Origin of the sequence: uncultured Aquimonas sp. (genome assembly GCF_937888285.1) — a bacterium.
Lineage (GTDB): Bacteria > Pseudomonadota > Gammaproteobacteria > Xanthomonadales > Xanthomonadaceae > Aquimonas.
Window position 1 is genome coordinate 1 of sequence record NZ_CALART010000013.1, and the last position, 50465, is coordinate 50465.

The following is a 50465-nucleotide window of genomic DNA, read 5'->3' on the forward strand; positions in this document are numbered from 1 at the left end:
GATCTTGCCCTCCATGTACCAGTCGACGATCTTCGGCACGTCGGTGCGGCCGCGCGCGCCGCCGAAGGCGCTGCCGCGCCAGTTGCGGCCGGTGACCAGCTGGAAGGGCCGGGTGCTGATCTCGGCCCCCGCAGGCGCTACGCCGATGATGACGCTGGTGCCCCAGCCCTTGTGGCAGCACTCCAGCGCCTGGCGCATCACCTGGACGTTGCCGATGCACTCGAAGCTGTAATCGGCGCCGCCCTTGGTCAGCGAGACCAGGTACGGCACGAGGTCGCCCTCGACCTCCTTCGGGTTGACGAAGTGGGTCATGCCGAACTTGCGCGCCATCGCCTCGCGCGCGGGGTTGAGATCGACGCCGACGATCATGTCGGCACCGGCGAGGCGCAGGCCCTGGATCACGTTCAGACCGATTCCGCCCAGGCCGAACACCACCGCCTTGGAGCCGACCTCGACCTTGGCGGTGTAGATCACCGCGCCGATGCCGGTGGTGACGCCGCAGCCGATGTAGCAGACCTTGTCGAAGGGCGCGTCCTCGCGGATCTTGGCGAGCGCGATTTCCGGCGCGACGGTGAAGTTCGAGAAGGTCGAGGTGCCCATGTAGTGGCGGATCGGCCGACCGTCGAGCGAGAAGCGGCTGCTGCCGTCGGGCATCAGCCCCTGCCCCTGCGTGCTGCGGATCGCCTGGCAGAGGTTGGTCTTGGGGTTCAGGCAGTACTCGCACTCGCGGCATTCGGGCGTGTACAGCGGAATCACGTGGTCGCCGGGCTTGAGCGACTTCACGCCCGCGCCGACTTCGACCACCACGCCCGCGCCCTCGTGGCCGAGGATGGCCGGGAACAGGCCCTCGGGGTCGGCGCCGGACAGCGTGAACTCGTCGGTGTGGCAGACGCCCGTGGCCTTGATCTCGACCAGCACCTCGCCGGCGCGCGGGCCTTCGAGATCGACGGTTTCGATGCTGAGCGGCTTGCCGGCTTCGAAGGCAACGGCGGCGCGGGATTTCATGGCGGGGCTCCAGGCTGGTGACAGCCCCCGATTCTAGGCGCTCGCGCCCCGCCAATGGCCTTGCAGAGGTGAAGCCATCCCCTGCGGACGCCCGGCGCCGACCGTGATCGGATCAGCCGCCGGGTGCGCGGACGCGCGCGCGGGTCTCCCGCGCCGCGGGGTCTGTGTCCGCTACTTCGCGTTGGCGAGGCGCTCGCGCCGCAGCTGCCAGCCGCGCCAGGTCATCACGAACAGGGTCAGGGCGGTCAGCGGCAGCACGCCATAGACCATGACCGTGCGGTACTCATCGAGCAGGGCGTGCTCCTGCGCGTACATCACCAGCCAGGCGGTGTAGGCGAGGTAGAACAGGAAGAAGACGCCGCCCTCCCAACGCTCGATGCGGTAGCCGTTGAACATCACCGGCAGGCAGGCCACGGCGACCGCGATCATGATCGGAATGTCGAAGCGCAGCGCCGAGGACGCCACCGGAATGTCGCCCGGAGCCACCAGCGCGGTGAGGCCGAGCACGGCGAGGATGTTGAAGATGTTGCTGCCGACCACGTTGCCGACCGCGATGTCGCGCTGGCCCTTCAGCGCCGCCATGATCGAGGTCGCGACCTCGGGCAGCGAAGTGCCAGCGGCAACAATGGTCAGGCCGACCACCAGCTCGCTGATGCCGAGCTTCTGCGCGAAAGCGATTGCTGCCGCCACCAGCCAGCGCGAGCCCAGCACCAGCAGGGCGAGGCCAGCCACGATCAGCAGCAGCTGCACCCAGGTGCGATCCAGCCAGGGGCCGCCTTCGGGCAGCTCCTCGCCCGTCTCTTCGGCGGGGGCGCGACGGCTTTGAACGTACAGGGCAACCACATAGACGATCAGCAGGCCGGTCAGCAGCAGGCCGTCGAACAGACCAAGCGCGCCATCGACGGCGAGTGCCCACATCAGCAGGCTGACGCCGATCATGATCGGCACTTCCTTGCGCACGAGCTGGCGATGCACCACCAGCGGGGTGATCAGCGCCGACAGGCCAAGAATGAACAGCACGTTGAAGATGTTGCTGCCGACCACGTTGCCGATGGCGATATCGCCCTGGCCGTTGATCGCGCCCTGCACGGAGACCGCGAGCTCCGGCGCGCTGGTGCCGAAAGCGACCACGGTCAGTCCAACGACCAGGGGCGAAATGCCCAGCGACAGCGACAGGCGACTGGCGCCGCGCACCAGCAGATCGGCACCCAGCACCAGCAGGACCAGGCCCGCAGCAAACATCAGGACACTCACGCGAAACCTCTCAGGCGATGCGGGTTGAAGATGGAGTGCACCCGACGATCGCGGGCCGGCGCCAATCTTGAGCCATCCACAGGGAATTCAAGAAGCGGCGTCATACCGACGGCGTCTGCGCCGGCCGACGCTTGCCGGCGCTCCTGGCGGCCGCTGCCACTGGCGCTGCGCGCGGACAGGCGCTGTGGCGGCGCTGCTCCTCCAGCAGCGCGGGCAGGCGCTCGGCGAGGAAATCGATCAGCACGCGGATCGCCGGCAGCAGGCCGCTGCGCGAGGGAAACACCGCGTGGAAGATGCCCTGCGGCAGGCTCCAGTCGGGCAAGACCCGCTCCAGCGCTCCGTTTCCGAGCAGGTCCGCGCAGACCGTCTCGGGCAGCAGGGCGATGCCATGACCCGCCGCGGCGACCTCGCGCAGCACCGGAAAATCGTGCGCCATCAGACGCGGCTCGAAGTCGACCCGCTCGACCGCGCCGCCGGGCCCGTGCAGCTCCCAGCGCTGCTGGCCGGGCTCCTCGCTCATCGACAGGCAGGCGTGGGCGGACAGGGCCGCAGGCAGATCCGGACGCCCGTAGCGGTCGAGGTAGCGCGGGCTGGCCACCAGGTACTCGTTGATCTGGGCGAAGCTGCGCAGGATCAGGCTGCCGTCGTCATTGAGCCGGGTGCGCACGCGCAGGGCGACATCGATGCCCTCGTTGATCAGATCGACCCGACGATTGCTGACGTGCAGCTGCACGCGAACGTCGGGGTAGCGCTCGAGGAACTCCGGCAGAAGGCGCCCCAGCTGCTGCTGGGCGATCGCCACCGGCGCCGACACCCGCACCAGGCCGCGCGGCACCGCCGACTGCCGCTCGACGACCTCACGGGCGGCGCGCGCCTCGTCGAGCATGGCGCGGGCGTGGCGGTAGACGCTCTGGCCGAGATCGGTGACTGCGAAGCGGCGCGTCGAGCGCTGCAGCAGACGCGCGCCGAGGGATTCCTCCAGCGCGGTAATGCGTCGCGACAGGCGCGACTTGGGCATTCCGGTGGCGCGCTCGGCCTTGGAGAAGCCGCCGTGTTCCACCACCAGGGCGAAGAACTGCAGATCGTTGAGGTCGTGCATTTGAGGGCCGGGAATCGGGAATGGGGAATCGAGAATCGAGAGAGCGGCTAGCGCTGTGGTCGAGGCCGTCGGGAGATCGCAGTTTCGAAAGCGGGCGGACGGGTTCGTTCCAGCAGCGCAACGGAGCGTGCTCCTTCAGTGGGTTTATCGCAACTGCCGAGCCAATCAAGCTGTGCCCAACGTCCACCCACGGAGCACCGCCATGAAGGTTCTGCATCTCGATTCCAGCGCGCTCGGCACTGCGTCCGCCAGCCGCGAACTGACCGCCGCGGTGGTGCGCCAGCTGCGCGCCGACAGCCCGCATGTCGAAGTGAGCTACCGCGATCTCGACGCCCAGCCGCTGCCACACTTCACCGGCGCCACCCTGGCCAAGTCCAATCCGGCGGAAGCCGAGCTGGCCAAGGCCGTGCTCGACGAGTTCCTTGCCGCCGACGTCGTCGTGATCGGCGCGCCGATGTACAACTTCAGCCTGCCCTCGACGCTGAAGGCCTGGATCGACCGCATCGCGGTGGCCGGCGTCACCTTCCGCTATACCGCCAATGGCCCCGAGGGCCTGGCCGGCGGCAAGCGCGTGATCGTCGCCAGCACCCGCGGCGGCGTCTACGGCGACGCCAGCCCGGCCGACTTCCAGGAGGCCTACCTGCGCCAAGTGTTCGCCTTCATCGGCATCAGCGACGTCGAGATCCTGCGCGCGGAGGGCCTGAACCTCTCGCCCGAGAGTCGCAAGCAGGGCCTCGATGCGGCCCATGCGCGCATCACGCGCACGGAAGCCCACGCGGCCTGAGCGCTCTCAGCCCCGCGTTGCAGACTGGGGGTTCTCGAAGAAGCGTCGATTCACCGGCTCGCGCTGTGATTCTCCCGCTCGCGCTCTGTGTAGGAGCCTGCTGGCAGGCGACCGCAGCCTCCGCGTCGTATCTACGCTGCGGGTCGCGAGCAAGCTCGCTCCTACAAACAGCTGACTTTCGCAGGGGAGGGCGACAGCTTCAGAGGTGGTTGAGGAGTTTGTGTCTTGCGCGCGGATGCGCACTGCCGGCACGGGTGAGACCTTGTGATCGATCCCGCCTCCGTTTTGCGAGTGTCCAGTTGTCGGGCCCCTCTCCCCCTCCTGCTCGCGTACCGCCAGCGGATGGTGCCCGGCCTCCGAAGTGGCTCTCCCCGTCCGCTTCGGAACCTGCAAACCCGCGCGGCGCGCTCGCTTGTTCGCGCCACGCGCGACCGCTCTACCCGCGCACGTTCGAGTACGTCGCGCGGAATCCAGTCCCCCGGAGCACCGTGGTCGCCAAGGATGGCGCCGCGGTGCAGTTTTGTGCGCCTGCCCAAACCAGCGGCCGCATTCCCGCTGCCCGCGATCGGCACGCCCCCCGAGATCCCGGTGGCCCGACGTGTCTGCAGCCCGCGGCACGCGCCGCGCACCGGCGTCGACCAGCCAGCGCCTTGATCGATCTCAAGCCACGATGCGCCCCGGCGATTACCCTGTGGCCTTCGCGGCTGCGGCCGCGCCTGCGCAACTCCTTCCATGAACAACGACGTCCACCCGAGCCGCCCCTGGTATCGAGAGCCGATGGTCTGGCTGATGATCGGCCTGCCGCTGGCTGCCGTGGTCGCAGGACTCAGCACGCTGGCCATCGCGATCCGCTCCGGCAGCACCGATGCGGTGCCCGACGTGGTGCGCCGCACCCTGCAGATCCAGGATGCCGACATCGCTGCCGACCGCCGCGCCATCGAGCTCGGCCTGCACGGCGAGCTGAGCATCGATGCCGAGACCGGCGCGATACAGGCGCAGATGCAGGGCCTGGGCGAGACAACGCCCGCACTCACCCTGCGTCTTCTGCATGCAGGCCGCGCCAGCCGCGATCTGGAGGTGCGTCTGGTCCAGGCCGGCGAGCGCTGGCACGGCCGCGTCGACGGCGCCACGGGCCAGGCCTGGAACATCGAGCTGTCAGCACCCGACCACAGCTGGCGGGTCGGCGGCCGGCTCGACCCCGGTGCCACCCGCAGCGAACTGATTCCCATGCTGTCGGGCGGTTGAACCCGGCCATGGACATGCGCAGCCCCGCCTGCCACCACTGCGGCGAGCCGCTGCCGGCCGTCCCCGTGCTGGCCGAGTTCAAGGGCGCGCAGCGCGCCTTCTGCTGCGGCGGCTGCGCGGGCGCCGCGCGCTTCATCGAGCAGTCGGGCCTCGGCGACTACTACAAGCTTCGCGAGGAACAGGGCCGCCGCGTCGGCGAGGAGGCGCAGGACTACAGCGCTTTCGATCGCGATGACGTGCTCGCCGAGCACAGCCGCGTGCCAGCCGAGGCCCCCGACTGCCGCGAGCTGACCCTGATCGTCGACGGCATGCGCTGCGCGGCCTGTTCCTGGCTGATCGACCGCGCGCTGGGCACTCTCGACGGCGTCGAGGACGTGCAGTCGAACGCGATCAGCGGCCGCGTGCGCCTGCGCTGGCGGCCCGCGCAGCTGCGCCTTTCCTCCGCGCTCGAACGTCTCGCTGGCCTGGGCTATGCGCCGCATCTCTCGCCCGGCGAAGGGCTGGAGCGCGCGCGCGCCGCCGAGCGCCGGCAGCTGCTGCTGCGCCTCGGCGTGGCGGGCCTGGGCAGCCTACAGGCGATGATGTTCGCCGAGGCGCTGTACCTCGACTTCGCCAACCAGATGGCGCCGGCCACGCGCGACTTCTTCCGCTGGATCACCTTCGGCGTGTCGGCGCCGGTGGTGTTCTACGCCGGCTGGCCCTTCCTCGCCGGCATGGTCAGCGAGTTCCGCCAGCGTCGCCTCGGCATGGACACACTGATCGGCAGCTCGGTGCTGCTGGCCTACTTCGCGAGCCTCGTCGAAACCCTGCGCGGCGGCGCCCACGTGTGGTTCGACGCGGCGGTGATGTTCGTCTTCTTCCTGCTGGTGGCGCGCTACCTCGAACGCATGGCGCGGCAGCGCGCGAATGCCGCGGTGGATGCGCTGGCGCAGGCGCGGCCAGCGCTGGCCTGGAAGCTCGATGCCGAGGATGCCGCGGTGCAGGTACCGGTGGCCGCACTGGCAGTGGGCGACCGCGTGCGCGTACCCGTGGGCGAAGCCCTGCCCGCCGACGGCGTACTCGACATGCCTGCTGCGGAAATTGACGAGGCTCTGCTCAGCGGGGAGTCGACGCCGGTGGCCAAGCGCGCCGGCGACGAGGTCTATGCCGGCAGCGTCGCCCGCCTGCAGCCTCTGCAGCTGCGCATCACCCGCACCGGCCAGGACACGCGCCTCTCGCATCTGACCCAGCTGGTCGAACGCGCGCAGAACGCGCGGCCCCGCGTGGCGCAGATCGCCGATCGCGTCGCCGGCCACTTCGTTGCCGCCTTGCTTGTGTCGGCGGCGTGGACCTTTGCCGTGTGGTGGCAGATCCACCCTGAGCGCGCCTTCGAGGTGATGCTGGCGGTGCTGGTCGTGAGCTGCCCCTGCGCGCTGTCGCTGGCGATTCCGGCCGCACTCGCGACGGCCGGCAACACCCTCACAAAACTCGGTGCCCTGCCCCTGCGCGGCGATGCGCTCAGTGATCTGGCCGAAGTCGACACCGTGCTGCTCGACAAGACTGGCACCCTGACCACCGGCAGCCCGCAAATCGCGCGCGTCGAGCTGCTGCGCGATCTTGATGCAGAGGCCGTCAACCGCATTGCCGCAGCGCTCGAACGCGACGCTGGTCATCCGCTGGCGCGCGCTTTCGCAGGCCTCGACGCGCCGCGCGCCGAGGCCATCGAAGTCACCGCCGGCGCCGGTGTTGCCGGTGACGTCGAAGGCCGAAGCTGGCGGATCGGCCACGCCGGCTTCGCCGCAGGATTGGATCGCGATCTGCCCGGCGTCTGGCTGGGTGACGGGGCGCGCGCTTTCGCCCGCTTCGAACTGGTCGATGCGCCGCGCAGCGACGCGCGCGAAGCGATCGCAGCGCTCACGGCCCAGGGCCTGCGCGTCGAGGTGCTGAGCGGCGATGCCCCGGAGGCAGTGGAGGCGACGGCGCGCGCACTCGGCATCGCACGCTGGTCGGCGCGGGCCACGCCCGAATCCAAGCTGGCGCGTCTGCGCGAGCTGCAGGCGCAGGGCCATCGCGTGCTGATGCTGGGCGACGGGATCAATGACGCGCCCGTGCTGGGCGGCGCTGATGTCTCGATCGCGCTGGCCTGCGGCGCACCGATGGCGCATCGAGCGGCCGACATCGTGCTCTCGGGCGAGCGCCTGATGCGCCTGCCGCAGGTGGTGCAGCTGGCCCGACGCACGCGCCGGATGATCCGCGAGAATCTCGCCTGGGCGCTGGTCTACAACGCCATCGCCCTGCCCTTCGCCGCCGCTGGCTGGGTGACGCCTTGGATCGCCGCGCTGGGCATGGCGGGTTCCTCCCTGCTGGTGACGCTCAACGCGCTGCGGCTCGGGCGCAGCGCCGCGTGGACGCTGCCGGATACGGCGACAATGCAGGCTCCGACGTCGGCCGAGGCCACTCGATGAGCGTGCTGATCTATCTGGTGCCGGTCAGCCTGGTCCTGCTGGGCTTCGCGGTCTGGGCCTTCTGGTGGGCGGTCAAGCGCGGCCAGTTCGACGACCTCGACACCCCGGCCATCGACATCCTTGCCGACGACAGCAAGGACCGCGATCTGAAGAACACCGCCGAGGCCCGCGCGCGGACCGAGCGCAAACAGCCGTGACCCGGCACGACACGCCATGCCGATCGACTGGCTGAGCCTCGGCGCCGCCCTGATCGCCGGCCTGCTGGGCGGCGTGCACTGCGTGGCCATGTGTGGCGGCGTGGCGGCCGGCATCGCCGTCAGCGCGCGCTCGCAAACGCCTGGAGAGGCCTGGCGCATGGCCTGGCGCAGCAACCTCGGTCGCATCACCGGCTACACCCTGGCGGGTCTACTCGTGGGTGGCTTCGGCGCGGGTCTGATCGCACTCGCGCGCAGCGATGCCCTGCTGCTCGGCGCGCGCATGGCGGTGGGTGCCGTGCTGGTGCTGGTCGGCCTGCGCATGCTGTTCCCCGGCGCCGGCTTCAACCTGTTTGCCAAGCCGGGCGCCGCGCTGTGGGCGCGACTAGCGCCGCTGCAGCGGCGCCTGCTGCCGGCCAATACCGCGCCGCGACAGTTCGCGATGGGCCTGCTCTGGGGCTGGCTGCCCTGCGGGCTCAGCCTGACCCTGCTCTCCGCGGCGTGGCTGAGCGCCGATGCCCTGCAGGGCGCACTGATCATGGCCAGCTTCGGCCTTGGCACCCTGCCGCTGATGCTGCCGCTGACCTACAGCGGCGCCCGCGCCTTGCGCTGGCTGCAGCGCCCCGACGCCCGCCGCGCCGCCGCCGCCCTCGTCATCGCCTCGGGCCTGCTGACCCTGGCCGCGCCCTGGCTGGCGCAGATCCCCGCGGTGCATGGGGTGTTGGAGGCGTTGGGGTGTAGGACGGTGTAGAGCTGGGAATCGGGAATGGGGAATCGGGAATCGTGGTGCGCAAGCGTTTGGCCCGAGGGCTCGGACCGGCGCGTCGACGCCCCCCGCAACCAGGCCTCGTCGGGTGCGCTGAAACCGCGCGGCGGTTTCCGATTCCCGATTCCCCGTTCCCGATTCCCAGCCTCAAAGCGGCCTGAAGAAAAACTCCCCTGCCTCGTGCCCGGCGAACTGGATCGGTGCGTACTGCGGCACCTGCGAGATCGGGGCGTCGAGGGCGGCCAGCGCCAGCGAGGCGTTGATCTCGCGGTACAGGCGGGCGCCTTCGAGCACGCGGTTGTTGTCCTGCAGCACATTCAGGAAGGCGCGGGCGAAGTAGGAGTGGCGGCCGCTGCCGGCGTCCGGCACCGGCTGCAGGCCGCCTGAGGTGAGCGCCAGCCGTGAGCGCGAGCTGTTCAGGCTGCGCACCCAGTCGGCCCAGTCGGCGCCGGGCTCGGTGGCTGCATAACTGGGCAGGCCCGCGCCCGCCAGCGCGCCGGAGTAGCAGGAGTCGGCCACCACCAGCACATGGCGTGAGGCCAGACCCTCCAGCAGGTCGGAGACGGCGCGGTTGGAAATCCAGCTCGACGCATCGCCGGCGCGCGCATCGACCGGGATCCAGTAGCCCTCGCGACCATCCGAAGACAGCTCGCCGTGGCCGGCGTAGTAGACCAGCAGGTTGTCCTCGGGCTTCAGGGTTTCGCGCAGCTCGGACAGCGCGCGCAGCACGTCCATGCGGGTGGCGTTGAGCAGCAGGCGCGTCTCGTGGCCATAGCGTTCGCGCAGCAGCTGGGCGACCGCGGTGGCGTCGTTGACCGCGCTGCCCAGCGCCGGGAAGCGCGTATCGGCGTAGCTGTTGTTGCCGATCACCAGCGCGTGGTAGCGGCCGAGCTTGATGCTGGCCGGCAGGGCGCCGGGCGTCGGGCTGCGGCGCCCGCTCTCCGGAGCGGCCGCCTCGGGTGCGAGCAGGCTGAAGCTGAGCTCGGCGACCTCGCCGCCGCGCCCCAGCGCCTCGATGCGCACGTCGAGCCCGCCGGGCGGCACCTCGACACTGGCGCGGAACAGGCCGTTGTCGGCCAGCACCACCGGCAGGTCATTGATGCTCAGGCGCTCGATGCGCTGCGGCTGCGAGACGCGCCCGACCACCGCCTGCCGACCCGGCGCGCTGCGCGCAGCACCGCCGCCACCGCTGCGGGTCAGGGCCAGCGCGGGGCTGATGATCTCAAGCTGCGGGGTGACGCTGGCCAGCAGGCCGCCGCCGGCCAGTGCCACCTGCTGCTCCAGCGCAACGATGGTCAGCTGCTGCTCGCGCAGCACGCCCTCGCGCTCGGCCAGCTGGGTTTCCAGCAGCTTCATCAGCTGCCAGTCCTCCTGCTTGCGCGCCTCCAGCTCGCGCTCGAGCGCGGCCAGCTGTTCGGCGTAGGCACCGCGCTCGCGCGCGGTCGATGCCGACGCCGCGGCCGCCTGCGATTCGAGCGCGGCCGCGGCCGCCTGGCCCGATTCGATGGCGCGCTGCACGCGCTGGCGCTGTTCCTCGAGCGCGGCGGCATCCGCGGCCTGTGCGGCGACCAGCTCGGCGGCTTCGGCCTCGCGCCGCTTGACCGACTCGCGCTGCGCGGCCAGCCGCTCGCGCAGGCTCTGCAGCTCGGTCTCCTGCGCTTCGATGCGGCTGCGCATCGCCTGCAGATCGGCGCGCTCGGCGCCGGCGCGCTCGCGCACCTCGGCCAGCTGGCTGCGCAGGCGCTCGGCCTCGCTGCGCGCGCGGGCGGCATCGGCGCGCCGCTGGGCCAGCTCGGCTTCGAGTTCGGCGACGCGCTGCTCCAGCGCGGCGATCTGCTCGCGCTGGGCGGCGATGGTGGCGTCGCGCTTTTCGAACTCGACGCGCACCACCGAGGCATACAGCAGTTCGTCGCCGGCGCCCGCGGATTCGCGGTAGAGGTTGAGCGCGCGCAACGGGTCCGCCGTCACCCCCTGGCCCTGTTCCAGCAGCAGGGCAAGATTGGCCTTGGCGCGTCTGTGCCCCTGGGCCGAGGCCTTCTCGAACCAGCCCGCAGCCGTCGAGGGGTCGGGCGCGGTGCCCAGGCCCTTCATCAGGATTTCGCCGACGTAATTCTGAGCCTCGGCGTCACCGGACTCGGCCGCGCCGAGCCAGACCTTCATCGCGGTGCGGTAGTCGGCGCGATCGAAAGCGACGTACTCGCCGCCGCGAATCGCGCAGTCGGCTTGGGTGGTGCGCACCGGGCGCCGCGCGGAAAGGAAGCTGGCCTGGCCGCCAAGCCGGCGCACCTGCCCCGGCAGCAGGCAGTCGACCACCAGCAGGTCTTCCGGCACCGCGGCGGTCGCGGCCCGCACCGCGCTGCCGGGCGCTGCGAGCCCGGCCAGCACCACGATCAGGACACCGAGGGCCGCACAGGCGGCACGTGCTGGATCGATCCCGCCCATCGCCCTTCTCCCGTCGCAAGCATCTGAATACTGCGTGAAGGCCCGAGTATACTCGTGTGAACCGCGTCACTACTGCCGGCCAGCCACGCGATGGCCTGCGCAGCGAACGCCCACGCGGCCCGCCATGGCCGAGGCAGGAGATCGACAATGTCCACCCCGCATTCACTCCTGCACAGGTCGACGCGGTGGACGCGTCGCGCGACCGTCCTCGGCCTGCTGGCACTGCTGCCCTCGCTGGCCGTCGCCACTGGCTGCAGGCTGGAGTTCGTCGAGAACTCGCCGATCGCGCTGGCACCGGACACCAGCGGGTCGCTGTCGCTGCGAGCGGTCGATACTGGCGCTGGCGCCTGCAGCGCGGCGGGCTTCGTGATCAGCGTGGTGACCGACACCACGGCAGGCACCCAGATCACGCCGCTGACCGGCAGCCTGATCGGCAATTCGGTGCCCCAGGCGCTGAACATCATCGCTCCGCCCGTCGGCGGCGGCAGCGTCACCTGGCTGGCCACCTGCGCCACCGGCTGCGAAGCCACCTCCCCGCCCAATCCGCAGTTCACCGTGAACATTCTCGGCGGCACGCGCGAGCTGCAGCTGCTGCCCGGCACGCCGACCGAGGTGCCGCCCGGCAGTCCACTGCCTGTCGATGTGCGCGTCACCGACGGTGGCGTGCCGGTGGCCGGCGTGAGCGTGAACTGGCAGACGGTGAGCGGCAACGGCAGCGTCGCCCAACCCAGCACCACCTCGATCCCCTCGGGCCTGGCCAGCAATACGCTGACGGCGGCGGCAGGCCCAGGCCTGACCCTGTTCCGCGCGACCCGCGGCGATGACCCGATGGTCAATGTCGACATCCCGCTGGAGTCTGTCGTCTACAGCTTCAGTCCGGGCAACGGGCCGATCGCTGCCGCGCCGGGCCAGCCGATCCTGCTCGAAACCCGTTTGTTCCGTCAGGGAACCACGCTGAGCAACCCGGCCGGCGCGCCGGTGTTCTGGGAGCCCACCGGCGGCCCGGGCGCCGCCTCGGTGGTGCCGCAGACCAACGGCGTGACCAACACCGGCGGCTTCGCCCGCGCCAGTTTCCAGGCGAGCGTGCCGGGCACGTATACGCTCGATGCCTTCTTCTTTCCGGGCCCACCCTTTCCGATCACCGCCAGAACCTTCACGGTCAACGTCGCCGGTGCGAGCAACGGATCGATCGAGGTCGTCGAGGCGCCAGCATCGATCTACAGCGACGAGACCTCAGAAGGCGGCATCGAGGCCCAGCTGCTTGGCGGTGCCGCCAATGGCCTGCCCGCGCCGTTGGTCGACGCCGAAGTGTCGTTCTATATCAGCAGCGGCAACGCGACCTTCAGCAACGGCTTCGGCCTGGTCATCGAGCGCACCGACAGCGAGGGCCGGGTGCGCAGTCCCACACTGTCGGCGGGGCGTTCCACCGGGCCCATCGCGGTGCAGATTTCCAGCCCGGGACTGCCGGCCGCTGAAGCTGTGGTGAGCGTGCTGCCCTCGACCTATCGGATCGAAGCCCTGCCCCTTTCCGCGCCACCGCGCCTCGGCGAGACCAGCGAACTGGTCGCGCAACTGTGGCGACGCGGCAGCGGCGCCGAAGTTGCCGTGGACGCCGGACGCGTCGAGTGGCGGGCCAGCGGTGGCCGCCTGGCCACTCCCACCAGCACCAGCGGCGCCGACGGCCGCGCGGACAACCAGCTCACCCCTGAGGTCCCCGGTCGATACGAGGTGGTCGCCCGCTTCGCGCCTGGCCTGGGTCTCGTCGCGAGCGAGGCGCGCTTCCGGCTCGATGTCGCAGGCGGCCAGCTGCGCCTGGTGTCCGGCGACAGCCAGCAGGCGCCCGCTGGTGCCAGCCTGCCCCTGCCTATCGTTCTGCAGGCGCTGCAGGATGGGCAGCCTCAGTCCGGCATCGCCGTGCGTCTGGCCTCCGTCCCACCCGGGCTTGCCACCGCGGAGCCCGAGCAGGCAGTGACCGGCAGTGACGGCCGCGCCAGCTTCAATGTGCGGCTGTCGCCCAATGCGCAGGGCGAGGTCGCGCTGCGCGCAACGCGCGCCGACAGCGGGGCCAGCGTCGCGCTGACGGCGCGCGTCGGCGCGACCGCCGAGATCCGTCGGCTCGAGGTGCTTTCGGGCAGCGGACAGTCGGGCGTCGGCGGCGCCACGCTCCCCCAACCCCTGCTGCTGGCTGCGCTCGATGACGAACGCGCCACCAGCGGGATCCGCGTCGACTTAAGCGTGCAGCCTGAAGGCGCCGCCGAGCTCAGTCCGGACAGCGGCCTGACCGGCAGCGACGGCCGCCTGGCGACCACGGTCAGGCTCTCGCCCTCGGCCGCCGGTACCGTGCGCGTGCTCGCGCGCCGCAGCGACGCCCCTGAGGCCGTGGCCGAGTTCATCCTGTTCGCGGCGGTCGGCGGCGAGAGCAGCCTGCAGATCGAAGCCGGCGACCTGCAGACCGGCGTGCGCGGCGGCAGCGGCAGCGCACTCGTCGTGCGCCACACCCGCAACGGGCTGCCGGTGCAGGGCGCCACCGTGCTGTGGCAGGCCGTCGAGGGCGGCGCGCGTCCGGCCGTGGCCAGCAGTCAAACCGACGCCGAGGGCCGCGCCCGCGTCGATCTGCAGTTCGGTGAGGTCGCCGGCGGCTCGCGGATCCGCGCACGGATCGACCAGGACCTCGAAGTGTTCTTCCGCGTCACCACTGTTGAAGGCCAGCTGCTGGCGCTGTCCGGCAACAACCAGAGCGCTGCTGCCGGCAGCGCGCTGGCGCAGCCGCTGGTGGTTCGGATCCAGCCGGCCGCCGCCGGCATCCCGGTGCAGTGGCGCGTGCTGAGCGGCGGCGGCAGCCTGCAGCAGACGGAAACCGCGACTGACGCGAATGGCGAAGCGCGCAGCGGCTGGACCCTCGGACCGCAGGCCGGCACCCAGAGCGTGGGGGTTCGCCTCGGCGGCGGCGAGGAGCTGGTGTTCAGCGCAGAGGCCGGCGCGATCGCGGGCAGCCGCATCGAGATCGTCAGCGGCAACGGCCAGACCTTGCCGCCCGGCGTCGACAGCGCGCCGCTGCTGGTGCGGGTGCTGTCGGCCAACGGCGCGCCAGTGGCAGGCCAGCGGGTGCGCTGGAGCAGCGAACGCGCCGCGCTCGACGCCGAAGAGCGCATCACCGACAGCGAGGGCCGCGCCAGCGTGCGTGCGCGCGTCAGCCTGCCCGGCGCCGCTCGCGTGCTCGCGCAGATCGACGGCAGCGAGGCCCGCGTCGAGTTCAGCCTGAATGCGGGCCTGGCGCAGCTTGGACCGCTCGATCCCCGCCAGCGCGATGTCGCCGAGGTGCTCGACCGTGCCTGCGCGGCGCTGTCGGCACTGCCCAATCCCAACGCTGCGCAGCGCGACCTGCTGGCGCGCTGCGGCGATCTGTCCGATCAGGCCGGCGCCGATCCGGCGCAGGTGGGGCGCGCGCTTTCGCAGCTGCCCAATGATGTGGGCTTGAGCCTTGCGCGCGCCGGCGACGAAGCCATGCGCGGGCAGATCGGCAACCTCGACCAGCGCCAGCGCGCGCTGCGCGGCGGCCAGCGCACGCAGGTCGCCTTCGGCCTGAACACGCCGGACGGCAGCCTGCCGCTGTCAGCCCTGCCTGCGCTCGCCGCGATGGTCGATGGCGAAGCGCTCGGCGACGAAGTCGGATCGGACTTCGAACGCTGGGGCGCTTTCGTCAACGGCAGCTTCGGCCGCGGCCGCTCGCGTGGCACCGGTCTGAACCCGGCCTTCGACTACGACCTCGGCAGCCTGACCGCCGGCGTCGACTACCGCTTCAGCGACCGCTTCGTCGCCGGCGCGGCGCTGGGCATCAACCGCGACAGCACCGAGTTCGCTGCCGGCCGCGGCGAGCTCAAAAGCCGCGGCAGCGTGCTCTCGGCCTATGCCAGCGTCTGGCTGCCGAAGGACGCCTACCTCGACGCCAACCTCAGCTACGGCCGCAACCGCTTCGACCTGAGCCGCCGCCTGCGCTTCAGCCTCGGCAGCGTCAGCGTGGACCAGCGCGCCGAGGCCGACACCGACGCCACCCTGCTCGGCGGCAGCCTTGCGCTCGGACGCGACTGGCAGCTCCGCAGCTGGAGCCTCGGCGCCTATCTGCGCGGCCAGTTCAGCCGCGTCGAATACGACGCCTTCGAGGAGCGCATGATCGGGGGCCGCGCCGGCGAGGGTCTGGGCCTGCGGGTGGAGTCGCCGCGCTGGAACAGCCTGGAGGGCGTGCTGGGCGGCCGCGCTTCGCGGGCCTACAGCTTCGACTGGGGCGTGCTGCTGCCGAACCTGATGTTCGAGTACAGCCGCGAATTCCGCGACGACCCCTCGCGCCTCGACGCCAGCTTCCTTGCCGACCCTACCGGCGGCGTGTTCAGCCAGAGCGGTGCCCCCATCGACCAGAGCCACGTCAATCTGGGCCTCGGCATGAGCGCGGTGTTCCCGGGCGGACGCAGCGGCTTCCTGCAGTACGAGCGCCGCCTGCAGGACGACCGCATCAGCCACTGGCTGCTGTCGATCGGCGGGCGCTGGGAGTTCTAGGGAAGAGGAGTGAGTGGAGAGGAGTGAGAAACGAGAGAGGAGAATCCTGTGACGCTCTCGCAGCAACGCACGTTCCTCTCACGACTCACTGCTCATTCCTCTCCACTCACTCCTCGCTCCTCAGGCCCTTGGGCCCGCGAAGGCAATGACCTGATCGATCCGCTCGGCCCCGCTCAGCAGCATCATCAGGCGATCCACGCCCAGCGCCACGCCGGCGCAGTCGGGCAGGCCGTGCTGCAGCGCCGCCAGCAGGTGTTCGTCGATCGGCAGCTCGACATCGCCGCGCGCGCGGCGACGCTGGTTGTCGCGCTCGAAGCGCGCGCGCTGCTCCTGCGCATCGCTGAGCTCGTGGTAGCCGTTGGCCAGCTCGACGCCGCCGACATAGACCTCGAAGCGACAGGCATGCGCCTCGACGCCCTCGCCCGCCACCCGCGCAAGCGCGCACTGGCTGGCCGGAAAGTCGTGCAGCAGCAGCAGTTCGTCGCGCGGCAGGGCGGGCTCGATCCGATGGGTCAGCAGCAGGTCCAGCCAGTCGTCGCGCTCCAGGCCGTCCGCATCGATGTCATGCCCGGCGAGCGCCGCGCGCAGCTCGGGCTCGCTGGCCAGGGCCGGGTCGATTCCGATGTGCTCGCAGAACAGCGCGCGATAGCTCGCGCGCCGGACCTTCAGCACACGCCCGACCAGGGCGAAGGCCGACAGCAGCAGCTCGGCGACCTCGTCCATCAGCCGGTAGTGGTCGATGCCCAGCCGGTACCACTCGAGCATGGTGAACTCGGGGTTGTGGCGGCCGCCGCACTCGCCGTCGCGGAACACCCGCCCCAGCTCGTAGCAGTCGCCCACGCCGGCCGCCAGCAGGCGCTTCAGCGGGAACTCGGGCGAAGTGCGCAGGTAGCGCCGCCGCGAGGGGCCGGCGTTCGGGCCGCTGTAGTCGAGCGCGAAGCTGCGGATGTTCGGCTCGGTGTTGGCTGCCGCCGACATCAGCGGCGTCTCGACTTCGAGCACGCCGCGCGCCGCGAAGAAGGCGCGGATGCACTGGTTCAGGCGGGCGCGCAGCACCAGCGCATCGGTGCTGGCGCCCGGGCGCCAGTTCGCAAGCATCCGCTTATTCGATGCTCTGGCCGATGCGGCCGAATTCGAAGTCCCAGTTGAACCAGATCAGGAAAGCGCGGCCAACCAGGTTGCGCTCCGGCACGAAGCCCCAGGCGCGGCTGTCGAGGCTGTTGTCGCGGTTGTCGCCCATCACGAAGTAATGGCCCTCGGGCACCACCCAGCGCCCCTCGCCTTGACGACCGAGCTGGTTCGGGCGCATCAGGATCTCGTGCTCGCGTTCGCCGAGCATCTCGCGCAGGTGATCCGCACCATCCATCTCGCGGCCCGCACCCACGCCGATGTAGCGACCGATGCGCTCCTGCGGCTGCGGCTCGCCATTGATGAACAGGGTCTTGTTGCGATAGACGACCTCGTCACCCGGCAGGCCGATCACCCGCTTGATGTAGTTCTCCTTCGGGTTCACCGGATAGCGGAACACGATCACGTCGCCGCGCTCGGGCAGGTTCAGCTCGACGAACTTCTTGTCGAGCACCGGCAGGCGCAGACCGTAGGTGAACTTGTTGACGAGAATGAAATCGCCGTCCTGCAGGTTGGGCATCATCGAGCTGGACGGAATGCGGAAGGGCTCGGCGAGGAAGCTGCGCACGATCAGCACGATCAGGATGACCGGAAAGAACGAGCGCGAGTACTCGACGATCACCGGCTCGCGCACCACTTCGGTACCCAGGCTGGAGCTGGCCTGCGAGCGCTGGGCGCGGCCCTTGGCGAAGAACAGGGCGTCGACCGCCCAGACGAATCCAGTGAACGCAGCCAAACCAACCAGCAGGACGGCAAAGTCGAAATTCACGTGTGGGCTTCCAGGCGTGGGGTGTGGGGGCGGAGCGGACCGCGCTTACTTGTTGTCGACCTGCAGCACGGCCAGGAAGGCTTCCTGCGGGATCTCCACGCTGCCGACCTGCTTCATGCGCTTCTTGCCTTCCTTCTGCTTCTCCAGCAGCTTGCGTTTGCGGCTGACATCGCCGCCGTAGCACTTGGCCAGCACGTTCTTGCGCATGGCCTTGACCGTGGAGCGCGAGATGATCTGCGCGCCGATCGCCGCCTGGATCGCGACATCGAACATCTGCCGCGGGATCAGTTCCCGCATGCGCTCGCAGATGTCGCGACCGCGACGGTCGGCGTGCATGCGATGGCAGATCATCGACAGGGCGTCGACACGGTCACCGTTGATCAGCACGTCGAGGCGCACGAAGGGACCGGGCTCGAAGCGCTGGAAGTGGTAGTCGAGCGAGGCATAGCCGCGGCTCACCGACTTCAGGCGATCGAAGAAATCGAGCACCACCTCGGCCATCGGCAGCTCGTAGCTGATCTGCACCTGGCTGCCGAGGTACTGGATGTTCTTCTGCACGCCGCGCTTTTCCTCGCACAGCTTGATGACGTTGCCGACGTAGTCCGGCGGCGTCAGCACGTTGGCGAGGATGATCGGCTCGCGGATCTCCTCGATCTTGTTGACCGGCGGCAGCTTGGCCGGGTTGTCCAGCGAGAGGATCGCGCCGTCGGTGGTCAGCACCTCGTAGATCACCGTCGGTGCGGTGGTGATCAGGTTGAGGTCGTACTCGCGCTCCAGGCGCTCCTGCACGATCTCCAGATGCAGCATGCCCAGGAAACCGCAGCGGAAGCCGAAGCCCATTGCCTCCGAACTTTCCGGCTCGAAGCGCAGCGCGGCATCGTTCAGGCGCAGCTTTTCCAGCGCCTCACGCAGGGCCGGGAAATCCTCGGCGTCGACCGGGAACAGGCCGGCGAACACGCGCGGCTGCATTTCCTGGAAACCCGGCAGCGGCTGCGGCGCCGGCTTGGCGGCGAGCGTGATGGTGTCGCCGACCGGCGCGCCGTGCACGTCCTTGATCGAGGCGCACATCCAGCCCACTTCGCCCGGCCCCAGCTTGTTCTTGACCAGACGCTTGGGCGTGAACACGCCGACCTGGTCGACCTGGTGAACGCGCCCGGTCGACATCACCAGGATCTTCTCGCCGGGGATCAGATCGCCCTGCACCACGCGCACCAGCGAGACCACGCCCAGGTAGTTGTCGAACCAGGAGTCGATGATCAGCGCCTGCAGGCGATCGGTGTCGCCGACCTTGGGCGGCGGGATCTTCTTGACGATGGCTTCGAGCACGTCGCGCACGTTCAGGCCGGTCTTGGCGCTGACCTGCAGGGCGTCGGTGGCGTCGATGCCGATCACCGCCTCGATCTCGGTCTTGACCTTCTCGCAGTCGGCGGTGGGCAGGTCGATCTTGTTCAGGACGGGAATGACCTCCAGGCCCTGCTCGACCGCCGTGTAGCAGTTGGCGACCGACTGCGCCTCGACGCCCTGGGCGGCGTCCACCACCAGCAGCGCGCCTTCGCAGGCCGACAGCGAGCGGCTGACCTCATAGCTGAAGTCGACGTGGCCGGGGGTGTCGATGAAGTTGAGCTGGTAGGTTTGGCCGTCCAGCGCCGTGTAGGGCAGCGAGACCGACTGGGCCTTGATGGTGATGCCGCGCTCGCGCTCGATCGGATTCGAGTCGAGCACCTGGGCTTCCATCTCGCGTTCGGCCAGGCCACCGCAGATCTGGATGATGCGGTCGGCGAGCGTGGACTTGCCGTGGTCGACGTGGGCGATGATGGAGAAATTGCGGATGTGCTGCATGCGTGGGGCCGTGGCCCGCCTCGATCTGGGCGAAATGACCGCGCATTATAGCCCGCGGCACGCCGCGGGCCGGGATTCGGGAGTGGGGATTCGGGATTCGTTGAGCCGGCGCTCGCGGATGTGAAGCCCCTGCGCTGATCCAGGCTCGGCCTACCCAAGCGCCGCAGCGGCCGACGCAATCGGCGCCACCCATGGCCTCGCGCGCTCCAGCGAATCCCGAATCCCCACTCCCGACTCCCGGCCGTCACCCCATCGGGCTGGCCAGCTGCGACAGGAAATGCCCCAGCAGCCGCGGCTCGGCGATCAGCATGAAGACCAGGCCGTAAACCGCGCCCCACAGATGCGCGCTGTGGTTGATGCGATCGCCGCCCCTGCGGTCCATATAGACGCTGTAGGCGATGTACAGGCCGCCGTAGATCACCGCCGGCACCGGCAGGAAGAACACGAAGATCAGGTTCCAGGGCGCCAGCAGGATGAAGGCGAACAGCACCGCCGAGACCGCGCCCGAGGCGCCCAGCGTGCGGTAGTGCGGGTCGCGGGCGTGGCGGAAATAGCCCGGCAGCACCGACACCAGCAGGGCCGAGACATAGAAGAATGGAAACGCCCACAGGCCGAAGCGCTCGGCGAGGAAACCCTCGATCAGCCGCCCGAAGAAGAACAGCGTGATCATGTTGAACAGCAGGTGGCCGAAGTCGGCATGCACCAGGCCATAGGTGAACAGGCGGTCGTACTGGCCGCGCTGCACCGCCGGCGACCACAGCAGCAGGCGGTCCAGCAGGCCGGGTCGCTCGAAGCACTGCCAGCTCACCAGCCCAGTGAGCAGGATGAAGCCGAGAGTGAAAGGAAAATCGAAGTCCATCAGTCCGCTCCCGGCAGCTCGAAGGGCCCGTGCGCGGCCTCGGCGCGCTGCCAGGCTGGGCGCGCCTTGACCCGTGCGACGAAGTCGCGAACGCGCGGCAGCTCCAGCCCGCTGCGCTCGACTGCCGCCATCAGCGGGTAGCTCATCTGCACGTCGGCGGCGGAGAAGGCATCGCCGGCGAACCAGTCGGATTTTGCGAGCTGCTGCTCGACGAAGCGGAAGTGGGTCTGCAGCTGCGGCCGCACGTAGTTGGCCATCACCTTGGCGCACAAGCCTTTGACCACCGGACGCACGAAGAAAGGCATCGGCTGGCTCGGCAGACGCGAGAACACCAGGGCAAGGATCAGCGGCGTCATCAGGGAGCCTTCGGCGTAGTGCAGCCAGTAGCGGTAGTCGAGCGCGGCCTGGCTGCCGGCCTTGGGCTTGAAGCGGCCGGCACTGTCGTAGCGCTCGACCAGATACTCGATGATCGCGCCCGATTCGGCGACCGTGACCTCGCCGTCGGTGATCACCGGCGACTTGCCCAGCGGATGCACCGCGCGCAGCGACTTCGGCGCCAGGATGGTCTTGGGGTCGCGCCTGTAGACCTTGACCTCGTAGGGCTGGCCCAGCTCTTCCAGCAGCCACAGCACCCGCTGCGAGCGCGACTTTTCCAGATGATGGACGACGATCATGGGCAGCTTCCGGGCCGGACAAGGGCGCCAAGGGTAGCCCAGCCCGATGCGGCTGCGTCTCCTCGCCGGGCCTTCACGGTTTCCGGCTAACCTGTGCGCCCTCTCAGCCCACAGACCGGCAGCCCATGAGCATCCAGATCGGCGACTCCATCCCCGAAGCCACCCTGAACTTGCTGCGCGACGGCGTGCAGGCCGTCACCACTTCCGAGATCTTCAAGGGCAAGAAGGTGGTGCTGTTCTCGGTGCCAGGTGCGTTCACCCCGACCTGCTCGGCCAAGCACCTGCCGGGCTATGTCGAGAAGTTCGAAGAGTTCCAGCGCCGTGGCATCGAAGTGGCCTGCATGGCGGTCAACGATGCCTTCGTGATGGGCGCCTGGGGCAAGAGCCAGAACACGCCCGAGGGCCTGATGATGCTGGCCGACGGCAACGGCGCATTCACCCAGGCCCTGGGCCTGGAGCTCGACGCCAGCGCCTTCGGCATGGGCATCCGCAGCAAGCGCTTCGCCCTGTACGCCGAGGACGGCGTGGTCAAGCTGCTGCACGTCGAGGCCGCGGGTGAGTTCAAGGTGTCTTCGGCCGAGTCGGTGCTGGCCGCGCTGGACGCCTGAGCCACCCGCGGGCGCGAGTCGCCCGCCCCGATGTCGACGAAGCGGGCGCCCCAGGGCGCCCGCTTCGCGTTTGCGGCTTGCGCAAGCGCTGACCCGCCCTCACCTTGCCGCGATGGATACCCCCGCCCCCGCTGTCGACCACCGCCGAACCACCCGCGCGGTGGTGGCCACCCTGCTGCCCTTTCTCAAGCCCTACCGCGGTCGCATCGCCCTGGCGCTCGCCTGCCTGATGGCGGCCAAGCTGGCCGGCCTGACCGTGCCGATGATCCTGAAGAACCTGGTCGACGGGCTGAATCTGCCGTCCGACGCGGCCAGCCTGATGCTGGTGCTGCCGGTCGGCCTGCTGCTGGCCTATGGCGCCGCACGCCTGTCCGAGCGGGTATTCACCGAACTGCGGCAGATCGTGTTTGCGCGGGTGATGGCACGCAGCGCGCGCACGGTGATGCTGAAGGTGTTTCGCCGCCTGCATGCGCTCAGCCTTCGCTTCCATCTGAACCGCAAGACCGGCGGCGTCAGCCGCGACGTCGAGCGCGGCGGCAGTTCGATCTCCGACCTGCTCGACTGGACCCTCTACACGATCTTTCCGACGATCATCGAGGTCACGCTGGTGACCATCGTGCTGGTGGTGCTCTATGACACCGGCTTCGCGCTCATCACCGGCCTCACCCTGATCGCCTATGTCGTCTGGACCATCCGCGTCACCGAGTGGCGCACCAAGTTCTACCGCGCCTCGGTCGAAGCCGACACCGCGGCCAGCGCGTCCGCCGTGGATTCGCTGCTGAACTACGAGACGGTCAAGTACTTCAACAACGAAGAGCATGAGGCGCAGCGTTTCGACGCCAGCCTGCGCACCAAGGAAGAGGCCGAGGTGCGCAGCTACAAGACGCTCGCGGTGCTCAACATCGGCCAGAACGCGATCATCTCGCTCGGCGTCACTGCGCTCATGTGGCGCGCCGCTTCGGGCGTGGTGTCCGGCGAGCTCACGGTCGGCGATCTGGTCCTGGTCAATGCCTACCTGCTGCAGCTGGCGGCGCCGCTGAACTTCCTCGGCATGATGTACCGCGAGGTCAAGCAGGCGCTGACCAATATCGAGAAGCTGTGGAACCTGCTGGATGAGAACCGCGAGGTGCAGGACCGCACCGACGCGCGCGTGCTGCAGGCGATACGGCCGGTGGTGGAGTTCGAAGACGTGCGCTTCGCCTACGACGAACGCCGCGAGATCCTGCACGGCATCTCTTTCCGCATTCCGGCCGGCGGCACGGTCGCCGTGGTCGGCCACTCCGGCAGCGGCAAGAGCACGCTGGCGCGCCTGCTCTACCGCTTCTACGACGTGGGATCCGGCCATATCCGCATCGACGGACTCGACCTGCGCGATTACACCCAGGACAGCCTGCGCGCGGCAATCGGCATCGTTCCGCAGGACACCGTGCTGTTCAATGACTCGATCCGCTACAACATCCGCTACGGCCGCGTCGACGCCAGCGATGCCGAGGTCGAGGACGCCGCCCGTGCCGCCCACATCCACGACTTCATCGCCGCCCTGCCCGAAGGCTACGACAGCCCGGTCGGCGAGCGTGGCCTGAAGCTCAGCGGCGGCGAGAAGCAGCGCGTGGCGATTGCGCGTGCGCTGCTCAAGAACCCCGCCATCCTGATCTTCGACGAAGCCACCTCGGCTTTGGATTCGAAATCCGAGCGCGCGATCCAGGCCGAGCTCGACCGCATCCAGCAGGGCCGCACCACGCTGGTGATCGCGCATCGGCTGTCGACCATCATGAATGCGGACCGCATCCTGGTGATGGACGCCGGCCACATCATCGAGCAGGGCACGCATGCCGAACTGCTGGCGGCTGAAGGTCACTACGCGCAGATGTGGCGACTGCAGCAGCGGGAGGCGAAGCAGCAGGACGTCGCGCAGGAAAGCGCCCATTGAGCAGGGATATCGCTGTGCAGGCGTCCTTTGCACCGCGAGGAAGGCGCTTGGGGACGCCGTCCAACGGCGACCAGACACGCGGGCCTCGCTGCCCGGCCAGCAAGAGTCGCGGTATCCGGATTATCGGCTCAAGGACCGCCCGAGGCCGGCTGGATCCGCGCCCGCCACACATCAGTCAGCTCGCCGGCATACCCCCAATCATCTTCATTGATCTCCTGAATCACGATGTGTATGTGCTCGGGGCGCTTGCCGAGTCGCTGGACCAGGCTGGAGGTAATGTCCGCGACAAGGCCAGCCTTCTGTTCGCGGCTGGCGCCACGGGTGATCTGCAGGTTCACGTAGGGCATGGCGCTGTCCTCAGACGATCCGCCGCCCACCATCCACGATCAGGTCGTGGCCGGTAATGAAGCCCGCCTCGTCGGAGGCAAGGAACACCGCGGCCTCAGCCACTTCGCGAGCGTCGCCGAAGCGCTGCAGCGGTAGAGTCTGGCGCATCTGCTCGCCGAACTCGGCGACCGCATCGGGCGGCATGCCCAGCTTCCCGTAGATCGGCGTGGTGATCGGGCCGGGGCTGATGGAGTTCACGCGAATGCCGCGTGGCGCCCACTCGGCGGCCGCGATCCTGGCGAGGTTGACCACGGCGGCCTTGGTGGCGCCGTAGATGGCCGCGCCGGGAAAGCCAAGGCCGGCAACGATCGAGGCGTTCAGGGCCACCGAGGCACCTTTCCCCAGATGCGGCGACAGCGCCTTCAGCAGGAACATCGGCCCTTTCAGATTGATGTTGAACTGGCGGTCGAACTCAGCCTCTTCGATCGCTTCGATGGGCTGGAAGGTGCCCGTGCCGGCGTTGAGGAAGGCGACATCAATGCCACCGAAGGCCTTGACCACCTTCGCCACCAGTGACTGCTGCGCGCTGACGTCACCGGCATCGCTCTCGATCACCAGCGCTTTGTCGCCCAGCAGATTGCGAGCCTCTGCAAGCGTCTCGGGGTTGCGGCCGGTCACCGCCACCCTGGCGCCTTCTTCGATGAACCGCTGGGCCGAGGCCAAACCTATTCCGGTGGTACCGCCGGTGATCAGGGTGCGCTTGCCGCTCAGTCGTCCGCTCATGGAACTCTCCTGGCTGGATTGGGATGTGAGTGGGTCGATGAAGCCGCGCCTTCGAGGACGTGCAGGCCCTTCAGCGCGGCAACGGGCGCCGACTATCCGCCCATTGGTATCCAAAAAATAGTAGGCACCTTTTGGAAACCTGGTTTCCTGTGGCAACCTGTTGCGCCGCTGCTGGCTTTTCGCGAGAACGCCGATGCCCCGCCCTGCCTCCGCCCAGGCGACCGAACCCCTCGTGCAGCCTGTATGCCCCAGCGGCGAGTGCCCGATGGTGCAGCTGCTCGACCTGCTCGCCGGCAAATGGAGTTTCCCGGTGCTGTACCGGCTGATCCTGCAGAAGCGGCCAGTGCGTTTCTCCGAGCTGCAGCGCCTCGTGGGTCGCATCACCCAGAAGGAGCTCACCAAGCACCTGCGCCAATTCGAGGCGCTCGGTCTCGTGCAGCGGGAGGTGTTCCCCGAAGTTCCTCCGCGGGTGGAGTACGTCATCACCGAGTTTGGGCGCAGCCTCAAGCCGCCGCTGGATGCGCTGGCACAGTGGGTGGACACTCATCGTGCGGCGATCGCCAGGAGCTCACGAAGCGTGGCCTGAGGGCGGCACGCTCAAGGTCAGCCGAGCAGTGCGGTGCATCGCGTGCTGGCGCGACTCAGGCACCACTGTTCCATCGGCGCGTCGAGCTCAGGCAGGTGAACACCTTTCCGCTGCTGGCCGCCGCGATCGAACTGGGCGTCCAACTCGCAAGGGGCGCGAGTATCGACGGGCGTCGAGGATCGCGCCCGGGATGGAGCTGGTGCGTATTGCCCTAAACTCTGGGCCCTGCGCCAGAACCCGGGCGCGCGCACTTTGAAGAGAAGCCTCCGCATGCCCCCTGCCCTGCGCGCGCTCTGGCGCGCCTGCATCGAACGTCCCTGGCCCGTGTTCGCGGCCACGCTGGCGATCACCCTGTTCGCCCTGCTGCAGTTCCCGCAGGTGCGCATCGACACCGATCCCGAGAACATGCTGCCGGCCGAGCAGCCGGAGCGCGTGTTCCACAATGAGGCCAAGCAGCGCTTCGGCCTGAGCGATGCCATCGTCGTGGGCGTGATCGCCCGCGAGGGCAGCATCTACACGCCACGCTCGCTGGCGGCTCTGCATGCGCTGAGCGCCGAGGTGAAGCGCATCAAGGGCGTGGTCGAAGTCGACCTGATGTCGCTGGCCGAGGTCGACAACGTCACCCAGGGCGGGCCGGGCACGGTGCGCTTCGAGTGGCTGATGCGTACGCCGCCCACGACCGAGATCGAAGCGCAGGCGATCCGCGCCGCCGTCGAGCGTCTGCCGCAGGCCTACGGGACTCTGGCCTCGGAAGACGCGCGCGCCGCAGCGCTGTACGTGCCGATCGAAGACAAGAACGAGAGCCATCGCATCGCCGGCGAGATCCGCGGGTTGATCGACGCGCTCGACAGTGAGGACGCCTTCCACATCACCGGCCTGCCGGTGGCCGAGGACACCTTCGGCTACGAGATGTTCGTACAGATGGCGATCTGCGCGCCGCTGGCCGGACTGGTGATCTTCCTGCTGATGTGGGGTTTCTTCCGCAGCGCGCTGTTCGTCACCGGGCCGATGCTGGTGGCGATGGGCAGCGTGATCGTGACCATGGGCGCGCTGATCGGGCTGGGCTTCCCGGTCCACATCATGAGCTCGATGATCGCGATCTTCCTGATGCCGATCGCGGTGGTCGATGCCATCCACATCCAGTCGGACTTCGCCGAGCGCTATCGCCCCGGCGACGACGCTGGCGCAGTGATGCAGGAGGTGCTGGGCGATCTGTTCAAGCCCATGCTCTACACCAGCCTGACTTCGGCGGTGGGCTTTGCCTCGCTGCTGCTGACGCCGATCCCGCCGGTGCAGGTGTTCGGCGCCTTCGTGGCCTTCGGCATCCTGTTGGCCTTCGTGTTGACCATGACCCTGCTGCCGGCCTTCCTGTGCCGGCTGTCACCGGCCACGCTGGCGCGCATCGCCGCGGTCGACACCCAGCGCAGCCGACTGTATGCGCCGCTGGCCTTTATCCGCCGCAGCTCGCAGCGCGGGCGTTCACTGGTGTTCGGCATCGCAGTGCTGGCCGTGGCCTTCAGCGCCGTCGGCATCCTGCGCATCGATATCAACGACAACCCGGTGCGCTGGTTCAAGGCCAGCCACGAGATCCGCGTGGCCGATCGCGCGCTCAACGCGCACTTCGCCGGCACCTACGATGCCTGGCTGGTGCTGGAGCAGGACGTGGACGCCCTGCGCGCAGACTGGACGCGCGACTGGTCGGCGCTGCCGGCGGACCCGCTGCGCGAAGCCGTGCTGGGCGCACTGCAGACCGAACCTCAGACGGCGAATGCACTGCGTGCTGCGCAGGACGCCATCGACGACAGCGACGCCGACTTCGGCCTCATCGAGGCTTGGACCGCACGCATCGAAGCGGCGCAGGGTCAGCTGGCGCGCTTCCAGCAGCCCGACATGCTGCGCTGGATCGAACAGCTGCAGCAGGCGCTCGACGTCTCCGAACTGGTCGGCAAGTCCAACGCCGTCACCGACATCGTCAAGACCGTGCACCGCGAGCTGCGCGGCGGTGAGCTGGCCGAGCAGCGCATTCCCGACAGCCAGGCCGGCGTCGCCCAGACCCTGCTGCAGTTCCAGGGCTCGCACCGGCCGCAGGACCTCTGGCACTTCGTCACCCCCGACTACCGCAGCGCGCTGGTCTGGCTGCAGATGACGAGCGGCGACAATCAGGATATGAGCCGGGTCGAGGACTTCGTCGCCGCGCATCTCGCCGCGCATCCGCTGCCGGAAGGTGTCAGCGCGCGCTGGGCGGGCAAGACCCATCTGAATCGCGTCTGGCAGGGCGAGATGGTCAGCGGCATGGCGATGAGCCTGGCGGGCGCCTGGGTCGCCGTGCTGGTGATGATGATCCTGCTGTTTCGCAGCCTGCCGCTGGGCCTGCTGGCGATGCTGCCGCTGACCCTGTCGATCGGCGTGCTGTACGGCCTGGTCGGCTGGATGGGCAAGGACTACGACATGCCGATCGCGGTGCTGTCGGCGCTAGCGCTGGGCTTGGCGGTCGACTTCGCTATCCACTTCCTGCAGCGCGCACGCGCCCTGGCGCGTGAGCTGCAGAACGTCGAAGCTACGCTCGATGCGCTGTTCCGCGAGCCAGCGCTGGCGATCAGCCGCAATGCCATCGTGATCGCGGTCGGCTTCACGCCCCTGCTGTTCGCGCCGCTGGTGCCCTACATCACCGTGGGCTGGCTGCTGGCCGGCATCATGGCGCTCTCGGCCGTGGTCAGCCTGTACCTGCTGGCGGCCCTGCTGGGCGCCGGCAATGGATGGATGTTGAAGAGGATGATGCGATGACGCCTGTACTGAAGACCCTCGCCCTTGCCCTGTTCGCCGCGCTCACGACCAGCAGCGCGCTGGCGCGTGAGGTCGACCCGCGCGCGGAAGCCATCGTGGCGAGAGCCCAGCAGGCCGCACGCTACGCCGGCGACGACGGCCGCACGCTGGCGCGCATGCTGATCACCGACGGCCGCGGCCAGCAGCAGCAGCGCGTGTTCACCATCCTGCGCCGCGATATCGAGGACGGCGGCGACCAGGATTTCCTGGTCGTGTTCTCGCGCCCCGCCGACGTGCGCGGCACGGCGTTTCTGGTCAACAAGAAGACCGCGCGCGACGACGATCGCTGGCTCTATCTGCCGGCGCTGGATCTGGAGAAGCGCATCTCCGCCGGCGACAAGCGCACCAGCTTCGTCGGCTCGGACTTTTTCTACGAGGACATCAGCGGCCGCAATCCGGCGCTGGACTGGCATTCGATCGTCAGCGAGGGCGAGCGCGAGATCGTCATCCGCTGCGATCCCAAGGAACCGGACAGCGTCGAGTTCGCCTACTCGCACGCGGTCATTGATCCCAAGACCTTCCTGCCGATCCGCGCCGAGTATTACAACGCCGACGGCGAGCTCTTCCGCAAGATCGAGACCCTGGAGACCGCCGTGGTGCAGGGCCATCCGACCGTGGTGCGCAGCCAGGTGACCGACCTGCGCTCCGGCAGCAGCACGCTGATGGAGATGCGCAGCCCGCAGTACGACATCGGTCTCGATGAGAGTGCCTTCGGCACCGCCGCGCTGCGCAACCCGCCCCAGCAGTGGCTGCGCCCGTGAGTGCAGGTGTTCGTTTGCGGCCGCTGGCCGCGCTGCTGGCGCTCGGCCTGTCGTCTGCAGTGATCGCGCAGAGCGACGACTGGGACGATTGGGGCGAGGAATCTCCCACCCAGTGGAGCGGCTATGTCGAAGCCGCCTTCAGCACCCGTTTCAAGCGCGACCCGCTGTTCGACAACCGCGCCAGCCGCGCCGAGCTGAAGGGCCAGATCGAAGTCAGCCACGAGCTCGAACACGCGCAGCTCAGCGCCAAGCTCGACGTGCATGCGGACGGCATCGAAGACGGCCTCTGGTTCGACCTGCGCGAGGGCATGCTCAGCCTGCCGGTCGGCAGCCGCGGCCACGCCCGCATCGGCCGCCAGGTGCTGTCCTGGGGCACGGGCGATCTGCTGTTCATCAACGACCGCTTTCCCAAGGATTTCGAGACCCCGCTGGTCGGCGGCGAGGACCTCTACTTCAAGGCGCCGTCCAACAGTCTGCGGCTCGACTGGCGCTTCGATGCGCTGAGCGTCGATCTCGCCTGGACGCCGCGCTTCACCCCCGACCGCTACATCGATGGCCAGCGTCTAGGCTTCTTCGATGCGCGCAGCGGTGAGCGCGTCGGCGGCCGCGATCTGATCGACGCGAGCGAGCCGGGCGGCAGCGAATGGGGCCTGCGTCTGCATCGCAGGCATGAAGGCGTGGAGTACGCGCTGTACGGCTACCGCGGCTTCGACAAGCAGCCGCTGGGCGCCGATGCGCAGGGCCGGCCCAGCCACTTCCGCCGCGACAGCGCGGGCTTCAGCCTGCGCGGGCCTGTATTCGGCGGCATCGCCTCGTTCGAGGCCGGACGCGAATGGTCGGGCGCGGAGTTGGGCGCAGGTGTGGGGGCCGTCGCCGCGCGCGTGCCGCACAAGAGCGCGGCCATGGCCGCCTTCGAGAAGGAATGGCGACCCAAGCTGACCATCGGCCTGCAGCTCTACGCCGAGCGCCACGACAGTGAACCCGGCAATGCCTCGGCGCTCAACGGCGAGTCGCGCCAGCTGGTCTCGCTGCGGATCACGCGACAAGCCCTGCGCGATCGCCTGAACCTGAGCGCCATCGCCTTCCACTCGCCCAACCAGCACGACCGCTGGCTGCGCCTCACCGCCAGCCATCGCCTGAGCGACCAGTGGCTGCTGGGCGCCAGCGCGAATGTCTTTGGCGGCCGCGTGCAGCGCTTCTTCGGGCAGCTGGAGGACGACAGCAACGCAGGCTTCTGGGTGAGACGGCAGTTCTAGGGCAACACTGATCAAGTCCCTCCTGTCCTTGACCAGTGGTCGCGAGTCCGGCACATGTCCGGACTCGCTTTCGCTGGATCAGGCATCGCGTGCTTGATCCGCGGACGCGCCCTGCGTGGCGCGCGACAACGCTGGATTCTTCAGCCTTGCCTCAGCACAAGGCCCAAGGACCGTTGCAGCGCGCGTCGGTCGCCTCGCAGCCGACGCGCGCAGGCTTTCGCGCAGGCCACGACGTACTCGCCCTGCCCTTGCGAACTGCAATCGATCGGGCAAGGCGCACGGCGCGCGCGCAAGACGCCTCCGCGCGATGCCTTGCTGCAGAGGGCTCTCGCGCTGGCATGCCTGTTGCTGTCCGCAGGCATGGACCTGAAAAGCGGCTATCCCTACTGGGCGGTGAAGAACGGACTCGGCGAGGTCTTCGCGCCGCTCGAGGACGATGCGCGCTGCGAACTCCTGGTCATCGGTGGCGGCATCACGGGCGCGCTGTTCGCCGATCGCTTCGCCCGCGCCGGGCTCGACGTGATGGTGCTCGACCAGCGCGATGTCGGCTGGGGCAGCACGGCCGCCAGCACCGCCCTGCTGCAGTACGAGATCGACACCCATGCAGTGGACCTCGCCCGGCGCTACGGTGAGGACGCGGCGATCGCCGCCTATCGCGCCTGTCTCGATGCCGTGGGCGCGGTGCGTCGACGCGCCGCGCAGCTGCGGGTGGATCAGTCGGCGGCGAACAGCCTCTATCTCGCCAGCTCGCGCCGCGATGCCCGCGCCCTGCAGGACGAATACGCGCTGCGCCGCCGGCACGGTTTCGCGGTCGAGTGGCTGGACACTGGTGCGCTCGGTGAACGCTACGGCGCGCATGCGCCCTGCGGCATCCTCAGCCGCGACGCCGCCTGGTTGGACCCCTATGCCACTGCGCTGGCCCTGCTGCGGGCAGCCACGCGTGCCGGTGCACGCGTGCACGATCGCGCGCGCATCGTCGCGCTGTCGCCGGCCTCGCGCGGGGTCCGTGCGATCTCTGAAAGCGGTGCGGTGATCCGCGCTGAACGCGTCGTGGTGGCCGCCGGCTACGAGTCGCAGCGCTTTCTTGATCAGGCGGTGGCGAAGAACCGCAGCAGCTACGCCTTCGCCAGCGACCATCAGGTCGTGGATGCACATGCGGCGCTGCGCGACACCATGGTCTGGGAGTCGGCGCGGCCCTACTTCTACCTGCGTGCGACGGGCGATGGCCGCTTCGTTGCCGGCGGCGAAGACGACACCGTGGACATTCCCAAGCGCCGCGACGCCCGGGTCGATGCCAAGGCGGCCAAGATCGCCAAGCGCATCGCCCGGGCGCTGCCGCAGCTGCAGCTGACGCCGGCCTGGGCCTGGGCCGGCACGTTCGCGGAGACCTTCGACGGCCTGCCGTTCCTCGGCCCGCACCCGCAGTGGGGCCCGCGCGTGTTCTTCGCCATGGCCTACGGCGGCAACGGCATCACCTTCTCGCAGATCGGCACGGAGCTGCTGGCGGCCACGCTGGAGCGCCGGTCGCATCCGCTGCGCGCGCTGTTCTCGTTCGAACGTTTGTCGCATGACGCGTGAGACCCGCCGCCCGAGGCAGGCGCCCCGGCTGCAGGCCCGCAGCAACCGCACGCCGGGCGTGCGCGAATGAACCCGGACGGCACGACACCGGTGCCACGCTGGCAGATCTGGCGCCAGCACCTGCTGGCCTTCTGGTCGCGTGATCCGCTGACCCTGGCGGCGTCGATCGCCTTCTACACGGCGCTGTCCTTCGCCCCGCTGCTGACCGTGGCCGTGGTCGCGCTGGCCCAGCTCGGCGCCGGCCGCGAGGCCGCCTTCATTGCCGAGCTGCGCGAACTGCTGGGGCCGCAGGTCGCCAGCGCCGCCGAGCTGGTGCTGTCGCGCGTCGAAGCGGGCCCACCGGACAGCCTCGCGGGTGCGGTGGCCTTCGGCGCCATCCTGTTCTCCGCCAGCGCGGTGTTCGGGCAGATGCAGATCGCGATCAACCGGCTCTGGGACCTGGAGGGCCATGCCATCGGCGGTTGGCGCGGCTGGCTGCGCGGGCGGCTGGTGGCTTTCGGCATGCTGGTCGGCCTGGGCATGCTGCTGCTCACCACCTTCATCGCCAGCAGCCTCGTAGCCGCGCTGTTCGCCGGCTCGACGCCGCTGCTGGCGGCAGCCAGCGAAACCCTCGCCACCCTGCTGATCGCGCTCGGCTTCGGCCTGATGTTCCACTACGTTCCCTATGTGCGCCCGCCGCTTGGGCCCTGCCTGCGCGCCGGCCTCGCCACCGCCCTGCTGTTCCAGATCGGCAAGTGGGCACTGGGCCTGTACTTCGCCCGCGCCGGCCTGTCCGACGCCTACGGCCCTGCCGGCGTGGTGGTGCTGCTGATGGCCTGGTCCTACTACGTGTCCCTGCTGGTGCTGATCGGCAGCGCGCTGGCGCGGCCGGCGCGGGCGAGCACCGGACTGGATCTGCGCGGTGCGGAGCCGGTGCGGGACGGCACCGCTCGCGACGAATAGATACGCGCCTGCGCGATTCGCGCCCCGCAGGCGTCGCCAATTTTCCTTGGCGTAACGACGGAGCGCCCAGCCACTGCCGCGGACTCATCGCATCTGCACGGCCTCGACGTCCGGCAGCTGGAGGCGGGCGTCGCAACTGAATTCATCCAGCATCTGATGGAAGTACTCGTAGTTCAGATCCGAATGGCTGCATCCGAAGTTGAGCAGAAACTCGGCCAGCATCAGCAGAGCGGGATCGGCCCCGCAAAGCCGCAGCGTGTCGCGACGTTCGAACGATCCGGGCGCCATGTCGAACTCGTCGCTGTTGAGCAGCTGCAGTTGCGCGCGCTGACCCAGAAAGCACCAGGTGGGGTCGCTGCGCAGCCACTCCTCGGGCTCGGCGGGGCGCCAGCCATAGCTTTCCATCTTCAGCGCGAATGGCCGCGACGAGGGCCGCTCACGCTCCAGTCGAATCCGGCGAATCCGCTCGGTGCTCTCACCCAGCTCAAGGACTGGCTCGAAGTCCGGCGCGTGCAGCACGCAGGCGATCAGCCACAGCCCCAGGTTCCAGGCATCAGGACGCGAGCAGTGCAGGATGAGATCGTCCGCAAGTCCCCAGCCTTCACGTCGCCCGCGATACTCGATGCGCAGGCCCGACAGCCGGGACCGAGGCAAAGGTGCCGGAAGCTTGGCGGCATCGAAGCGGAAGTGGGTGGCCTCGTACTCGCGCTCATCCAGCGGGCGCGGCGCATCCTTTTCGCTAGCCTGATCGAAAGCGATCAAGGCTCCCAACATGGCAACGTGCCGAGCTTCAAGTTCTGGCTCATCCATTTCGCATCGGCCTCTTCGGCAAGAGCACCACCAGCGCCACGCCCCCCAGCACAGCGATTGAGGCCAGCACCAGCCGCAGGCTCACCGGTTCACTCAACAGCAGCACGCCCGCCACCGCGGTGATCACCGGCACGCTGAGCTGCACGGTGGCGGCGGTGCTGGCGCGCAGCTGCGGCAGGGCTCGATACCAGATCGCATAGCCGAGGCCCGAGGTGAGCGCGCCGGAAGCGATGGCGTGCAGGCTGCCCGGCGCATCGATCTGCATTGCATCAGGCGCGAGCAGCAGGGCGATCGCGATGGCGGCACCGGCCATCGGTACCGCGCGAAGGAAGTTGCCGGCGGTGACCGCCGTGGGGTCACCTGCCCCGCGTCCGCGCAGGCTGTAGACGCCCCAGGCGATGCCGGCCAGCAGCATCAGCAGGGCCGCGCCGAAGGGCGGCGCGGACAGGCCCGGCAGCAGCAGGCCGATCAGGCCAGCGATGGCGAGCACGAGGCCCAGGCTCTGCACCGCGCCGAAGCGCTCGCCGCGCAGCAGCGCCCAGCCCAGCATGCTGGCCTGCACCGCGCCAAACAGGATCAGCGCTCCGGTGCCGGCGCTGAGCCCGATGTAGGCGTAGGAAAAAGCGATGGCATAGGCGAACAGCGCGGCGGCGGAGGTCCAGCTGCCGGCGCGCAGCTGCGCTGGCGCGCGCAGGCCCACCAGCAGGGCGAGCACGAGCGCGCCTGCGACGATGCGCAGCAGGGTGAAGCTGGCGGGGTCGATGGCGGTGTCGCGCAGGGCCGCGCGGCACAGCAGGGAATTGCCGGCGAAGGCGAGCAGCGCCAGCACGGTCAGGCCGGCGATGGAGGATCGACGCATGCGCTCACATCTCCACTGCCGACTCAGTGACGGCGCGGGGCGGGCTGCTGGTCGCGGCCCGCCCCGGCGCTGGGCTTACTGGATGGAGCAGCTCTTGGCTGACGCCGCCGGCGCGGACGTGCTGCCGGCGATGCGACGCACGATCACGGTGGTGGTGGCGGTGAGTCCCGCGGTGTTCTGGATGGTGTAGGTGAACAGGTCGGTGCCGCACCAGGTGTCGCTGGGCGTGTAGCGCACGCGGCCGTCGGGCAGCAGGGTGGTGGTGCCGCGGAAACCGCGGTTGACCGTCACCACGCGGATCGCCAGGTTCTGCGGATCGCTGTCGTTGGCCAGCACGTCGATGTCGACCGGCGTGACGCCGGGAGTGAAGGCTTCGTCGGCCACGGCAATCGGGCCCACCGGCGGCGACACCGTGATCACCAGGCTGGCGCTGTCCTCACCGCCGGCGGTGTTGCGGATGCGGTAGCCCAGGGTGATCACGCCGCCGAAGAACTCTGCGTCCGGGCTGAAGGTGACCGTGCCATCGGCGCTGAAGCTGACCGTGCCGTTGCGGGCGCCGGTGACCTCGACCAGGCTCAGCGTGTCGCCGGAGGGGTCGCTGTCATTGGCCAGCACATTGACGGTCACGGGCGTGTTGTAGGGCGTGGTCGCGATGTCGGACAGGGCGCGCGGCGGCACCGCGGTGACGGTGACCGTGATGCGGCCTTCCACTTCCACGCCCGAGACATTGCGGGCGCGGTAGCTGAAGGTGTCAGTGCCAACGAAGCCAGCGGCCGGCGTATAGGTCACCACGCCATCGGCGGTGAAGCTGGCGCTGCCGTTCGAGGGCGAGCCGAGCGCGACCAGGCTCAAGGCTTCGCCCGCCGGATCGCTGTCGTTGCTGAGCACGTTGAAGCTGACCGGCGTGCCGCGCACGGTGCTGGCCGTATCCGGGTTGGCCACCGGCGGCGCGATGCGCACGGTGATGTTTACCGTCGCTGTCGCGGTGAGCGCGCCATCGCTGATCGTGTAGGTGAAGCTGTCGCTGCCGGTGAAGCCGGCGCGCGGGGTGTACAGCACGCTGCTGCCGCTGAGGGTGGCCGTGCCGTTGGCCGGTGCCGTGGTCGCGGTGATCGTCAGCGCATCGCCATCGGGGTCGCTGTCGTTGGCCAGCACGGGAATGCTGATGGCGGCCGCATTGCGGTCGACCGTAGCGCTGTCGTCGACGGCCAAGGGCGCGCGGTTGACCAGCACCTGCGGGCCCAGCTGCTCGCTCTGCTCGGTCTCCTCGAAGCGGTAGACATCGACGGCACGCTTGTGCGCGGCCGGGTTGCGCAGGGCGCGCTCGATCCAGGCCGGCGGCGCCGCCACCGGCTCGCGCTTCCACTCGCTGCGCTGCTCGGTACGCACCGCGCCCGGCACCGTGGTTTCCTCGACGCTGAGGAAGCTGACGTCGACGCGGCGATTCTTCGCGCGGTTGGCTTCGCCATCATTGGGGAAGCGCGGATTGCTCTCGCCCTCGCCGCGGATGTCCATCTCGTCGATGGCGACGCCGTGGCTGGCGAAGAACTCGGCGACGGCGCGCGCGCGGCGCTCGGACAGGCCCTGGTTGTAGGCCTCGCGACCGAGATCGCAGGTGTGGCCGACGATGCTGACCCGTGAGACGCGGCGATCCGACTTCAGCGCCGCCAGCAGCGCATCCAGCTGGGAGGCATCGGCGTCCTGCAGGCTGAAGCGGTCGAGCTTGAAGTAGGTGGCGGCATCCATGCCGACCTCGTTGCGCACCAGCTGCGGCTCGCCGGCGACTTCGACTTCGGTGACGACTTCCACATCGCGGTAAGGCTGCACCTCGCGGTACGCCTGCGCGCCACCGAAGTCGTAGCGCCAGCTGAGCATGCCGCGGGTGTCGGAGCGATCCAGCACGAAGTCGCCGGCGCGGCGCAGGGCCTCGATGCTGAGGCCGATGCTGTGGCCGGTGCCGGGAATGAACTTCTCGACGCCGAGGCTGAAGGTGTTCTGGTGCGAGCTGAAGTCACCCCACTCGCGGTCGAAGCCGGCCTGCAGGCGCAGCTGGGCCTCTTCGAAGAAGCGACCGAAGCGGGCACCGACACCGTGGTCGTAGGCCTGCTCGAAGGCGCGGGTGATCGTGGTCAGGGTGCGCTGCTGGGTGAAGGGCCGTCCGGCTGCAGTGGTGCCGGTGATCGTGCTCACGTTGACCAGGGTGCGGGTGTCGACCAGGCGCTCGTCGGTCAGGCCTGCCGACACGTAGAGATCACCGAACCAGGTTTCGCGCTCCCAGCCAAAACCCAGACTGGCCTTGCGATCGCCCATCACGTTGCGGTCGACCGCGGCGAACACCTTGGCCACGCTGGCGCCGGTCGGGTCGGCGATGACCTGGTCCAGCGTGCGCCCGCCCCAGAGCCAGTGGTAGCCGAGCTTCAAGCCACCGGCACCGCCCTGTCCGTACCAGCCCTCGACCATGCCGGTGGCGTGGCCGCGGTGGGCGAAGAAGCCGAGGAACTCGCCGTTGACGTCGCCGTCGTCATTGACGCCGACGCCGATGCGGCCATTGCTGCCGACATAGGTGATCGGCACCACGCCCTCGGCGGGCGGCGGCGCGGTCTGCGCCTGGGTGAAGCCGGAGGCGAAAGTCAGCAGCGCGGCCAGCAGCATGGGCTTGTGCATGACGGAGTCCTTGAGGTTCGGCGCAGGGCGCATCGGACGCGAACTTTAACAGTTCGGTCACGAAGCCGTGATGGACATCGCAGCGGGGTATCGACGCCCCGGCGGCGATGCTGCCCTGCAGAATTGCGGCATCGCTGCTGGCGGGCCCGCAGACTTCGCTGCAGCGCAGCTTGATGCCCACCCTACGCCTGCGTAGGGTCGCGTCCCGGGACTCACGCGAACGGATTCGACCGGCGCGCGCGGCAGGCCGAACAACAACAGGCCGCCCGCGAGCCGCACACCGCATCGACACGCTTTCGGGGAGGGAAGCATGTTCGTACGTTCGATCCGCGCCGCCTTCGCGGCCCTGCTGCTGTGCCTCGCATCCACCGCCGTGCTCGCCCAGAGCGGCTATACCCAGACCCGTCACCCTATCGTGCTGGTGCACGGCCTGCTCGGCTTTGACTCACTGCTCGGCGTGTACGACTACTGGTACGGCATGCCGTCCGAACTGCGCGCCGGCGGTGCGCGGGTCTACGTGGCGGATGTCTCCGCCAGCAATTTCAGCGAGGTGCGCGGTGAACAGCTGATCCGCCAGCTCGACAGCCTGCGCGCGATCCACGGCCACGCGAAATTCAACCTGATCGGCCACAGCCACGGCGGGCCGACCATCCGCTACGTCGCCGCGGTGCGCCCCGACCTGGTGGCCTCGGTCACCTCCATCGGCGCGCCGCACACCGGCAGCAAGGTCGCCGACGCGCTGGACACCACCCTGCCCGCGGGCTCGCCGCTGCGGCCGCTGGTGGCGGGCTTCGTCAACGCGCTGTCGGGCTTCATCGAGTTCCTGTCCGGCAGCCGCGACCCGCAGAACGCGCTCGGCGCGCTGGCCTCGCTGTCCTCGCGCGGTGCCGCCGACTTCAACCGGCGCTTCCCGCAGGGCATGCCAGCCACCGCCTGCGGCCAGGGCGCGGCGGTGGTCAACGGCATCCGCTACTACAGCTGGGGCGGCACGGCGGTGCTGACCAACGTGCTGGATGCCGGCGATCCGCTGCTGGGGGCGGGCAGCCTGTTCTTCGGCTTCGAGCAGAACGACGGCCTGGTGGGGCGCTGCAGCTCACACCTTGGCGTCGTTCTGCGCGATGACTATCCGTGGAATCACCTTGACCAGGTCAACCAGGTGCTGGGCCTGACCCGATGGTTCACGCCCGATCCGAAATCGGTGCTGCGCGCGCACGCCAACCGGCTGAAGAACGCGGGGCTCTGAGGCCCGTGCACGCGCGCGAAGCCGCAGCAGACGGACGGGAGACGCCGACGGAGATGCGCCGGCACCTGCTGTTCGGCAGCGCCGCCGTGCTTGGGCTGTGGCTGCTCGGCGTGCTGCTGGTGCTGCCGCAGCGGCAGGAAGAAGCGCCGGCGCAAGCGCCGTCTTCTGATGCAGGCGCGCCACTCGGCGCTCGCGAGGGCCGCAGCGCGCGCACGGCGCCCGCTGTCGCGCAGCACACCCTGACGGTGGCGCTGCCCACGCCGATGTCTGCAGATAAGCGGGCGCGCGCGTCCGACCGGCTGGCACGCAGTTCGCTGCGCGGCAGCGAAGTCGACGGCGAGCTTCGCCTCGCCGCCGACGGTCGCCTGCACATGGACGCCGCCACGGTGCGCTTCTTCGAGTACCACCTCGCCCTGCTCGGCGAGCTCGAGCTCGCCGACATCCGCGCCCTGCTCACCGAGCACGCGACGCAGCGCCTCGGCGCGTCCTCGGTGGTCGAGGTGATGGCCGCGTTCGAGCGCTACCTGGGCCTGCGCCAGGCGCTCGCCGCCCTGCCCGCGGGCGCATCGCTCACGGACACGCTGCAGGCGCGACGGTCGCTGGAACAGCAGTGGTTCGGCGAAGACGCCGAGGCCATGTTCGGCGAAGCCCGCGCTCACGATGCGCGCACAGCGCAGCGGCTAGATCCGGGCGCTGCCGGCGCCTTGCCTTCGCCGGAAGCGTTCGCACCGGCCGAGCGCGAGGCGCGCGCGGCGCTGCTGGCCGAGGAACAGAGCCGGCAGTTCGAGGCCTTGGGCCTGCCGGTCGAGCAGCGTCGCGCCGAGCGCACCGCGCTGTGGGGCGCACAGGCCGCAGCGCGTCTGGACGCACTCGACGCCGAACGTGCGGCCTGGGACGCGCGGCTGCAGGCCTATGCGCGCGAGCGCGATCGACTGGTGAGCTCGGGCACAGCCAGCGCCGCAGCGCTCGACGCCCTGCGCCAGCGCAGCTTCGATCCGCGGGAACGGCTGCGGGTCGAAGGCATGGAGCGCTCCGGCGCGCTTTAGCCCGCCGCGAAACCCTGCGTCGTGGAGGTGGTGTGCCGCAGGCGCACCCTACGCGAGCCGAAGGACCAAGGTTGTCGGGGGCATGGCGTCATTCGAGCTTGGCGGGTTCGTGTTGTCGCCCATCCGCTCGGAGCCTGTGTTGTACGCCCGCAGAATGTCGACACCGGCACTGCAAGGGGTTTGGAAAACACCTGGACCCATGCCTCGCACGCGCGGACCGCGGCGCGCGCCGATCGCGCGTCTCAGCGCTCCGGCAGCGGGATGAACTCGCTCTCGCCCGGAACCTTCGCGAATCGACCCTCGGCCCAGTCCTGCTTGGCCTGCTCGATGCGCTCGCGGCTGCTGGCGACGAAGTTCCACCACACGAAGCGCGGGCCCAGCGGCGCACCGCCGCACAGCATCAGGCGCGCCCTGCCCTGCGCGCGCAGGCGCGGCAGGCTGCCCTCGTCCAGCACCACCAGGGCCCAGGGCGGCAGCGGCATGCCGTCGAGCTCGGCCTCGCCCTCGACCAGATAGAGCGCACGCTCGACATGCTCGGGCGGGATCTCCAAGTCGGCGCCGTCCTGCATCTCGATCGCCACGTACAGCGTGTCCGACTGCACGCTGACCGGCGAGCGCATGCCGAAGCCATGGCCGGCTACGCAGGTCAGGTCGACGCCGTCACGCACCAGCCGCGGCAGCGAAGACGCCGAATGGTGCTCGAAGGCCGGCGCCATCTCGGCCTGCTCGACCGGCAGGGCGATCCAGGTCTGCAGGCCGTGGATCGGGTGGGCGTGATCCTGCAGCGACTCGGGGCTGCGTTCGGAATGGACGATGCCGGAGCCGGCGATCATCCAGTTGACGTCGCCGGGCTGGATGTCCTGCACGCTGCCCAGGCTGTCGCGATGGCGGATGCAGCCCTCCCACAGCCAGGTGACCGTGGCCAGGCCGATGTGCGGATGCGGCCGCACGGCGATGCCCTCGCCCGGCGGAAAGGTGTGCGGACCCATGTGATCGAAGAAGACGAAGGGGCCGATGCGGCGACGGCTGGCATGCGGCAGGGCACGGCGCACCTTGAATCCGCCGAGGTCGTGCTCGCGTGGGTTGATGATCTCGGGCATGGGTCGGCTTCCGTGGCTGCAGAAGACCGGACACTGCCACGCCGGCGCCATCCCGCCAACCGCCGGACCGCATGCGGAGCCGCGCCATACGCCCCAGTCCCGCCGGCGCCATCGCCAGAACGCCGTGCCTGCGGTATCGGCTGGCGGATGCGCTGCGCTTGTCCGCCCTACAAAATTCTCAAGAAACAGAACGCTTGCGACCCCGCTGATCGTCGCCCCCGCGGAAGCGGGGGCCCAGGGTAGCTCGCCCCAGTCGCACGAGTCCTGGATCCCCGCCTTCGCGGGGATGACGACCACATGTTTCTTCGAGAACACCTGGCCCGCCACGCGGGGCTGAGCAGCTCTCAGGCGCCAGGAATCTGCAGACGGTCGCCCACCCGCACCACGTCGCCGCGCAGGCGGCCGGCGTTGGCGGCACGCAATCGCGCCAGCGGCACGCCATGGCGCACGGCAATCGCGCTCAGGGTTTCACCGCGGGCGACGATGTGCTCGCGCGCGCGCTCAGTGGCGTTGGAGGCCACCCAGGTGCCGGGCGGCGGCTGCAGGCTGAAGAAGTCGCGGATACCGTCCGCCACCGCCGCAGAAAGGCGCGTGCGGTAGGCCGGATCATTGAGCTTGCGCTCTTCGCCCGGATTGCTGATGAAGGCGGCCTCGACCAGCATCGAAGGCACGTCGGGCGAGCGCAGCACCACGAAGTTGGCGCGCTCCACCGCCGGCTTGTGCGCCTTGCCAACACGCTTCAGCGCATTCAGCACCTGGTTGGCGGCGTCTTCGGAAGCCTTCATCGTCGCGCTTTGGGCGAGGTCCAGCAGCACCGCGGCCAGGGTGTTGTCCTTGTCGTCGAGCTTGACGCCGCCGACCAGGTCGGCCGCGTTCTCGCGGTCGGCCAGCCAGCGCGCGGCCTCGTTGGTGGCACCGCGGGTCGACAGCACGTAGACCGAGGAGCCAGCAGCGCTGGAGCGCGGCGCGGCATCGGCGTGGATGGACACGAACAGATCGGCCTGCGCCTCGCGCGCCAGCCGGTAGCGCTGCTCCAGCGGAATGAAGACGTCGGAATCGCGGATCAGCACGGCCTTGTAGCCGCGCATCGCATTGACCTGGCGGGCGACTTCGCGCGCCACCGCCAGGGTGATGGTCTTCTCGAAGGTGCCGGCCGGACCGATCGCGCCGGGATCGCGGCCGCCGTGGCCGGCATCGATGGCGATGACGATGTCGCGATCGCTGCTGGGCAGGGCGGTCTGTACCGTGCGTGCCGGCGCCTGCGCGACCGCCGGCGCTTCGCTCGGCAGATCGATCACCAGCCGATGGCCGCGGCCATCGCCGGGCGGCTCGATGAAGCTGCGCGGACGCACGCCGCTCTGCAGATCCAGCACCACCCGCAGGTCGCGACCGTTCTGCACGCCGGTGCGCACGCGCTGCAGCACGCCGGGGCGGAAGTCGGGCACGCGGGCGCCACGGCCCATGCTGGCCGACTTCAGATCGATGACGATGCGGTGCGGGTTCTCCAGCGCGAACAGCTTGTAGTCGACGCTGGCCGAGAGGTCGAGCACCAGCCGGGTGCGCTCCTCGCCGGTGGCGACGCGCAACTCGCGCACTTCCACGGCGCCGGCCGCGAACGCGGCCAGGCTCAGCAGTACGAGCAGTGCGGATTGGAGCCATCCCCTTGACATGGCGCACATTCAAGCCGAAGCCGAGCTGCCATGCAAGACAAAAAACGCTTGGAAATCCGCCAGATGCGCGTGCTTTCTCGACTGGGGTTCAACTCTGGTGCAGGCAGCCCCCGCATCGGGCGCCGCTGCAGGCCCGGTGCGCGCAGGCCAAGTGTTTGAAAATATTCACTTTCGCTCGGCCAGCGCGGTCAGCCAGTCGGCGCCCAGCGGGCTCAGCGCCTCGAGTTCCGCGCGCCGGCCCGCCCCCGCTACGGCAAGACGGATCCGCAGGTCGGCGGCCGGCAGGAAGGCCGCACCGCGGTCCGGCCACTCCACCAGCCAGAGACGCGCGCTGTCGACGAGTTCATCAAGGCCGAGGAAGGACAGCTCTTCCGGATCGGCGATGCGGTAGAGATCCAGATGCGCGACCTCGCCACGGTCGACCGGGTAGCGCTCGATCAGGGTGTAGGTCGGGCTCTTGATCGCGCCCTCGACGCCGAGCGCGCGCAGCAGGGCGCGGGCCAGGGTGGTCTTGCCGGCACCGAGGTCGCCTTGGAGATGCACCACCGCGCGCGCAGGCAAGGTGGCGGCGAGCCGCTGGCCAAGCTGCTGACTGGCCGCCTCATCCCCCAGATCGAGGACGAGCGTGCCCGTCGACGAGGATGATCGAGCACTCATCGCGGGGTCTCCAGCGGACGATTCAGCACCTGCCGAAGCAGCGGCAGCAGGTCGGAGGGCAGCAGGCCGCGCTCACCCTCGGCCGCGGCAAGATCACCTGCCGCCGCATGCGCGAGCGCGCCCAGTACGGCCGCATCGAAGGGTTCGAGCCCCTGTGCGATCAGCGCCGCGATCACCCCGGCCAGCAGATCGCCCATGCCGCCGACCGCCATGCCCGGGTTGCCGGCATCGATCACCCGCGGCAGTTCGCCCGGCGCACCGACCAGGCTGCCGGCGCCCTTCAGCACCACCGGACATTGGTAGCGCTGCACCAGATGCGCCAGCGCGGTGTAGCGGTCGCGCTGAACTTCCGTGGTGCTCACACCGAGCAGGCGCGCGGCCTCGCCCGTGTGCGGCGTCAGCACGGCCTGCGCACAGGCGCGCGGCGCCTGCGCCAGCAGGTTCAAGGCATCGGCATCGAGCACGCAGGGCCGATGCGCGACGAGCACGCGCTCGAACAGGGCATGCCCCCAGTCACCCTGCCCCAGCCCGGGCCCCAGCGCGATGACGGTCGCGCGCTCAAGCAGGGGATCCAGCTCGCTGGCCGCTTCGACCGCGCGCACCATGCACTCGGGCTGCGCGGCCACCAGCGCCGCGGCATGCGCCGCGCGCGTGCCGACGCTGACCAGCCCGGCCCCGGCGCGCAGCGCGGCGCGTGCGCACAGCAAGGCCGCGCCTGCCATGCCGCTGTCGCCGCCGAGCACCATCACATGGCCGCTGTCGCCCTTGTGCGCATCGATGCGTCGACGCGGCAGGGCGCCGGCCAGCGCGCGTGCCTCCAGCGCGATCGCCTGCGGCTCGAAGTCGGCGCTGGGGCCCGGCGCGTCCATGCCCTCGGGCAGCAGCGGCGCCAGTCGGCGCTCGCCCGACAGCGCGCGGCCGGCGCCGGTATACAGCCCCGGCTTCGCCGCGACGAAACTGATGCTGAGGTCCGCCCGCACTGCCACGCCCGGCGCCTCGCCGCTGTCGGCGCGCAGGCCCGAGGGCAGGTCCACGGCCAGCACCGGCCGCTGCGCGGCGTTGATCGCCTCGATCAGATCGGCATGCGGGGCACCCGGTGCACGCGTAAGGCCGAGGCCAAACACGGCATCGACCACCACATCGGCCAGCGCCAGGCTTTCCGCCGCCAGCTCGGGATCGTCCTCCCAGACCTCGCGGCGGCCGCGCCATTCGCGCCGTGCGCGACGCGCTTCCTCGCTGCCACGCGCCTCGTCGGCGCGCAGATGCACCACCCAGGCGTCGTAGCCGGCCGACTCGGCCAGCCGCGCCAGCACCCAGCCGTCACCGCCGTTGTTGCCCGGTCCGCAGACCACGGCCAGGGTGCGGGCCCGCGGCCAGCGCTGCTTGAGCGCATCCAGCGCGGCCCAGGCCGCGCGCTGCATCAGGGCGTAGGCGTCGCCATCCAGCGCCTCGATCAGGCGCGCATCGATCGTGCGCACCGCGGCTTCGGCGAACAGTTCGGTGGAATCTGCGCCGAAGCGCGGTAGCAGCCGGCTTCCTGCGGCCGCACGCGGGCTGGCATGCTTCGGGGTCTCAGGGTTCATGGGTCGCAAGTGTACGCACCGGCTTCAGGCACATGGACCGTACACGCCCAGCTGGATAACATCGATTCTCATTTCCAGCCCCAAGACCCAGGCCCTCCCATGCGCTTCCGCCTCCCTGCCCTCGCCGCACTCGTCTTCGCGCTGTCGCCCGCCGCCCAGGCCGCCGACCTCGTCGTCTATACCGCCCGCAACGAGCAGCTGGTCAAGCCCCTGTTCGAGCGCTACACCGCCGAGACCGGCGTCAAGATCGAGTACCTGACCGACAAGGAAGCGCCGCTGATGGCGCGTCTGCAGGCCGAAGGTGCGCGCACCGAGGCCGATGTGTTCATGACGGTCGACGCCGGCAACCTCTGGCAGGCGGCCCAGCTCGGCCTGCTGCGCGCGGTCGACTCGCCGGTGCTGGAGGCCAATATCCCGGCCCATCTGCAGGACCCGGAAAACCGCTGGTTCGGCCTGTCGGTGCGCGCCCGCACGCTGATCTACAACACCGACAAGGTGCAGCCCTCGGAGCTCAGCACCTATGAAGCCCTGGCCGACGCGCCGTGGAAGGGCCGGCTGTGCCTGCGCACCTCGAAGAAGGTCTACAACCAGAGCCTGGTCGCGACCCTGATCGAGAACCACGGGGCCGAAGGCGCTGAAGCCATCGTTGCCGGCTGGGTCGCCAACCAGGCCGCGCAGCCCTTCGCCAGCGACGACGAGGTGATCCAGGCGGTCGGCGCCGGCCGCTGCGACGTCGGCATCGTCAACACCTACTACTTCGGTCGCCTGAAGCGCGACAACCCGGCCCTGCCGGTGGCGATCTTCTGGCCCAACCAGGGCGAGGGCCAGCGCGGTGTGCACGTCAATGTGTCCGGCGCCGGCATCACCACCCATGCCAAGCGACCGGAAGCCGCGCAGGCCTTCCTCGAATGGCTGTCGGCGGGCGATGCGCAGTCCAAGTTTGCGTCGGTCAACCTGGAGTTTCCGGCCAATCCGGCGGTGGAAGTCGATCCTGCCGTGGCCGAGTGGGGACCCTTCCGCCAGGACCTGATCAACGTCTCGCGCGCCGGAGCGCTGCAGGTGCAGGCGACCCAGCTGATGGACCGTGTCGGCTACCGCTGATGCGATGCCGCTCGCGCCGCCGATGCGGCGCGGGCGGTTCGGCGGACTGAGCCTGCTGGCGCTAGCGCTGTGCCTGCCCAGCGCCGTGCCTCTCGTCGCTGCGCTGGCAGCGCTGTTCAATCCCGACCCCGAGATGCTCGGCCACCTGTGGCAGCACACGCTGCCGCGGGTCGGCGCCAACACCTTCTGGCTGCTGCTCGGGGTGGGCCTGGGCACTGTCCTGCTCGGCACCGCCTTGGCGGCGCTGATCGCGCTGACCGACTTCCCCGGCCGGCGCTTCTTCCGCTGGGCGCTGGTGCTACCGCTGGCCTTGCCCGGCTATGTGTTCGCGGTGGCCTTCATCGGCCTGTTCGACTACAGCGGCACCTTCGCCAGCCTGCTGCGCGAGCACGGCCTGCTGCTGCCCGAAATCCGCTCGCGCGGCGGCGTGATCGCGGTGATGACGCTGGCGCTGTTTCCGTATGTCTACCTCGTCGCCAGCGATGCCTTCGCCAGCCAGGGCGCGCGCGCGCTCGAAGCCGCGCGCGCTCTCGGCATGTCGCCTCAGCGCGCCTTTCTGCGCGCGGCCCTGCCGCTGGCGCGCCCCTTCATCGCCGGCGGCGTGCTGCTGGTGCTGATGGAAACCCTGGCCGACTTCGGCACCGTCGCCGCCTTCAACTACGACACCTTCACCAGCGCGATCTACAGCGCCTGGTTCGCCATGTTCTCCACCGACACTGCCCTGCAGATCGCGGCAGTCATGCTGCTGGCAGTGATCGCCCTCGTGCTGCTGGAAGCGCACTCGCGGCGCCGCCAGTCCTTCGTGCAGCTGGGCGCGGTGAACGCCGCGCGCCTGCCGATGGGGCGCTGGCGCTGGGCCGCGACCGCGTTCTGCGCCCTGTTGCTCGGGCTGGCCTTCGTGCTGCCGGTGGCGCGGCTCGGCTGGATCGCCGCGGCGCATCTGCACGAGCTCGACGCGCGCTACTTCGAGTTCGTCGGCAACGGCCTGCTGCTGTCGGGGATGGCGGCGGCGCTGACCGTGGCGGCGGCCCTGGTGCTGGCGCTGGCCGCGCGCGAGCAACCGGGCCTGCTGAGCACACTGGCTTTGCGCATCGGCACCGTCGGCTATGGCCTGCCTGGCGCGCTGCTGGCGATCGGCCTGTACGTGCCAGTCATCCGCGCCAGCGGCTGGCTGCTGGATCGTCTGCAGATCGACATGGCCCTGACCGGCGGCCTCGGCCTGCTGCTGATCGCCTACGGCGTACGCTTCACCGCGGTCGCGCATGCGCCAGTGTCGAGCGCCCTGCTGCGCGTGCGCGAGAGCCATCTGGAAGCCGCGCAGCTGCTCGGCGTCACCGGCCTGCGCCGGCTGCGCCAGGTGCACTGGCCGCTGTTGCGAGGTGGCTTGGCCACCGCTGCGCTTCTGGTGTTCGTCGATGTGATGAAGGAAATGCCGATCACCCTGATGATGCGCCCCTTCGGCTGGAACACCCTGGCCACCCGCGTGTTCGAGCTGACCAATGAGGGCGAATGGCGGCGTGCGGCGCTGCCGGCGCTCAGCATCGTCGCGGTTGGCCTGATCCCCGTACTCCTGCTGACGAGGCGCGCCCGCGATGCGGCTTGAACTGATCGACTGCGCGGTGGGCTACGACGGTCGCGCCGTGCTCGCCGGCGTGAATCTTGCCGTCGAAGCCGGGGAGATCGGCTGCCTGCTCGGCCCTTCCGGCGCCGGCAAGACCAGCCTGCTGCGCGCCATCGCCGGCTTTGCGCCGCTGTACGCCGGACGCATCCAGAGTCTCGCGGCAGACGCCGAACCGCACGTGCTGAGCGGCCCCGGCGTGCAGCTGCCGCCGGAGCGCCGCGACATCGGCATGGTCTTCCAGGACCACGCCCTGCTGCCGCATCTCACCGCGCTCGGCAACGTGATGTTCGGCCTGTTCCGCCTGCCGCGCCGCGAGGCCGAGGCGCGCGCGCGGCGCATGCTGGCCCTGGTCGGCCTGGCCGGCTTCGAGCCGCGCTACCCGCACGAACTCTCCGGCGGACAGCAGCAGCGCGTGGCCCTGGCCCGCGCGCTGGCCCCGCGGCCGGCCCTGGTGCTTCTGGATGAACCGTTTTCGAGCCTCGACCCCGACCTGCGCGAGCGGCTGGCGCTGGACGTGCGCGCTGCGCTCAAGGCCGAAGGCGTGGGCGCGCTGCTGATCACCCACTCGCAGGTCGAGGCCTTCGCCATGGCCGACCGCATCGGGGTGGTCGCCGAGGGCGCCCTGCAGCAGTGGGACAGCGCCTATGCGCTCTACCACCAGCCGGCCAACGCGATCGTCGCGCGCTTCATTGGCGAAGGCGTGTTCGTCGACGCCACCAGCCTCGGCGGTCAGCGTCTGCAGACCCCGCTGGGCGAGGCGCGCACGCCGCGCAACGGCCACGCACCGGGCCAGCGTCTGCAGCTGCTGCTGCGGCCGGATGATGTGGTCCACGACGACGCCAGCCCGATGCAGGCGGAAGTGATCGCCCGCGCCTTCCGCGGCGCCGATTTCCTCTACACCCTGCGGCTCGACTCCGGCGAACGCCTGCTCTCGCTGGTGCCCAGCCACCACGACCACGCCATCGGCCAGCGCATCGGCATCCGGCTGGATCTGGAGCATGTGGTGGTGTTTGAAGCGGGGATTCGGAATTAGGGATTGGGGATTCGCACCTCGGCGTTGGCGAGGAAGAGGGCTCTCTTCCCGCGGGGCGGTGTGGCTGCACGACAGAGCGGCAGTGACCGCTGCACCCTTGGAGCTTGCGTGCCAGGCACGAGATCACCGCCCCCTGGCGAATCCCCAATCCCCGCTCCTCACGCCGTCCCCGAACCCTCGGCACAACCGCGGGCGAGATCACTGTCGACCTCGTCCTCGTGCAGCAGGGCGCGGGCGACATCGAGGGCAGCGTCGATGACCTCGATACGCACGGTCACTTCGCTGGACTCGCGCGAGGTGTTGACCAGGATGGCCCGACCGGGCCCCGTGATGCGGCCGGCCAGCACGTCACGCGGGCCGACGATGCCGCGCTCGATGTCCATCACGGTGTAGCCGCCTTCGGTGCGCACGACCACGCGGCCGGTGTTCGGGTTCATGCCGCATACGCTGCCCTGGCTGCTCATGGCGATCTCCTCTCGTCTGGCTGGACCCGATGTGGGACCCAGCCTAGCCGAAACAAGTCGTGCTGCAAGTGCACAGCGGGCACGGTTCAGCCCCTGTCCCGGGCGATCAGCCAAGCAGCAGGCGGTAGGCCGGATTCTCGGTCTCGTTGCTGTGCGGATAGCCCAGGCCGGCGAGGAAGCGGTCGAAGGCGGGGCGATCGTCCTCGGGCACCTGCAGGCCGACCAGGATGCGCCCGTAGTCGGCGCCCTGGTTGCGGTAGTGGAACAGGCTGATGTTCCAGTCCGGGTTCATGGCCGAGAGAAAGCGGATCAAGGCACCCGGCCGCTCGGGGAAGTCGAAGCGGTAGACCCGCTCGTCGCGCGCCAGCAGCGAGCGCCCGCCGATCATGTGCCGCAGGTGCAGCTTGGCGAGCTCGTCGTGGGTCAGGTCCAGCGCCGGGAAGCCCTCGTCGGCGAAGGCCTGGGCCAGGGCCTCGGCCTCGCCCGGCCCGCGGGTGCTGATGCCGACGAAGATGTGCGCGGCCGAGGCATCGCCGATCCGGTAATTGAACTCGGTGATGCCGCGCCCGCCCAGCAGGTTGACGAAGCGGCGGAAGCTGCCGCGCTCCTCGGGGATGGTCACCGCGAACAGGGCCTCGCGCTGCTCGCCGACCTCGGCGCGCTCGGCGACGAAACGCATGCGGTCGAAATTGAGGTTGGCGCCCGAGGCCACCGCCACCAGCGCCTCGCCGCGCAGGCCCGCACGCGCGACGTACTGCTTCATGCCGGCGATGGCCAGGGCACCGGCCGGCTCCAGCAGGCTTCGCGTGTCCTCGAACACGTCCTTGATCGCCGCGCACAGGGCATCGGTGTCGACCCGCAGCACCTCGTCGAGATGCAGCCGGCACAGGCGGAAGGTTTCATCGCCGACGCGCTTGACCGCGGTGCCGTCGGAGAACAGGCCGACATCGTCGAGCGTGACCGGATGTCCGGCTTCAAGCGAGCGCGCCATGGCGTCGGAGTCCTCGGTCTGCACGCCGATGACGCGCACCTCCGGCCGCAGCGCCTTGACGTAGGCGGCGACACCGGCCGCCATGCCGCCGCCGCCGATCGGCACGAAGATCGCGTGCAGCGGCCCGGTGTGCTGTCGAAGGATCTCCATCGCCACCGTGCCCTGCCCTGCGATCACATCCGGATCGTCGAAGGGATGCACGAAGGTGTAGCCGTGCTCGCGTTCCAACTCGCGCGCATGCGCGGCGGCATCGCTGTAGGAATCGCCGATCAGGACCACCTCGACGTTTTCGCCCCCATGCCGGCGCACCGATTCGATCTTCACTGCCGGCGTGGTCACCGGCATCACGATCACCGCACGGCAGCCCAGCTTGCGCGCTGCCAACGCGAGACCCTGCGCATGGTTGCCGGCCGACGCCGCCAGCACGCCGCGGGCCCGCGCCTCGGCCGAGAGATGCACCATCTTGTTGTAGGCGCCGCGCAGCTTGAACGAGAACACCGCCTGGTTGTCCTCGCGCTTCAGCCAGACCGTGTTGCCGAGCCGCGCCGACAGCCGCGGGGCGTGATCCAGCTCCGACTCGCGCGCGACCTCGTAGACGCGCGCGGTGAGAATTCGCCGCAGGTAATCCAGCGCCGGCGCGGGCGCGATCTGCGCCTCGGGTCTGGGCGTGGACGACAGCGGCTGCGCGGGCATGGCGGAATCCTTAAAGTCTCGTGAAGGAAGCTCCGAGACTACGCCGACGGCAGCGTGCCGCCCCTACGACTTCGGTGGAGGGCGACGAATTGGCATAGAGCACGAGAGCCGGGATTGGGAGTGAGGCGGCTCGCTTGCACGGCACTGCCGTGCGAGACGCCGAACGCCCGAGCGCTGTGCGCGAGGGCCGGGCCGGAGGCAGGCGGCTCGCTTGCGCGGCACTGCCGCGCGAGACGCCGAACGCCCGAGCGCTGTGCGCGAGGGCCGGGCCGGAGGCAGGCGG

General features: G+C 69.7%; 38 protein-coding genes and 1 pseudogene. 19 read left to right on the forward strand and 20 right to left on the reverse strand.

Annotated elements, in window-relative coordinates; translation table 11 throughout:
* The 3 genes and pseudogenes from Q0654_RS04230 to Q0654_RS04240 all read right to left on the reverse strand — a co-directional run.
* Positions 1-1005, reverse strand: a 1005-nt coding sequence (locus tag Q0654_RS04230; RefSeq protein WP_298850802.1) for an S-(hydroxymethyl)glutathione dehydrogenase/class III alcohol dehydrogenase, incomplete at its 3' end; no start/stop codon positions are given.
* 171 nt (positions 1006-1176) lie between these two features.
* A complete protein-coding gene (locus Q0654_RS04235) occupies positions 1177-2259 on the reverse strand; it encodes a calcium/sodium antiporter (RefSeq protein ID WP_298850805.1) in 1083 nt (360 codons plus the stop codon).
* Positions 2260-2458: 199 nt separating this feature from the next.
* A pseudogene (locus Q0654_RS04240) lies at positions 2459-3358 on the reverse strand (LysR substrate-binding domain-containing protein); the annotation flags it as partial.
* A 202-nt stretch (positions 3359-3560) separates the two neighbouring features.
* Here Q0654_RS04240 and Q0654_RS04245 point away from each other — a divergent pair.
* From Q0654_RS04245 to Q0654_RS04265, 5 genes are all read left to right on the forward strand, one after another.
* Positions 3561-4142: an NAD(P)H-dependent oxidoreductase gene (locus tag Q0654_RS04245; protein WP_298850807.1), complete on the forward strand. Its 582-nt coding sequence runs from the start codon at positions 3561-3563 to the stop codon at positions 4140-4142.
* Between the two features lie 732 nt (positions 4143-4874).
* Positions 4875-5387 carry a FixH family protein gene (locus Q0654_RS04250; RefSeq protein ID WP_298850809.1) on the forward strand — a complete coding sequence of 171 codons (513 nt, stop codon included), beginning with the start codon at positions 4875-4877 and terminating at the stop codon, positions 5385-5387.
* An 8-nt stretch (positions 5388-5395) separates the two neighbouring features.
* A complete protein-coding gene (locus Q0654_RS04255; RefSeq protein ID WP_298850812.1) occupies positions 5396-7831 on the forward strand; it encodes a heavy metal translocating P-type ATPase in 2436 nt (811 codons plus the stop codon).
* Positions 7828-8028, forward strand: coding sequence for a cbb3-type cytochrome oxidase assembly protein CcoS (ccoS, locus tag Q0654_RS04260; RefSeq protein WP_298850814.1), 201 nt, complete (start codon positions 7828-7830; stop codon positions 8026-8028). Before Q0654_RS04255 ends, ccoS begins: the two co-directional genes overlap by 4 nt.
* A 16-nt stretch (positions 8029-8044) precedes the next feature.
* On the forward strand, positions 8045-8776 hold the full coding sequence (locus tag Q0654_RS04265) for a sulfite exporter TauE/SafE family protein (protein ID WP_298850816.1): 732 nt from the start codon (positions 8045-8047) through the stop codon (positions 8774-8776).
* A 162-nt stretch (positions 8777-8938) separates the two neighbouring features.
* On the opposite strand, the gene Q0654_RS04270 is transcribed toward Q0654_RS04265, so the two are convergent.
* A complete protein-coding gene (locus Q0654_RS04270; protein ID WP_298850818.1) occupies positions 8939-11233 on the reverse strand; it encodes a caspase family protein in 2295 nt (764 codons plus the stop codon).
* Between the two features lie 147 nt (positions 11234-11380).
* On the opposite strand from Q0654_RS04270, the gene Q0654_RS04275 reads away from it, so the two are divergent.
* The gene (locus Q0654_RS04275) at positions 11381-15784 is read left to right on the forward strand and encodes an autotransporter domain-containing protein (RefSeq protein WP_298850820.1); all 4404 of its coding nucleotides are present in this window, start codon (positions 11381-11383) and stop codon (positions 15782-15784) included.
* A 120-nt stretch (positions 15785-15904) separates the two neighbouring features.
* Here the strand turns inward: Q0654_RS04275 and epmA are convergent, their stop codons facing one another.
* The 5 genes from epmA to Q0654_RS04300 form a co-directional block, all read right to left on the reverse strand.
* Entirely contained in the window at positions 15905-16882 is a 978-nt protein-coding gene (epmA, locus tag Q0654_RS04280) for an EF-P lysine aminoacylase EpmA (RefSeq protein ID WP_298850822.1), read from the reverse strand.
* Between the two features lie 4 nt (positions 16883-16886).
* Positions 16887-17681 carry a signal peptidase I gene (lepB, locus tag Q0654_RS04285; RefSeq protein ID WP_298850824.1) on the reverse strand — a complete coding sequence of 265 codons (795 nt, stop codon included), beginning with the start codon at positions 17679-17681 and terminating at the stop codon, positions 16887-16889.
* A gap of 45 nt (positions 17682-17726) precedes the next feature.
* Positions 17727-19520 (reverse strand): translation elongation factor 4, encoded by a 1794-nt coding sequence (lepA, locus tag Q0654_RS04290; RefSeq protein ID WP_298850827.1) that lies wholly within the window; start codon positions 19518-19520, stop codon positions 17727-17729.
* Positions 19521-19764: 244 nt separating this feature from the next.
* Positions 19765-20379 (reverse strand): rhomboid family intramembrane serine protease, encoded by a 615-nt coding sequence (locus Q0654_RS04295; RefSeq protein WP_298850829.1) that lies wholly within the window; start codon positions 20377-20379, stop codon positions 19765-19767.
* Positions 20379-21053: a glutathione S-transferase gene (locus Q0654_RS04300; protein WP_298850832.1), complete on the reverse strand. Its 675-nt coding sequence runs from the start codon at positions 21051-21053 to the stop codon at positions 20379-20381. The genes Q0654_RS04295 and Q0654_RS04300 overlap by 1 nt, the downstream gene beginning before the upstream one ends.
* A gap of 125 nt (positions 21054-21178) precedes the next feature.
* On the opposite strand from Q0654_RS04300, the gene Q0654_RS04305 reads away from it, so the two are divergent.
* Together Q0654_RS04305 and Q0654_RS04310 are read left to right on the forward strand one after the other, a co-directional pair.
* Complete coding sequence (locus Q0654_RS04305) at positions 21179-21661, forward strand: peroxiredoxin (protein ID WP_298850834.1); 483 nt, start codon at positions 21179-21181, stop codon at positions 21659-21661.
* Positions 21662-21773: 112 nt separating this feature from the next.
* Positions 21774-23591, forward strand: coding sequence for an ABC transporter ATP-binding protein/permease (locus Q0654_RS04310; RefSeq protein WP_298850835.1), 1818 nt, complete (start codon positions 21774-21776; stop codon positions 23589-23591).
* Between the two features lie 128 nt (positions 23592-23719).
* On the opposite strand, the gene Q0654_RS04315 is transcribed toward Q0654_RS04310, so the two are convergent.
* Complete coding sequence (locus Q0654_RS04315) at positions 23720-23938, reverse strand: 4-oxalocrotonate tautomerase family protein (protein ID WP_298850837.1); 219 nt, start codon at positions 23936-23938, stop codon at positions 23720-23722.
* Between the two features lie 10 nt (positions 23939-23948).
* Complete coding sequence (locus tag Q0654_RS04320) at positions 23949-24701, reverse strand: SDR family oxidoreductase (RefSeq protein ID WP_298850839.1); 753 nt, start codon at positions 24699-24701, stop codon at positions 23949-23951.
* 232 nt (positions 24702-24933) lie between these two features.
* Between Q0654_RS04320 and Q0654_RS04325 the strand changes: the two genes are divergently transcribed.
* The 6 genes from Q0654_RS04325 to Q0654_RS04350 all read left to right on the forward strand — a co-directional run bounded on the left by Q0654_RS04325 (position 24934) and on the right by Q0654_RS04350 (position 32647).
* Positions 24934-25287, forward strand: a complete 354-nt coding sequence (locus Q0654_RS04325; protein ID WP_298850841.1) for a helix-turn-helix domain-containing protein — start codon at positions 24934-24936, stop codon at positions 25285-25287.
* 270 nt (positions 25288-25557) lie between these two features.
* A complete protein-coding gene (locus Q0654_RS04330) occupies positions 25558-28071 on the forward strand; it encodes an MMPL family transporter (RefSeq protein ID WP_298850844.1) in 2514 nt (837 codons plus the stop codon).
* Complete coding sequence (locus Q0654_RS04335; RefSeq protein WP_298850847.1) at positions 28068-28871, forward strand: outer membrane lipoprotein-sorting protein; 804 nt, start codon at positions 28068-28070, stop codon at positions 28869-28871. Before Q0654_RS04330 ends, Q0654_RS04335 begins: the two co-directional genes overlap by 4 nt.
* A complete protein-coding gene (locus Q0654_RS04340) occupies positions 28868-30127 on the forward strand; it encodes a hypothetical protein (protein ID WP_298850848.1) in 1260 nt (419 codons plus the stop codon). The genes Q0654_RS04335 and Q0654_RS04340 overlap by 4 nt, the downstream gene beginning before the upstream one ends.
* 360 nt (positions 30128-30487) lie before the next feature.
* Positions 30488-31705: an FAD-binding oxidoreductase gene (locus Q0654_RS04345; protein ID WP_298850849.1), complete on the forward strand. Its 1218-nt coding sequence runs from the start codon at positions 30488-30490 to the stop codon at positions 31703-31705.
* Positions 31706-31771: 66 nt separating this feature from the next.
* On the forward strand, positions 31772-32647 hold the full coding sequence (locus tag Q0654_RS04350) for a YihY/virulence factor BrkB family protein (protein ID WP_298850850.1): 876 nt from the start codon (positions 31772-31774) through the stop codon (positions 32645-32647).
* Positions 32648-32731: 84 nt separating this feature from the next.
* Here the strand turns inward: Q0654_RS04350 and Q0654_RS04355 are convergent, their stop codons facing one another.
* The 3 genes from Q0654_RS04355 to Q0654_RS04365 form a co-directional block, all read right to left on the reverse strand.
* Entirely contained in the window at positions 32732-33421 is a 690-nt protein-coding gene (locus Q0654_RS04355) for a hypothetical protein (RefSeq protein WP_298850853.1), read from the reverse strand.
* Between the two features lie 28 nt (positions 33422-33449).
* The gene (locus Q0654_RS04360; protein ID WP_298850855.1) at positions 33450-34316 is read right to left on the reverse strand and encodes a DMT family transporter; all 867 of its coding nucleotides are present in this window, start codon (positions 34314-34316) and stop codon (positions 33450-33452) included.
* Positions 34317-34391: 75 nt separating this feature from the next.
* Positions 34392-36980: an Ig-like domain-containing protein gene (locus Q0654_RS04365; RefSeq protein WP_298850858.1), complete on the reverse strand. Its 2589-nt coding sequence runs from the start codon at positions 36978-36980 to the stop codon at positions 34392-34394.
* Positions 36981-37290: 310 nt separating this feature from the next.
* On the opposite strand from Q0654_RS04365, the gene Q0654_RS04370 reads away from it, so the two are divergent.
* Entirely contained in the window at positions 37291-38223 is a 933-nt protein-coding gene (locus Q0654_RS04370; protein ID WP_298850860.1) for a triacylglycerol lipase, read from the forward strand.
* A gap of 53 nt (positions 38224-38276) precedes the next feature.
* On the forward strand, positions 38277-39269 hold the full coding sequence (locus Q0654_RS04375; RefSeq protein WP_298850862.1) for a lipase secretion chaperone: 993 nt from the start codon (positions 38277-38279) through the stop codon (positions 39267-39269).
* A gap of 242 nt (positions 39270-39511) precedes the next feature.
* On the opposite strand, the gene Q0654_RS04380 is transcribed toward Q0654_RS04375, so the two are convergent.
* The 4 genes from Q0654_RS04380 to Q0654_RS04395 form a co-directional block, all read right to left on the reverse strand.
* On the reverse strand, positions 39512-40369 hold the full coding sequence (locus tag Q0654_RS04380) for a pirin family protein (protein ID WP_298850865.1): 858 nt from the start codon (positions 40367-40369) through the stop codon (positions 39512-39514).
* 344 nt (positions 40370-40713) lie between these two features.
* Entirely contained in the window at positions 40714-42039 is a 1326-nt protein-coding gene (locus tag Q0654_RS04385; protein ID WP_298850867.1) for an N-acetylmuramoyl-L-alanine amidase, read from the reverse strand.
* A 165-nt stretch (positions 42040-42204) separates the two neighbouring features.
* Complete coding sequence (gene tsaE, locus Q0654_RS04390; RefSeq protein ID WP_298850869.1) at positions 42205-42696, reverse strand: tRNA (adenosine(37)-N6)-threonylcarbamoyltransferase complex ATPase subunit type 1 TsaE; 492 nt, start codon at positions 42694-42696, stop codon at positions 42205-42207.
* Positions 42693-44279: an NAD(P)H-hydrate dehydratase gene (locus Q0654_RS04395; protein WP_298850870.1), complete on the reverse strand. Its 1587-nt coding sequence runs from the start codon at positions 44277-44279 to the stop codon at positions 42693-42695. The genes tsaE and Q0654_RS04395 overlap by 4 nt, the downstream gene beginning before the upstream one ends.
* 99 nt (positions 44280-44378) lie before the next feature.
* Between Q0654_RS04395 and Q0654_RS04400 the strand changes: the two genes are divergently transcribed.
* Genes Q0654_RS04400 through Q0654_RS04410 form a run of 3 tightly spaced genes read left to right on the forward strand, consistent with a single transcriptional unit; the run spans position 44379 to position 48034 of the window.
* Positions 44379-45380 (forward strand): extracellular solute-binding protein, encoded by a 1002-nt coding sequence (locus Q0654_RS04400; RefSeq protein ID WP_298850872.1) that lies wholly within the window; start codon positions 44379-44381, stop codon positions 45378-45380.
* On the forward strand, positions 45364-46983 hold the full coding sequence (locus Q0654_RS04405) for an iron ABC transporter permease (protein ID WP_298850874.1): 1620 nt from the start codon (positions 45364-45366) through the stop codon (positions 46981-46983). The genes Q0654_RS04400 and Q0654_RS04405 overlap by 17 nt, the downstream gene beginning before the upstream one ends.
* Positions 46973-48034 (forward strand): ABC transporter ATP-binding protein, encoded by a 1062-nt coding sequence (locus Q0654_RS04410; protein ID WP_298850876.1) that lies wholly within the window; start codon positions 46973-46975, stop codon positions 48032-48034. The genes Q0654_RS04405 and Q0654_RS04410 overlap by 11 nt, the downstream gene beginning before the upstream one ends.
* Before the next feature lie 158 nt (positions 48035-48192).
* Here the strand turns inward: Q0654_RS04410 and Q0654_RS04415 are convergent, their stop codons facing one another.
* Together Q0654_RS04415 and ilvA are read right to left on the reverse strand one after the other, a co-directional pair.
* Complete coding sequence (locus Q0654_RS04415; protein WP_298850878.1) at positions 48193-48498, reverse strand: hypothetical protein; 306 nt, start codon at positions 48496-48498, stop codon at positions 48193-48195.
* 106 nt (positions 48499-48604) lie between these two features.
* On the reverse strand, positions 48605-50182 hold the full coding sequence (gene ilvA, locus Q0654_RS04420) for a threonine ammonia-lyase, biosynthetic (RefSeq protein WP_298850880.1): 1578 nt from the start codon (positions 50180-50182) through the stop codon (positions 48605-48607).
* Between the last annotated feature and the right edge of the window lie 283 nt (positions 50183-50465).

What these genes read in the sequence shown, in the direction of transcription:
- Q0654_RS04380 (WP_298850865.1), bottom strand. Translation starts at nt 40,369, where the DNA reads ATGCCCGAGATCATCAACCCACGCGAGCACGACCTCGGCGGATTCAAG.
- Q0654_RS04300 (WP_298850832.1), bottom strand. Translation starts at nt 21,053, where the DNA reads ATGATCGTCGTCCATCATCTGGAAAAGTCGCGCTCGCAGCGGGTGCTG.
- Q0654_RS04320 (WP_298850839.1), bottom strand. Translation starts at nt 24,701, where the DNA reads ATGAGCGGACGACTGAGCGGCAAGCGCACCCTGATCACCGGCGGTACC.
- Q0654_RS04310 (WP_298850835.1), top strand. Translation starts at nt 21,774, where the DNA reads ATGGATACCCCCGCCCCCGCTGTCGACCACCGCCGAACCACCCGCGCG.
- Q0654_RS04255 (WP_298850812.1), top strand. Translation starts at nt 5,396, where the DNA reads ATGGACATGCGCAGCCCCGCCTGCCACCACTGCGGCGAGCCGCTGCCG.
- Q0654_RS04335 (WP_298850847.1), top strand. Translation starts at nt 28,068, where the DNA reads ATGACGCCTGTACTGAAGACCCTCGCCCTTGCCCTGTTCGCCGCGCTC.
- ccoS (WP_298850814.1), top strand. Translation starts at nt 7,828, where the DNA reads ATGAGCGTGCTGATCTATCTGGTGCCGGTCAGCCTGGTCCTGCTGGGC.
- Q0654_RS04395 (WP_298850870.1), bottom strand. Translation starts at nt 44,279, where the DNA reads ATGAACCCTGAGACCCCGAAGCATGCCAGCCCGCGTGCGGCCGCAGGA.
- Q0654_RS04365 (WP_298850858.1), bottom strand. Translation starts at nt 36,980, where the DNA reads ATGCACAAGCCCATGCTGCTGGCCGCGCTGCTGACTTTCGCCTCCGGC.
- lepA (WP_298850827.1), bottom strand. Translation starts at nt 19,520, where the DNA reads ATGCAGCACATCCGCAATTTCTCCATCATCGCCCACGTCGACCACGGC.
- Q0654_RS04265 (WP_298850816.1), top strand. Translation starts at nt 8,045, where the DNA reads ATGCCGATCGACTGGCTGAGCCTCGGCGCCGCCCTGATCGCCGGCCTG.
- Q0654_RS04370 (WP_298850860.1), top strand. Translation starts at nt 37,291, where the DNA reads ATGTTCGTACGTTCGATCCGCGCCGCCTTCGCGGCCCTGCTGCTGTGC.
- Q0654_RS04330 (WP_298850844.1), top strand. Translation starts at nt 25,558, where the DNA reads ATGCCCCCTGCCCTGCGCGCGCTCTGGCGCGCCTGCATCGAACGTCCC.
- Q0654_RS04245 (WP_298850807.1), top strand. Translation starts at nt 3,561, where the DNA reads ATGAAGGTTCTGCATCTCGATTCCAGCGCGCTCGGCACTGCGTCCGCC.
- epmA (WP_298850822.1), bottom strand. Translation starts at nt 16,882, where the DNA reads ATGCTTGCGAACTGGCGCCCGGGCGCCAGCACCGATGCGCTGGTGCTG.
- Q0654_RS04350 (WP_298850850.1), top strand. Translation starts at nt 31,772, where the DNA reads ATGAACCCGGACGGCACGACACCGGTGCCACGCTGGCAGATCTGGCGC.
- Q0654_RS04295 (WP_298850829.1), bottom strand. Translation starts at nt 20,379, where the DNA reads ATGGACTTCGATTTTCCTTTCACTCTCGGCTTCATCCTGCTCACTGGG.
- Q0654_RS04385 (WP_298850867.1), bottom strand. Translation starts at nt 42,039, where the DNA reads ATGTCAAGGGGATGGCTCCAATCCGCACTGCTCGTACTGCTGAGCCTG.
- Q0654_RS04360 (WP_298850855.1), bottom strand. Translation starts at nt 34,316, where the DNA reads ATGCGTCGATCCTCCATCGCCGGCCTGACCGTGCTGGCGCTGCTCGCC.
- Q0654_RS04315 (WP_298850837.1), bottom strand. Translation starts at nt 23,938, where the DNA reads ATGCCCTACGTGAACCTGCAGATCACCCGTGGCGCCAGCCGCGAACAG.
- Q0654_RS04305 (WP_298850834.1), top strand. Translation starts at nt 21,179, where the DNA reads ATGAGCATCCAGATCGGCGACTCCATCCCCGAAGCCACCCTGAACTTG.
- Q0654_RS04275 (WP_298850820.1), top strand. Translation starts at nt 11,381, where the DNA reads ATGTCCACCCCGCATTCACTCCTGCACAGGTCGACGCGGTGGACGCGT.
- Q0654_RS04250 (WP_298850809.1), top strand. Translation starts at nt 4,875, where the DNA reads ATGAACAACGACGTCCACCCGAGCCGCCCCTGGTATCGAGAGCCGATG.
- Q0654_RS04400 (WP_298850872.1), top strand. Translation starts at nt 44,379, where the DNA reads ATGCGCTTCCGCCTCCCTGCCCTCGCCGCACTCGTCTTCGCGCTGTCG.
- tsaE (WP_298850869.1), bottom strand. Translation starts at nt 42,696, where the DNA reads ATGAGTGCTCGATCATCCTCGTCGACGGGCACGCTCGTCCTCGATCTG.
- Q0654_RS04355 (WP_298850853.1), bottom strand. Translation starts at nt 33,421, where the DNA reads ATGTTGGGAGCCTTGATCGCTTTCGATCAGGCTAGCGAAAAGGATGCG.
- Q0654_RS04345 (WP_298850849.1), top strand. Translation starts at nt 30,488, where the DNA reads ATGGACCTGAAAAGCGGCTATCCCTACTGGGCGGTGAAGAACGGACTC.
- Q0654_RS04415 (WP_298850878.1), bottom strand. Translation starts at nt 48,498, where the DNA reads ATGAGCAGCCAGGGCAGCGTATGCGGCATGAACCCGAACACCGGCCGC.
- Q0654_RS04375 (WP_298850862.1), top strand. Translation starts at nt 38,277, where the DNA reads ATGCGCCGGCACCTGCTGTTCGGCAGCGCCGCCGTGCTTGGGCTGTGG.
- Q0654_RS04270 (WP_298850818.1), bottom strand. Translation starts at nt 11,233, where the DNA reads ATGGGCGGGATCGATCCAGCACGTGCCGCCTGTGCGGCCCTCGGTGTC.
- Q0654_RS04410 (WP_298850876.1), top strand. Translation starts at nt 46,973, where the DNA reads ATGCGGCTTGAACTGATCGACTGCGCGGTGGGCTACGACGGTCGCGCC.
- ilvA (WP_298850880.1), bottom strand. Translation starts at nt 50,182, where the DNA reads ATGCCCGCGCAGCCGCTGTCGTCCACGCCCAGACCCGAGGCGCAGATC.